We start from the raw sequence: 57,671 nt of genomic DNA, 5'->3' as shown, positions 1-57,671 counted from the left end.
CTCCTAAACTTTGTGCTTATAGCGATCCTGGACTTGTTAACCTTGTTTCAGATTCTGGTGTACATCTTGATCCGATGGACTGGAATCCTAATCGTCAACCTCTTCATCACACTAACAAACTTAGCCCTATTGCAAAAGTATTAAAATTTTTAGTTGAAACGATAAAAGGAGCAAGTTTACCAAGTTTATTAGGGCAGCTTCTTGGTATGATAGATCAAAATTCAGAATTTATAAAAGTACTGCAATCAATACTTAATGCAATAGGAGAGATTTTTAATTTTTTTCCTGCTTTAACAATAAAAATTATTGAAACACTTGGGTCATTAAACGGTGCTGTAGATAGCTATTCTTTTGGTTGTGTACAATTACCTTTAGGGCCTTTTCCACCACCATATTGTCCAAATTTAGATTATATTAGCACTAGTGCGAGTGCTCATAATGTATGTAGCATAAAAGATGCAAGCGGCCAGTTTGACCAATCTTCTACTAATCCGGCTTGTGTAGTGCCATCTAATATTAATGTTAAAAACAATATTGTTAATAATACCATACGTGTTAGCTTTAGCAATCTTGTTCCGCTTTGCACGAGTTCTCGCTCTGACCTCAAAACTTGTGTAGAACCACGTAATATAGATTTTTCTTCAGCAAAAATTACTCATACTAATACGGCTTTTAAAGATTTAATTAAATCGTGTAAGAATACTTCAGGCAACACTCCATGTATTAATACAGAAATTTCTACGCCATGTAGTGTTACGGCTAACGGTTGTAATGAGGGATTTAGAATAGTATATTCGCAGAAAATTGGAAATGTAGAAACACCCAGCGATTACTACATAAGCGATATACCGGACTGTCCAAGTTCTAATTCAACTACCTGTCAAAAAGTGTGGGGAGTTAATATCGGTGAATTTAAGGATGTAAGCGTAAAATTTCCTGAGGTACAAAAGCAAGATACAACTAGCTTAATGCCTATAAAGACAGATGTCATCTTAAAAGACAACAATGGTAAAGATAGAAAGCTTTATGTCTCTATTAGTAATACCGAAGACGATAAGCAAAATCCTAATAATATTTGCTTATTTGAGTCCGGTAATTTAATAGATTGTGTACCACGAGTAAATCATTCTTACAGCTTAGCTGCTTATGAATGTGCAAAGCAATATGCCGGAATTACCTGTACTAATAATAGCAATCCCAACGATGCTTATTATAAACCGCAATTCATTGCGTCAGTACAAGTAAGAGAAGGCGACAATATCATAGATGAAACAAGCACTCTTGTAACGCCGTTAGCATACGCCGGACCTCCACCTCCCAACCCCACTGACACAGAAAGCATAGTAATGCTTGCCGGTTATAAGTATAGTTCTTCCGTTGCGTTTATACCTAAAAATCCAAAGGAAGATAAATATATTGCTATGCCGTTTTCAGGAGAGAATACTCTAAATCAGTTGACTATTCACGGTAAATATAAAGACGATAAAGCACCTTATGATAGTAATGGAAATCCTGACTCAAGTGCGGTATATTTAAAATATTTAGAATATATAAATGGTAAATATATCCAAGGTGGAACGCATGCCTGCTTGATGCCGAAAAATTTCCAACATTGTAACCCTATGCTGCGTCCTACTTTACCTGATGGATCACCTATGCCTGGTTACAATCATGACTCAACAAATTGTGTACTTGCTAAACTCAACAACAATGATACTATAAATTGCAAAGATTTTAAAAATAAATATAACGTTAAATATCCAAATCTTGGCTTATGTAAAAAAGATATAGATCTAACGCGCTGTACTCTAGAAGAAACAGTGTCAGGTCCAGGAAGAGGTATTACAATTTATACTTGCAATATAAATAAGATTCCGAGTAAATGCTATACCAATAACGATAAGGCTAATACTCCAATATGTGTTTTAAGTAGGGATTATACAGATAGAATCGAGCCGAAACCTAACATAGGACCAATATTAGTACCGGTAGATCCTTCAAAATATTATACAGTGACATATACAAAAGGAGATAACAATACTCCTCCTGAGCCGACATATAACGCTGAGACTGAGGATGTAAGAGATAAAACTTGGCAAGAGCTAAATCTTTGTGCTCCTATATTAGTACCTACTTGTGCTAAAATTCCTAGCACAGAGAAAGCTCCTTCCGGTAACAATCACGGTAATGCAGAATGGCCTGAAAGCGATATAGGAGAACTTGCAAAAGGAAAATGCCCGACGAATTGGATACCTATTGATCCTAATAAACCTATAGAACGCCATTGTTTATCATATTTTGATAGAAAGGTTGTCGAGTTTGAACCTTTAGGCCACAATGTCGGCTGTAGAAAATTTAAAGGATTCCCCATAAAAGTTGGTTATAACGACTTTCCATCAGACCAATTACTTGAGACCCCTTATAATCCGGTAACTCAAATAGGTGACTATATCTTCAACAAAAAACCGGTACCACATGGGAGCATTATGGCATTTCCAAAGGATGGAGCACGTATAACTGCAACAAATAAACCGGACAATACAATATTGCATACTGTAGAATTCAAAGTAACTTTAGATGCAATAATGGACGATATTGAGTATTTTGAAGTAAAAGATTTATGGTATGATGATTGCACATTAATATATGTCAACGGCACGAAGTTACTTAGCTTTCCTACTAACATTGATTCTCTAGATGAGAAAAGGTACTGTAACAATGGCAATGACCAAGGTCAAGCATTACAAGCTAAAAATTTACCGATTGATATAAAGCGTTATTTAAAACAAGGAGAAAATACTATAAGATTCCAGCTAAGAGTTATGTTTGATGGAGGACTATATTTCCACATGCAATATAAAATGAAGAGATAAATAAATGAGTTGGATTATTTTTTATACGGTAATCGCTGCTTTACTGATTCTCGATTTGGGAATAATACACAAAAAAAATACCATAATGAGCTTTAAAGCAAGCATACTTTTTAGTCTTTTCTATCTTGTAATAGCTTGTTTATTCGGTATCTATGTTTACTATAATACGGGGGCAGATCATGCTCGTGAATATTATACTTGCTTTCTCATTGAGAAAGCTATGTCACTTGATAATATTTTTGTTATCTCTATTATTTTCCAATTTTTTAAAATTCCCTGGCAATATCAACATCGTGTTTTATTTTTCGGTATAATAGGCGTAATAATATTCAGAGCTGTAATGATTTACGGCGGTATTATTCTTATAAATAAATTTGCCTGGTTATTATATATTTTTGCCGTAATACTTATTGCTACAGGTATAAAAACTTTCTATGTATCACATAAAACTTTTGATATACAGAATTCTTATATTTACAAGTCAATAATAAAAAATCTAAATATTACCCCTAACCTTGAAGGGAATAAATTTGTTGTTAAACGTAATAACAAACTATATTGCACCCCCCTTTTTATATCTCTAGTACTGATAGAAGCAATAGATTTAGTCTTTGCTATAGATAGTATACCGGCAATATTCGCAATTACTAATGATGTTTATATAATTTATACTTCAAATATTTTTGCTATTTTAGGGCTTAGAGCGTTATTCTTTTGTTTAGCAGAAATTGTAGAACGTTTCAGTTATATAAAATATTCTTTGGCTTTAATTTTAATATTTATCAGCTTTAAAATATTTATTCATCATTATATAGCGATTCCAGAATATGTTGCGTTCACTGTAACTATTACTTTATTACTATTTGGTATAATTGCTTCCATAATTAGGAAAAATATGATTGACCATTAATGAAGGGGGTATATAATATTTTTTTATTTTTTAAGCAATTATAATGACTAAATTACTAAAATAAATTATTTTTTATTACTATTATCATTTTTAATAACATTGCTTTCGCAAAAGAAACAGGGTTCTATATAGGAGTAGAAGGCGAAATAATTGAACCGGTCGTTAGTAAATTCCGACATAAACACTCAAATACCGAAATAATTTTAAAAAAATCAAGTATGTATAGTGGAAAAATAGGCTATATAATATATCCACAGATAGCTATTGAATTCTCAGCAACTTATCAACCTAAATATAGTCTGCATTACGTATTACCTCAGCAAAATTTAAGTAATGGTCTCACTATTCCTAAAACCCCAGGTAATACTACCGTATTATCAAATCTATATATGCTAAATCTTATTTATGATTTAGAAAAAATAAAAACTTTCACACCTTTTGTAATACTTGGAGGTGGAATAGCACAAGTAAAAGTTAAGCCTACCTCTTCTAGGTGGAGTGTTATAAATAGCGATTATTTTAAAGTAAGAAAAACTCATAAAAATTGTGTTGCTTGGCAAGCAGGTCTTGGAATTTCACAAGATGTAACTTCAAATTTAAGTATTGATGCAACTGCAAAATTACAAACGGCATATAGAGTAAGAATTAATTATGATACGCTTGATATGAAAACGGGGCAATTCGTGCCAACAAATCCTATCAAAAAAACTATAACCGTTGGAGAATTTGGCATAGGATTTACTTATAGATTGCCATTTTAATAATTCTGTGAAATATTTATATGAAAGCTACAATGTCATCATCCCGCGGGATGACACGAATAATTCAACTATATAAGGGAAAAATATGTCTCCAAAAGCTACTAACTCTTCTTCTACCCCTAACGGTCATGATAAGATGGCAAAACAAACACATTCCGCACAATCCGTTGTTAACGGTGTGGTTTCAGATCATAACACTTATGATGAAATACCGTATGAAAGCTACCCATATGCTCTTACAAATCCTTATCACTTAAGTACACTTGCAACTCTTTTCGGTGTAAATGCTCCTGAAGTCGAGAATGCAAAAATATTAGAGCTTGGTTGTGCAGCAGGCGGTAATTTAATACCACATGCAGTTCTTTATCCAAAAGCTTATTTTGTTGGGGTTGATTTGTCTAAGGTACAAATTGACGAAGCAAGTAAAAATGTTAAAGCACTAGGATTAAAAAATATAGAGTTCCATCATTGTTCGATAACTGATATTAACGATTCTTTCGGTAAGTTTGATTATATAATTTGCCATGGCGTAATTTCTTGGGTACCAAAAACCGTTAGAGATAAAATTTTTGAAGTTTGTAATAAAAATCTTAGTCCAAACGGAATAACATATATTAGCTATAATACCCTCCCTGGCTGGAATATGGTCCGTACTATTAGAGATATGATGATGTATCATTCTAACTCATTTGCAAATGTACGGGATAGAATAGCTCAATCTAGATTGTTACTAGAATTTGTTAAGGATAGCTTAGAAAATTCTAAAACTCCTTATGCAGAAGCATTAAAAACCGAAGCAGGGCTACTTGCTACACAAACCGATCATTATTTACGTCATGATCATCTAGAAGAAGAAAATGCTCAATTCTACTTCCATGAATTTATGAATGAAGCAAGAAAGCACAATTTACAATATTTAGCCGATTGTAATCTTTCGACTATGTATCTCGGTAATATGCCGCCGAAAGTAGTAGAGCAGTTAAAAGCGGTAAACGATATAGTTAGAACCGAACAATATATGGATTTCATTACGAATCGTCGTTTTAGAACCACTTTACTATGTCATAGTGATGTGAAAATTAATAGAAATATTAACAATGATGATATAACGAAATTTAATATAATCTTTAATATAGTGCCTGAAAAACCACTCAAAGAAGTAGATCTTAATAATGCTTCCGAAAATTTAAAATTCTTCTTAAACGGCAATCAAGACTCTAACTTAACAACTAGTTCGCCTTATATGAAAGCTATTTTATACACTTTCAGCGAAAATCTAAATAATCCGTTAAGCTTTGAGAAAATAACCACTGAAGCTAATAAAAAGCTACATAATACTAAATTAAACGAAATCAAAGCTGAGCTTTTAAATAATGCAATGAAGCTAGTACTACAAGGTTATATTAGTATTACAAATCAGAAGCATCGAAATAACCCTGAGCTTGATAAGCCTAAAACAACAAAAATGGTGATACATCAAGCAACCCATACACCTTCTATGTGGGTTACAAATTTAAAACATGAACCGATCGGCGTTAATTTCTTTGAGAAGTTTGCACTTAGATATATGGATGGTAAACATGATAAAAAAGCAATCATTGAGGCTGTACTTGGTCATGTAGAAAAAGGCGAGTTAACTTTAAGTAAAGAAGGTCAAAAAGTAGAAAACAAGGCAGAAATACGCAAAGAACTAGAAAGCTTATTTATTCCGATGATCAAGAAATTTTCTTCTAATGCTTTGTTGGTGTAGCCAATTTGCACTCTGTCATACCGTGGTCTTGCCACGGTATCCATGATACTAAACAAAAATTATTTATTGATTCTCCTACGCCAATGGCGTATAATTATTATGAGTAAAAAAAGAATAATTTAAATGAAAAAGAATGCTTTGAAATAATACCTTACATTGCTGCTAATCCTGACCAAGGTGATATAATAAAAGGCACTGGAGGTATAAGAAGAAAGTTACGATTTACTTTAAGTAGTAATAATAAAGGTAAAAGTGGCAGTATAAGAATAATTTATTTTTACTACAATGAAAATATGCCGGTATTTTTAATAACCGGTTTTATAAAAAGTAAGATGGAAAATATTAATCATAATAGTTGTAATGAATTAAAAAAACTAACTGAAGAATTGGAACATTATATGTCGGACGAGGCAAAAATAAATAATAAAAATACTAATCAAACCGACAAAAGTATATTAATTGGAATGCAAGAGGCTGTTTTATACACTAAAGGAAAATTAAAAGCAAATAAACATGATATAAAATTATCTAATATAGACGTGCATGAAGCAAGAGATAAGTTAAAATTAACACAACAACAATTTGCTACAACATTTGGAGTGAGTGTTGCAACTTTAAGAAACTGGGAACAAGGCAGAAGATTACCTACCGGAGCTGCAAAATTACTTCTTAATATTATTGAGAAAGAACCTAATGTTGTGAAACGAGTTTTACGAGGATAAAATAGAGATAAGACACAACCTATATAAACACCATGCCTATATTTTTTTATTTATTTGCAACGTTAATAACTATCAGTAGCGTATGCGTTGTCTTAAGCAAAAATTCCGTATATTCGGTATTATGGTTAATTTTTGCATTTATCAACGGTGCAGGGCTTATGATTTTGCTTGGAGCAGAATTTTTAGCTATGATGCTGATAGTGATTTATGTTGGAGCTGTAGCAGTATTATTCTTATTTGTGATAATGATGCTAGATATGCATTTTAATAAGAACATAACACAGCTAAAAGCAAATCTAGCTTTAAGTATTTTTATAGCTTTGATTATGTTTGCCGATTTAGTAATAATTATTTTACTTGGTACTAAAAATATTAATTTCAACTCCAATGTATCGTTTACCTTAACAAATAATATCTCAAATACTAAAGCAATAGGAGGCGTACTCTACACAGACTTTATGCTACCGTTTCAAATGGCGGGCCTTATATTATTTGTCGCTATGATTGCATGTATTACGTTAACACTAAAGAAGCGTGAGGGAGTAAAACGTCAAGATATATCAAAACAACTACATCACAATAAAGAAAATACCGTATTAATGACAAAGCCTATTCTAAATAAAGGTGTTGAGAATATTAAATATGAATGAATATATTTCGCTTAATCATTATTTAATCTTAAGCAGCTTAGTTTTTACTATCGGAATGTTTGGATTATTTATGCATCGCAAAAATATTATCAATATATTAATGTCTATTGAGTTAATGCTGCTTGCAGTTAACATAAATTTTGTTGCATTTTCCGTATATATGCAAGAATTATCGGGACAAATTTTTAGTATTATACTCTTAACCGTAGCAGCTGCCGAAACCTCAATCGGACTTGCAATATTACTAATATATTTCCGTAATAAAGGCTCCATTGAAATTACTGACATTAATCAGATGTGGGGATAATGATGTATCAAAATATTTGCATAATGATCATCATGTTACCGCTTGCATCTAGCATAATAAATGGGTTATTCGTAAGGGTAATAGACAAAAAATTAGCGCAAGTAATTGCAACCGGCTTTTTATCTTTATCTGCCTTATTCTCATTAATAATATTTTGCGATGCAGGCTTAGACGGGAATATAATCCATATTAAATTATTACCATGGATTGAGGTTGGAAATTTTAAAGTAAATTGGTCGATTTATATCGATCAGCTAACTAGCATAATGTTTATAGCCGTAACATGGGTGTCAAGCATCGTGCATATCTACTCGCTTGGCTATATGGCCGAAGATAAGGGGATTATACGCTTCTTGTCTTTTCTTTCTTTATTCACTTTTTTTATGTTAATACTAGTATCTAGCGATAATTTCTTACAGTTATTTTTCGGTTGGGAGGGCGTCGGCATTTGCTCATATTTACTAATAGGTTTTTGGTATTCAAAAGAATCAGCCAATAAAGCAGCGATTAAAGCTTTTATAATAAATAGAGCCAGCGATTTTGCTTTTATCTTAGGCGTAATGACGATTATTGTTTATTGTGGCTCAGCAAATTACAAAGATGTATTGTCATCTGCAGAATTATTATCTAATATAAAAATATTTTTACATTTTTCTATTCTAGACATTATTTGTTTATTATTATTCATCGGTTGTATGGGTAAATCTGCACAGATCGGTTTACATGTATGGCTTCCTGATGCGATGGAAGGACCGACTCCGGTATCTGCACTTATTCATGCAGCAACCATGGTAACGGCAGGAGTATTCTTAGTAGCACGCTGTTCGTATTTATTTGAATATAGCCCTTTAATTTTACAATTTATTACGATTATCGGCGGTGTTACTTGTCTTTTTGCTGCAAGCATTGCTATTATGCAGAGCGATATCAAGAAGATTATTGCTTACTCAACTTGCAGTCAGCTTGGTTATATGTTCATGGCGTGCGGAGTATCTGCCTATAATAGCGGAATATTTCACTTAGTAACTCATGCCTTTTTTAAGGCCTTATTATTCTTATCAGCCGGCAGCGTAATACATGCCGTTCACGAGCAGGATATTTTTAAAATGGGTGATTTAAGAAATAAAATGCCGGTAACTTATGGCAACTTCTTAATCGGCTCACTTGCACTAATAGGGATTTATCCTTTGGCAGGATTTTACTCTAAAGACTCGATTTTAGAAGCGGCTTATAGTAGCGGCTCGTTTATGTTTATTTTTGGAATAGCAGCAGCAATACTTACCGCTATTTATTCAATGAAGATTATTATGTTGGTATTTCATGGCAAAACTAAGCTAGAAAAAGATGTTTTTGAGTATGCTCACGAACCGGCTAAAGTAATGAATAATCCACTTATATTACTTGTCGCCGGGAGCTTTTTTAGCGGTATGATCGGCTATTATTTACTTGCTATGGACAAACCAAACGGTTATTTCCATACAAGCCTATTTAATTTACATATTTATAAATTACTAATTAGCCACCCGCCTTTATATATTAAGCTACTACCTATGGCAGTCGGTATAGTGGGAATTGTTACTGGGATTTACTTATATAAGTCAAGTACTGTTATGTCATTCCCGCAAAAGCGGAAATCCAGTAAAAATATTAAAAACGCCTGGATCCTGCGGTCAAGCCGCGGGATGACACCCCTTGTATTAATTTCCAACATATTACGCAATAAATATTACTTCGATGAAATATATAATTGCTTAATTGTGAAACCTATTAACTGTTTAGCTTCTTTATTTTATCTTGGCGATCAGCAAATAATCGATCGTTTTGGACCAAACGGTTTTTCACGAGTCGTTAATTGCTTTAGCGTTCTTACCGGCAAAATACAAACAGGATATGTTTTTAATTATGCTTTGTATATAGTATCATTTATTGTTGTAACAATTAGTTATTTTGTTTGGAAAAACATAATGTACTGATTTATTTGCGTTAAAAACTAAAACCGTCATTGCGAGCGAACGTAAAGAGCATGGCAATCTCATAAAATAATAACAAATTCCTGAGATTGCTTTGTCAATTACTTCGTAATTTGCTTCGCCATGACGGAAAAAAACTCATAAAATCTTAAAGAATGTTAGAATTACCTATTATATCTATCAGTATTTTTCTGCCGCTAATAAGCGTGCTATATATTTTGCTGTTTATTAGTCAAAGTAAAAAAGCAGATAAACCGATATATATAATGTATGTTGCAGTGCTTAGTTCTGTTTTAACATTCATCTCAACTATCTATATTTTAATAGAGTTTGACTCCTCAAACCCCGCTTATCAATTCGTTGAACGCTACGCTTGGCTTGATAAGATCGGGCTTGAATTCCATGTAGGCGTTGACGGTATATCAATATTTTTTGTGGTTCTAACTTCTTTTCTTACTCTTATTTGTATAATTGGAAGCTTATTTACCGTTAAAAAATATATTAAAGAATATTTGGTATGTTTCTTATTAATGGAATCTTTTTGTATAGGGGCATTTACCTCGGTAAATTTACTATTATTTTATCTGTTTTTTGAAGCAATATTAGTGCCGATGTATATTATTATCGGCGTATGGGGTGGCAAGAATAGAATATATGCGGCTCTTAAATTCTTCTTATACACGTTCTTTGGTTCTGTATTTTTCCTACTTTCATTAATTTATATTTATAGCAAAATGCATAGCTTTGATTTAACCTATATCTTTCAGCTTACCGATAATATTCCATTATTTGCTCAGCAAATTTTATGGTGGACTATCTTTATTGCTTTTGCCGTTAAAATCCCTATTATTCCTTTTCATACTTGGCTACCCGATGCACACGTACAAGCTCCAACCAGCGGCTCGGTTATTCTTGCCGGTATTTTGCTAAAACTCGGCGGTTACGGTTTTTTAAGAGTATTACTACCTCTATGTCCGAGTGTATCACAAGAATTTGCAATTTACGTAATTTACCTTAGCGTTATTGCTATAATATATGCATCACTCGTTGCGCTTGCTCAAAAAGATATGAAGAAGATGATAGCATATTCATCTATTGCACATATGGGATATGTTACGATAGGTATTTTTAGCTTTACTAAAGCCGGAGTTAGCGGAGCAATATTTCAGATGCTTAGCCACGGTGTGATTTCTTCATGTCTATTCTTAATAGTCGGTACTTTGTACGAAAGATTACATACAAAAGAAATAGCTAAATATGGTGGTGTAGCAAGTAAAATGCCGGTGCTTGCCGCATTTTTTATGATTGCAATGCTCGGCTCTGTCGGGTTACCCGGAACTAGTGGATTTATTGGAGAATTTTTAAGCCTGCTTGGGATTTATAAGGTGAATGTAGTAGCAACCTTTATAGCAGCTCTCGGCATAATCTTCGGGGCGGTTTATATGCTGAAATTATACAAAGAAGTAATGCTCGGTGAAATTACCAATAAAGAAATTATGCATTTCAGAGATTTATATACATACGAAATAATCTCAATAGCTCCTTTAATATTATTAATTATTTACTTTGGTCTAATGCCGAGTTCTATTTTAAATGTATTTAGCTTATCGGTGGAAAATTTGCTGGTAAAATTTTAATTGCTTACAAAAAATATAAATACTACTCTAATTATAGAACTTAAAAGTGAGATTTATATGAAAAATAGCAAAAGAACCTAAAAAATAAACCATGAATTAAACAACGCAACTAAAAAACTAGGTCAAAAAGCTAATAAGGTAACAGGCATAGATATAAGTCATGTGGTAAATCCTGATGCATCAGATCATAAAGAAGCTTGAAGAGATGCTCGTGAGAAACTTGGAATTGGTCATAATAATCAACAAGATAATACAGCATTAACGGACCACACCAGAAGAGCATCATGAAAATTAAATTTATTAAAAAGCAACAGATGTAATACCGTGGCTTGACCACGATATCTAGTAAAATTATTAGTATTTTGAATTGCTTTTATATGGATACCGTGGTCAAGCTACGGTATAACAAGGATATGCTATCACTTCATCAATTACAATTTAAAAACTTATTTGATCTAAATATTACTTTTCTTCCTTCTTCTATAACATATATAAAAGGAGCTAACGGTTGTGGGAAAAGCTCGTTGCTACGAATGATAGCAGGAATTATGCAACCGAGTAGCGGTCATATCTACTATAGAAACTGTAATATTAACAATATCGCTAAACTTTACTGCACTTATATCGGTCATAATTTAGGTCTAAAATCAGAAATGACTGTTTTTGAGAATCTAAAATTTTGGTCAGAAATTTATAATTCCGTTGCAACCCTATATGCTGCTATTCATTACTTCAAATTACACGACTTATTAGATAAAAAATGCTATAGTTTGTCTAGCGGAATGCAGAAAATCGTAGCCATAGCAAGGCTTATTGCTTGCCAATCTGACCTATGGCTACTTGATGAAGTTGAAACTAACTTAAGCAAAGAAAATAGGGCTTTACTCAATAATCTAATTGTCATGAAAGCAAATAGCGGCGGTATTGTTCTTCTATCCTCTCATCTAGAAAGCTCTATAAAATCTGCACAGATATTACGGCTTGATTAATTATTATTGTTTTGCGTATTTTTATAAATCTCCCAATGTACAATAAAAAATATAAGGCTAACTATAATCCAAATTGAACAATTAATTATTGTACTTACAGCATGTGTTTTAGTAACTTTATATATTATTCTTATAACTATTGTCTTCTAGCTCTTTTGGAGGCTTTTAATTGTTCATATAAATCCTTATCATATGATTTTAGCTTTAAATATTGCTCATTAGTACTATATATTTTATGAGTTCCTCTTATTCTAGTAGGAATATAGTTTTTTAGTTTTTATAATTAAGAGAATAAAAGTCAAAAAAAAGAAAAGCAAGCATTAAATTACAAAGGTTTATGAAATCTCGAATGCAAGGTTCGAATTTTCATGATATATTTTTTTAATTTAACTTTTTTGCAATGAACCTATTAACAGAATCACAATAGCATAATATACGTATATATTCCGAATAAATGAAGAGTAATTAAACGAGTATATTACCTATACTCGTAATCTTTGTGTAGTTTACTAGCGAGTACCTGTTCCCATCTATTGCCATTTTGCAGTAATCTTTCCTTATCGTAAATAAGTGCGGTATGAGTTAGACTTGCAAACTCAAAATTAGGACCTTCAACTATTGCATCTACAGGGCAAGCTTCCTGACATAATCCGCAATAAATGCATTTTGTCATATCTATATCATAACGAGTAGTACGCCTGCTGCCGTCTTCTCGTTCGTCCGCTTCAATTACTATCGCTTGTGCCGGACAAATCGCCTCACAGAGTTTGCACGCAATGCAGCGTTCTTCACCGTTTTCATAGCGACGCAGGGCATGTTCACCCTTAAATCTTGGACTAATAGGGCTTTTTTCATAAGGATACTTTATGGTAACTTTGGGCTTAAAGAAATACTTTAAAGTCAAAGCCATCCCCCTTACTATCTCATATAGAAAAAACGATTTTAAATAGTGTATCATAAAAATTATATATTAAAGATCGATGTATTTCTGCGGGGCATCACCCGCATGAATACCGAGTTGTCATTGCGAGCAGCCGTAGGCTGCGTGGCAATCTCATCAAATATCCTGAGATTGCTTCGTCAATTACTTCGTAATTTCCTCGCAATGACGGGTAAACCGATCAAGCAACAACGATAATAACACCTAAATACTCGGTAAATTATCTGTATAAACAAGCACACTTGATACTAACACTACCCAAAATAAAGTTAGAGGTAAAAATACTTTCCAGCCAAGTCGCATTAATTGGTCATAGCGATATCTTGGTAAGGTCGCTCTAATCCATAAAAAACAAAACAATAAGAATCCGACCTTAAATACAAACCAAAAGAACCCCGGAATACAATCTAACCACGATATATTAAAGGGCGGCAAGTAACCTCCTAAAAAGAAAGTCGTAGTCATTGCACTAACTAATATCATATTAGCATATTCACCTAGAAAAAATAAAGCAAATCCCATAGAGGAATATTCAACATTATAGCCAGCAACTAACTCCGATTCTGCTTCAGGTAAATCAAAAGGTAATCTATTTGTTTCGGCAAGCACCGAGATAAAAAACACGACACCCATAGGTAGTAGCATTAAATCAATCCACCACGGCATTGTTCTTTGTACTTCAATGATCTCACTTAAATTGAGAGTACCAGTAGTAAGTAGCACGGTAATAATAACCAGCCCCATCGAAACTTCATAAGAAATCATTTGGGCAGAGGAACGTATAGCTCCTAAAAAAGCATATTTTGAGTTACTAGCCCAGCCAGCAATAATAATTCCATAAACACTTAAAGAAGAAATAGCAAGAATATATAAAACACCTACATTAATATCTGCCAGAACTACGCCCTTTGCAAAGGGTATAACTGCCCAGCCAATTAAACTTAATATAAAAGTTATCATCGGTGCTAAAATAAATAATATTTTATCAGAATTGGTTGGAATGATCGGCTCTTTGAATAAGAGCTTAACCGCATCGGCAATAGGCTGAAGTAATCCAAACGGACCGACAACGTTAGGTCCTCGTCGAAGCTGCATTAATCCAATAACACGACGCTCTGCATATGTTAAATACGCAACGCACAATATTAAAGGGATAGTAATTGCAACTACCTTTAGAGCGATGATAATTAACGGAAAAATATCTTCAAAAAAGAGTTCTAGCATAGTTGTACTCTTATTATGTCATTCCCGCAAAAGTGAGAATCCAGAAAATAATTTACAAAAAAAGAGCTGGATTCCCGCTTTTGCAGGAATGACATACGGGGTGAGAATAGCATATTTTTCATCATGCCACCTCCTCGTCTCTTGCTTCCTTAGCCTCAACGCACTTAGCCATAGTGACCGAATTTTTACTAATCACGTCAGTCATATAATAATTAATAGGTTCTGCAGTTATAGGCTCTTTTGATAACTTATCTTTAGAGCTAAACTTACTAAATTTATTTTCTATAATTCTATCAATACTAGCAAATACCTTATATTCTTTAGCAAGTCTTACTCTTACTTCTTGCAAATTATCCATTCCGATATCTATTTTTAGATAACCGGCAAGCTCTTTAATAATTTCTATATCTTCTTTAGCTACTCCTACAGGCGATACTGCTTTTTCTGCTATTTGCGGTCTACCTTCTAAATTTACGTAAATTCCGCTCTGCTCGGTATAAGCAGCCGCAGGTAAAATTACATCAGCACTGCTAGCACCTGCGTCCCCGTGATGTCCTTGATATATTATAAAAGTCGATTTCAGCTTATCAACTGGGATGGCGTCCGTTCCAAGTAAATAAGCGAGTTCCAACTCTTCGAGCTTAATAGGAGTATTAAAACCAATATCAAGACCGCCAACTATAGAAGCGTGATTATGCAATATATTAAAACCTTTCCAATCATCACGCATAATATTATATTCAGTCACTATCTTATGAATAAGCGACAATATAGCATATCCGTCATCTCTTGCATATACACCGTTACCTACTATAATCATCAGATATTTTGCTGCTTTTAATGCTTTCGTAAACTCATGAGTACCAATGGCTAGCTCCTCAATAATCTTAATATCACTTCCTAAATTCTGAATTTTATAGGTTTGGTTATGCCCCCCACCTATTCTTGCTACTTTTAGTGAGTCGGCACGTACTCGCATACCTATTCTACTATTTAATACTGGAGCTATTTGCCTTGGATTGGCTCCGATTAGCAGACATAAATCAGCCTTTTCTATCCCTGCAATAGTAGTATTAAATAAATAATTACCTCGCTGCATGGTATCTAGTTTATAGTCAAACTGATTAACACTGTAATTATTAGAGCCAAGCTTTTGCAATAATGTTTTTAACATAAACATTGCTTCAACAGAAGAGAGAGAACCAGCAATAGCAGCAATCTTTTCTGGTTTTACGGATTTTATTTTATCCGTTACTGTCTTTAAAGCTTCACTCCAGCTAGCTTCTACTAACTTACCGTTTTTTCTGATATAAGGACGATCCAAGCGCTGATATTTTAAACCATCATAACTAAAACGATTCTTATCCGAAAGCCACTCTTCATTTATTTCTTCATTAATACGAGGTAATATTCTCATTATCTCATCGCCTCTACTATCAATACGAATATTAGAGCCTTCGGCATCATGCACTCCAATGCTAGCGGTATGTTTTAGCTCCCATTTACGAGCTTTAAAAGCATAAGGCTTAGAGTTCAAAGCACCGACGGGACAAATATCGATCATATTACCGGAAATTTCGGAATCTAAAGTTTGCTCTAAATATGAAGTTACTTCAATGTGTTCTCCACGGTAAATAGCTCCTATTTCCTCTATTCCCGCTATATCGCTCGCAAACCTAATACATCTTGTGCATTGTATACACCTAGTCATCGCTGTTTTAATCAACGGTCCCATATATTTATCTTTAATAGATCTCTTATTTTCGTGGAATCTATTAGTACCTTTGCCGTATCTGAAAGCCTGATCCTGTAAATTACACTCTCCGCCCTGATCACAAATAGGACAATCTAAAGGATGGTTAATCAGTAAAAACTCCATCACCCCTTCACGTGCTTTTTTTACCATCGGCGTATCGGTATGAATAACCATACCGTTACTTACCGGCATAGCACAAGAAGCTATAGGCTTTGGTGATTTTTCCATTTCAACCAAGCACATACGGCAATTACCAGCAATTTTTAGACGCTCATGATAACAAAAATGAGGGATTTCTTTTCCTGCTTGTGTACAGGCTTGATAAACGGTGCTACCTTCTGATACTTCTATTTCAGAACCGTCTACGTTCAGCTTTATCATTTTTATTTTATCCAATAAGTCATAGGGCTTGGGTATGCTTTGTCTTCTATCATATATTTAAAACCGATGGCAACACGAAGTATATACCAAACAGCGAGTATAACGTATAGTACTACTCCAATCATGATAAACGTAAATATAAAACATACAATCCACCCAAGAACCCCAAGGCAAAAAGTACGAAATAAAAACACGTAATGACTAATTGCAAAGTTATCGCCTTTATCTTTGTTAAGATATGCAAAAAATACCCCGATTAACGGCAATATCGGAGCTACGATCCCGCATAAATATAATATATATACCACTATTAAATTTTTCTTACCACTCTCGGTATATTCTTTAAGATGCTTGTCCATATTTTTACCTCTTTATGTCGTTCCCATGTGGCGTTGTTGCATGGCTATCTGAGCTGTCATTACGAGCAGCCGTAGGCTGCGTGGCAATCTCATAAAATAATAACAAACTCCCAAGATTACGTACGTACAATTGCTACGCAATTGCCTCGCAATGACGATACCAGCAAACTACCCCTTCAAACTCTCTACCACAAAATGCATAATACTGCCGTGCTTTATATAATTTATCTCATTATCCGTAAATATTTGCAATATTAAATCGATTGTTCTTATTGCACCGGTTTGTTTTTTTATCACGCATTTAACAGGATGATAAGAGCTTATATTCTCGCTTAAGCCTGTAATGTCAATAGTTTCTGAACCGTCTAACTTTAAATCTAATCTTGTATTATTGCCGGTAAAAGTTAGCGGTAAAATACCCATACCTACTAAATTTGAGCGATGTATTCGCTCAAAGCTCTCGGCAATCACTGCCTTTACACCAAGCAACCCAGGTCCTTTTGCTGCCCAGTCTCTAGATGAGCCGCTGCCATATTCTTTACCTGCAAAAATCACTACCGATACATCATGAGCTTTGTAGTCCATAGCTGCATCGTAGATAGTTTGCTGCGTGCCATTTAACTGGTTTATGGTAAACCCGCCTTCTACACCTTTACACATCTCATTTTTTATACGAATATTAGCAAATGTGCCACGCATCATTACTTCATGATTTCCTCTACGTGATCCGTAAGAGTTGAAATCTAGAGGCTCTATATGATGGTCCGTTAAATATTTAGCAGCAGGGCTGGTTTTACTAATACTACCTGCCGGCGAAATATGATCGGTAGTAATAGAATCACCGAGAATTGCTAGAATTTTTGCAGATTTTATATCTTGTATATTATTCTTGCTGCCTATATCCTTAAAATAAGGCGGATTATTAATATAGGTACTATTCTTATTCCAGTTATAAGTAGAACTATTAGTAACCTGTAAATCTTTCCACTCTTTCGTTCCGCTAAATATATCAGAATATTTTTCTATAAACATATAGGAATTAATTGAATTTGCAATAACTTCATCTATCTCTTCTTTGCTTGGCCAAAGATCTTTTAAATAAATATTTTCTCCTATGGGCATATTTGTTAGATCTATATTAAGAGTGCCGCTAAGTGCATATGCTACGACTAAAATAGGCGAGCCGAGATAGCTTGCTTTAGTAAGCGGATTAATGCGCCCTTCAAAATTCCTATTACCAGATAAAACAGAAACAACAACTAGCCCGTTTTTGTTAATAGTTTCCTCTATTTCTGGATTTAGAGGTCCGGAATTACCGATGCAAGTAGTGCAGCCATAACCTACTAGATTAAACCCTAATTCATCTAAATATTTATCAAGACCACTAAGCTTCAAATATTCCGTTACGACTTTTGAACCAGGAGCAAGAGAAGTTTTAACCCAAGGTTTTACCTTTAACCCGTGTTCTAGTGCTTTTTTAGCAAGAAGTGCTGCACCAATCATAACCGAAGGATTAGAAGTATTAGTACAGCTAGTAATTGCTGCAATTACCACATCGCCGTTACCAATTTCGTAATTCTGATTTGCTACGGCATATTTTTTATCAATGTCTTTATTGTCTAAAGCAAAATTCGGTAATTCATATTTAAAATTACTTGCTACATCATTTAAGTTTACTCGATCTTGCGGACGTTTTGGACCGGCAAGTGCACTATGTACCATAAATAAATCTAGCTCTAAAACCTCAGTATATTCTACCGCATGTTCAAAATCATACCAAAGATTCTGCTCGGTTGCGTATTGCTCTACTAATCTGATTTGCGTTTTTTCTCTACCTGTTAGCTCTAGATATTTTATAGTTTCTTGATCAATCGGAAAAAAACCGCAAGTAGCACCGTATTCAGGCGACATATTAGAAATAGTAGCACGATCGGCAATCTTTAGGTTTTTAAGACCCTCACCGAAAAACTCGACAAATTTACCTACTACTTTCTTTTTCCGCAACATCTCGGTAACGGTTAAAACTAAATCGGTTGCGGTAGCTATACCTGTTAATTTTCCTGTTAGTTTTACCCCAACTACCTCCGGCAGAATCATAGTAAGAGGTTGACCTAGCATGGCAGCTTCTGCCTCTATTCCACCGACCCCCCAACCAAGCACCGATAAACCGTTTACCATAGTTGTATGGCTATCCGTTCCAACTAAACTATCAGGATAAAGGGTGCCGTCTTTATGCCACACGACTTTTGCTAAATATTCTAAATTTACCTGATGACAAATACCCGTACCCGGCGGCACTACTTTAAAATTATTAAATGCTTGCTGCCCCCATTTAAGAAATGCATAACGCTCTATATTACGTTTCATTTCCATTTGAACATTTTTATTGAATGAATCCTTAGCTGCATAAGAATCAACGCTTACGGAATGGTCTATTACCAAATCAACAGGAATAAGCGGGTTAATTTTTAACGGATCACCTCCTATTTTCTTCATCGCATCACGCATAGCCGCCAAATCTACAATAGCAGGCACACCGGTAAAGTCCTGCATCAAAACTCTTGCCGGCATAAAATCTATTTCCGCATCAGATTTTTTAGTTTGTAGCCATTCTTTAAATACAAGTAAGCTTTGCTTTGAACCATTAGAACGTAATACATTCTCAAATAATACTCTTAAACTATATGGAAGCTTTTTTAAGGGAAGATCTATATCGCTTGCCGCTTTATTTATATCGTAAATTTTGTATGAAGTATTATCGACTGATAACTCTTGTATATATTCTGAATTATGTACTTTTGACATTTGTTTCTCACTTGATTATGTGGAATAAACATCGTCATTGCGAGCAGCCGTAGAACTGCGTGGCAATCTCAGGAAGTTTGACAAGATTGCCGCGTCGCTTCTCGCTCCTCGCAATGACGGAAAAAAGCCTTGCAATGACATTAAAATAACCTTATCCCAAAACGTAGATTTTTCAAACAAATTAATGTTGATCTGATAAAGTTTTTTGAAGATCGAGAAGCTTAGTTGCTATTTCTGCTTCACTTAAATTCGTAACGTTAATAGCCGTTTCCGTAGCTATATTAATATAATTTGCCGTTACTTCGGTTACACCGCCGGAAATAAGATAAGTGTTTTCGGATTTATGCATATCATCTATATAAACCTGCACTAAACCGGCTTTTAAACTCACAATCATCGGAACGTGACTTGGCAGCACTCCAAACATACCCTCCTCACCCGACATTGTTACCATTTTAGCTTGCTTTTCCAATGCAATACTTAAAGGAGTAATTATTTTGACTAGAATTGTTGCGTTCATAGAATAATATAGTAAAATTACTACGTCATTCCCGCCTACTCGGGAATGACATCAACGTCACTTCAACGTCTGCGCTTTCTCTATAGCCTCGTCTATAGTTCCGACCATATAAAAAGCAGCTTCCGGTAAATCATCGTATTTACCCTCTACAAGTCCTTTAAAGCCTGCGATAGTATCGGCTAGATTAACAAATTTGCCTGCAGCTCCGGTAAATACTTCAGCAACATGGAAAGGCTGCGATAAAAAACGCTGTATTTTTCTAGCACGTGCCACGGTTAGTTTATCTTCTTCGGATAGCTCATCCATACCTAAAATAGTGATAATATCCTGCAACGATTTATAAGTTTGTAAAACCTGCTGCACTTGTCTTGCTACACTATAATGTTCTTCACCGACAATCATCGGATCAAGTACCTGCGAATTACTATCTAACGGATCAACCGCCGGATAAATCCCAAACTCAGCTATCTGACGGCTAAGTACCGTTGTAGCATCTAAATGTGCAAAAGAAGTAGCAGGAGCAGGATCAGTCAAATCATCCGCCGGTACATATATAGCCTGCACGGAAGTTATTGAGCCGTACTTAGTAGAGGTGATACGCTCTTGTAGCTCACCCATATCGGTTGCAAGAGTAGGCTGATACCCTACCGCTGACGGAATCCTACCGAGTAACGCCGATACTTCAGAACCTGCTTGAGTAAAACGGAAAATATTATCTACAAAAAACAAAACATCCTGCCCTTCATTCATATCTCTAAAACTCTCTGCAATGGTCAGACCGCTTAACGCAACTCTTGCCCTTGCTCCCGGCGGCTCGTTCATTTGTCCATAAACTAAAGCTACTTTTGACTTTTCAGGCTCTGCAAGGTTAATAACACCCGAGTCAATCATTTCATGGTAAAGATCATTACCTTCTCTAGTTCTCTCACCAACTCCTGCAAATACCGTATAACCGCCGTGTGCTTTAGCTACGTTATTAATAAGCTCCATTATAAGCACGGTTTTACCGACTCCTGCACCACCGAATAGTCCTATTTTACCGCCTTTAGTATAAGGAGCAAGTAAATCAATAACTTTAATACCAGTTACTAATATATTACGCTCGGTTGACTGATTGGTAAAATCAGGAGCAGGCTTATATATAGAAGAAATATTTGAGCTTTTAATGTCTCCTTTACCATCAATCGGCTCACCTACAACATTCATAATACGCCCAAGCGTCTCAGTACCTACAGGAATACGAATAGGACTGCCTGTATCTATTACTTCTATGCCCCGCACTAACCCTTCCATAGAATCCATAGCAATACAACGCACTGTATCATCACCTATATGTTGTGCTACTTCCAGGACTATCCTTTGTTTATCGTTATAGCACTCTAGAGCATTTAAAATTTCCGGTACCTCACCGTTATTCGTAAATTTTACATCCACCACCGCTGAAATAATCTGAGTAATTTTTCCAATATTTTTTGTCATGATTTTTTCTTTTGTTAAAAAATATAATACAAATTAAACGAGTATATCTAAACCGCTTCTGAACCGGCTATAATCTCTATTAATTCCGTAGTAATAATAGCCTGTCTTGATCTATTTAGCTTTAAAACTAACTTGCTTATTAAATCATTAGCATTATTTGTTGCATTTTCCATAGCGGTCATTCTAGCTCCCTCCTCACTTGCTCTACTTTGTAGTAAAGCATAATTTATTTGGGAATTCACATATAAATTAATTAGATTAGAAATGAGACTTGCTCCCTCATATTCATAATTATAGTCAATTGATTTAGACTCGCCTACTATGTCACTCGTCGCTCTCCTATTATTTATAGGCTTCACTCCTCGTTCCTTGTATCCGAATCCGACTAAATTAACTATAGGATTATCTATCATAGAATCATCCTGATATTTTGCTACTGGTAAAATCTGTTGTCTAGTCATAATTTGAGTCATTGCGTTCTTAAATTTATTAAAATATATAACACAATTACTAACTTCTAGATTTTCTACTACCGACATAATTTTTTGTTTTACTTGTAGCATCAGATTTTCATCATGAATTTTGGGTAACTCAAAATAACTATCAATATAATTTACATATTGCCTTTTTAGTGCTTCGTAACCTTTTTTTCCAATAATGATAAGTTTTATTTGTTCGCCTTTATTTTCTAACTCTTTAATATCATTCTTAACTTGCTTAATTATACTGTAATTAAACGTTCCGCATAAACCACGCTGTGATGTCATAACTATCAATAAATTTGCTTTATTCGGCACGGTATTAAAAAATTTCTGCTCTTCTATAGATAACTCATATATATCAATTGATAATATAGCAGACATCATTTTACTAACAGCCTCAATATAAAAATTTGAATTGGTTATTTGACTCTTTATTTTTGCCATTTTAGAAGCTGATACTAGTTGCATTGCTTTAGTAATCTTTTGTGTAGATTTAACGCTTTTAATTCTAGTTCTTAACTGCTTTAAATTTGACATATTTATTTAGTATTTTTATGTCATTGCGAGGAACGAAGCTTTGTTGCAATCTCGTCAAATCTCCTGAGATTGCCACGCTCCTTTCAGTCACTCGCAATGACGATTTAGTATCCACACAAAAACAACATCATCTTATTTAACAAATTCCTTAACGAAATTTTCTAAAAATGCTTTCAGTTTCTGCTCGGTTTCTTCGGTTATACGTTGCTCGTTTTTTATTGATTCCAAAATATCTTTTTTATTTAACCTTATCTCCGTAAGCATTTTATCTTCAAATTCTTTTACTTTCTGAAGCGGGACATCATTTAAATATTTCTTAGTTCCGACATAAATACTTACTATTTGTTCTTCTACCGGAAAAGGATGATATTGAGCTTGTTTTAATATCTCAACTAATCTTTTACCGTGATCGATTTGTGCTTTAGTGGCAGGGTCTAAATCTGATCCAAATTGCGAGAAAGACTCAAGCTCTCTAAATTGAGCAAGCTCTAGCTTTACCGAACCTGCTACCTGCTTCATAGCCTTTATTTGTGCTGCAGAACCAACACGACTTACCGAAATACCGACATTAACGGCAGGTCTTACGCCTTTATAAAATAGCTCACTTTCTAAGAAAATTTGACCGTCGGTAATCGAAATAACATTTGTTGGGATATATGCGGATACGTCACCTGCCTGCGTTTCGATTATAGGAAGAGCAGTAAGTGAACCGCTGCCTTTTTCCTCTGACATTTTAGCAGCACGCTCAAGCAACCTTGAATGCAGGTAGAACACGTCGCCGGGATAGGCTTCTCGCCCGGGAGGTCTTCTAAGTAATAATGAGATTTGTCTATATGCAACGGCATGCTTACTTAAATCATCATAAATAATAAGTACGTGCATACCGTTATCACGAAAATATTCGCCCATACTACAGGCAGAATAAGGGGCAATGAATTGAAGAGCTGCAGCTTCCGAAGCAGTAGCCGAAACAATAAGTGTATAGTCTATGGCTCCGGCATCTTCTAGTTTTTTTACTATTTGTGCAACACTTGATCTTTTCTGCCCAATAGCTACATAAATACAATAAATTTTATCACTTTCATTAGTAAGTGAATGAGCTTGTTTTTGATTAATAATAGTATCAACGGCTATAGCCGTTTTTCCAGTTTGCCTATCACCGATTATTAACTCTCTTTGTCCTCTACCTATTGGGATTAACGAATCTATAGCCTTTATTCCGGTTTGTACGGGTTCACTCACGCTCGTTCTTTCTATTATCCCCGGAGCCTTCATCTCGATATGTCTGTACTCTTTACTTGCAATATCGCCTTTGCCGTCAATAGGATTACCTAGAGCATCAACAACACGACCAAGCAAAGCTTTTCCTACCGGTACTTCTAAAACTGCTTTAGTTCTTTTGACATTATCACCTTGCTGTACTTGGTTATCATCTCCCATAATTACAGCACCGATACTATCGTTTTCCAAGTTTAAAACAAGACCCTTAACACCGGATTTAAATTCTACTACTTCACCGGATTTTACATTAGCAAGACCGTAAATTTGGGCTATACCGTCACCGACGGTTATTACCTGCCCTACTTCCTCAAGTTCACTTAAGCAATTAATATTAGCTATTTCCTTTTGTAATATTTCAGCTACTTCAATAGGCTTTAGTTTCATGTGGTTTATGTCTCCTAATTTTCTTGTCATTGCGAACGAGCATTGCCTGTGTGGATACCGAGTCGTCATTGCGAGCAGCCGTAGGCCTCGTGGCAATCTTATAAAATATCCTGAGATTGCTTTGTCAATTACTTCATAATTTCCTCGCAATGACTATATAAATATCTATACAGCAATATTAACTGTCTTTAAAGCTTTCTTTATTTTCTCTAAACTACCTTTTATTGAGTAATCTTGCAACATACTATCATATTTAATCACAATACCGCCAATAATAGTATTATCTATATCAAATAATATTTCTGTTTTTTGATTTAATTCTTTTTCTATACGAGATTTAATCCACTCCTGCTCTTTAGGTTGTAATTTATTTGCAGAAATAACCTGAACTATCTTTATGTTTTTACTTTCATATAGTAAAGTATTATAAGCATCTACTATATTAGATAAAATAGCAATACGAGAATTTTTTACCAATAACAATAAAAAATTTTGTACTATTGTGCTAATTTTGATATTTTTTGCTAATGAATTGACTGCATTCATTTTGTCGTTCTTATTTACTATAGGAGAAAATAGGAACTCTCTAATATCAAAATTATCGGTAATTATACGGTTTATAGAAGTAATTTCTTCAAAGATCTTATCTTGTATATTATCAACCATAGCGTTATTTAATAATGCTACTGCATAATTCTTGATTAAATTACCTTTGTTCATTTTCTTAATCTATATCTCCGAAGTAAAATGAAACGTATATACGAAGATCAACTTCAACAAGAGCAAGGAGTCTATAAGGCAAGGAGCGGAGCATATACTTAATACGTGAGCACCACAGCTCTTATAAGACGACATAGCCAATTTTTGAAGTTCATCGAGTATTATATATGTATTGCCCTATCATAAGCAGAGAATACTGATTCATGCATCATTTCCGATAAAGTCGGATGCGGGAAGATAGTATTAATTAAATCCAACTCCGTTCCTTCTAAATTTTTTGAAATCACATATCCTTGTATTAATTCCGTAACTTCCGGACCTATCATATGAGCTCCAAGCAACTCACCCGTCTTAGCATCAAATATAGTTTTAATTAAGCCATCGCTATCACCGCTTACTAAAGCCTTACCGTTAGCTATAAAAGGAAATCTGCCTATTTTAAGTGCATAACCTAAGGTTGTTGCTGCTTCTTCAGTCAAACCAACGCTTGCTATTTGCGGCAAAGAATAAGTGCAACCAGGAATATTATGTTTATTAATAGTATGCGGTTTTAAGCCCGCTATGCTTTCCGCTGCAATAATACCTTCATGGCTTGCTTTATGAGCTAAACACGGCACTCCTGCTACATCGCCTATAGCATAAATTCCTGATGCCGCAGTTTGCATTAACCCGTTAGTAGTTATATAGCCGTTTTCTACTTTAATTTTTGTTTTCTCAAGACCTAAATTTTCCGTATTAGCGGTAATACCTACTGCCATAAGTAAAATTTCAGCTTGTAATTTGTGTGTTTTATCTGCTAACTCTAACTCAACTTCTATCTTATCTTTTGATTTTGTTTGCTTAATTAACTTAGCATTTGTAATAATTTTTATACCTTTCTTCTCAAAGTTCTTATGAGCGATTCCGCTAATTTCCATATCTTCAGCAGGCAATATTCTATTATGTGCCTCAATTACGGTAACATCCACACCAATACTATTATAAAACGAAGCGAATTCTATACCGATTGCACCTGAGCCGACAATAATCATAGATTTCGGCACATGCTGCGGTATCATAGCTTCTTTAGAAGTCCAAATTTGTTTACCGTCAGGCTTAAAGCCTTTTAAAACCCTAGATCTTGCGCCGGTAGCTATAATAATATTTCCTGCTTTTACTGTAGGTTTATCATTTATATTTATTACCTTATTTCCTGCAAGACTTGCTACTCCGTCTATCACAGTCACTTTGTTTTTTTTCAGTAGTAACTTAACACCGCCTGCAAGCTTATTTGAAATCTCTCTTGAGCGTTCGACTATTTTCTTAATGTTGATTTCAGCACCTTTAGCATCAATTCCATAATCTTTAGCATGTTTTATATATTCAAAAACCTCAGCAGATTTAAGCAGGGATTTAGTCGGTATACACCCCCAATTAAGACATACCCCACCCAAATGCTCTTTTTCTATTAATACAACTTTTTTCTTTAATTGTGCTGCTCTAATTGCTGCAACATATCCACCTGGACCACCGCCTATAACGGCTACATCATATTGTTCCATTTTATTTTTATTTTGTTAGTTTGTTATGCACATTAACGTCATTGCGAGGAAATGCACAGCATCGATGCAGCAATCTCAGGAATCATACACTATCTCCTGAGATTGCTATACTCCTTTCAGTCGCTTGCAATGACGACAATGGAAATGACACTAGAGTATACTACTCTTCAGCATCCATCTATTCTTTTCATGCACCTTAATTCGTCCAATAATCATATCGGCTGTACCCTCATCACCCTCTGCTTGTGCTACTTTGAGTCCCTTATATAATGTATCTCTAATAATATCTTGATCTTTTGTTAGACTTTTCAGCATTTCATTTGCCGTTGCGTTTAGATTTGCCTCATCTATAGATGCAAGTTTTATGAAATCTGATAATGCGGGAACTTTAGCATTTAAACTTCTTATTCTTTCAGCAAGCTCATCTAAACTTTCAGCTAAATCTTCATACTGCCCCTCAAATAATAAATGTAGACTTCTAAACTCTGCTCCTTCTACATTCTAATGATAATTTTGTGTTTTAAAATATAAAAGCATAGCTATCTGCTAAAATTTGTTCTAAAGCTTTTACTACTTGCATAATACCCTTAAATTTCTATGAACTTTTTGACTTTATAACATTTCTTTAGATACTTCAAGTGATATTGAAATTTATATAATTTCACCTAATTGCAATGATTATATATTAATTATTAATTATTGTTAATAATTTCTTGACTATCAAATAAGTACTGCTGATTATGCCCTTCAATTTTAAAAATCCAAAGGAATAGCAAAATGATACATCAATTAACTTCATTTTTAACCACTATGGCAAGAATTACTACAACAGCAAGAGCAACAATTGGAGATCAAGAATATAATATGCTTCAAACAGGATATAACGGAGAAAATTATTATATAGATCCTACTACAAAAAATTTAATTGTATCAAATTGTCCTAAAAACAATATGGCAGCGATGGAGTATAGCAAAAGAATTGAATTATTAAATAACGATATCATGAACCTAAGATTTAGAGGGTTTTTCAAAATAAAGAAAGCGTTAACTAACTATAGACGAGGCTATTATTACTGCAGTTAATGATAATGGAGACGATATACGCGATTATATATTAAAAAAAACAAGGTGATAATACTTTTATGTATGAGGAAGCATTGATGAAAATATGTCAAGAAAATTTTCGTTATTATTTTGATCCACAAAATTATACTAAAATTTAAAACCCTACTATTGAGTATATACTTAATACACTGCAACAACTAATAACCCTATTACTATAGGTTATAGTAAAGGATGCAAAATATTTGAGGTACTTAAAGGAAATAATTTGAATGGAATTTCTTCAGAAATAAAGGATTTAATATCTAACCCGATATCTAGCACTACTCAAGGTACTAACACAATAGAAAACTTATTAGAACTCATAACAAAAGACTTATCTGAAATAGCAGCTAATCCGATTAATAACACAATAACAAGCTCTACTGCCGAAATTTCTGAATCAATCTTTTCCGATAACACCGAAAGTTAGACTGAAACGGGAATAAATTTAATTAATAACACCGTAGCAAACCTTACTAATACTGCTTTCAATACAACTTACAACTCTCAAGAAAATATGTTTGATGAGAGTGATAACGATAATTCCTTGGTTGCTCAACATATAAGCATTGGCACAGCTGTAGTTGCCTCCATAGCTGTTATAATAGGTGTAGGGGTAACTTGGTATGTTAGAAATAAAAACGCAACAAACGCTAAATTAAAACAATATATTGATGAAATTGAAGCTGAAAAACTTGCTGCTGAAATTAATGAAGATGTTACTACTGAAAATAACACTCTACTTGATAATGATCATGCTGTGGTAGATATGACCGGAATCTCCTATGAAGAAGAAGGTACTTTAGTATAGATAACCTAGAGTATTGCTTTTTAATCAACAACCAATAGCAAATTCACTGTTGGTTGTTCCTCGAAAATAAAAATTGAGATTTATTTCAATTCTTGATTTATCAATTCTTTTATCTTTTCTTTCGCTGCTTCTTTAGAACGTTGCCCTGCATAAGAATCATAATTTTTATTATTTTCAATGAAATGTACAAAGAAAACTGTTCTGTCATTTTTTTGTAGCCAACCTATAAACCATCCGATTTTACGATCCTTTAACTTTACAGTTCTATCTTGGCTAAGTTTATTACCACTGCCTGTTTTACCGTAACGCTTCCAACAATCTACAAAATCTTCAATAAACAAAATATTTTTAGTCATTTCTTGGGCTTGAACACTTACAGGCAATTTATTCTCTGCCAGTTTCTGAAGAAAAGCTAATTGTTCTTACGGTGAAATTTCTAAAGAACTAGAAAGCCATGCATTAGTTAAACCGTTATTCCTTCCTTTATCTCCTCCTGAAATATCACGATTACCATAATCACATTATGTTACATAATCACGAAATTTTTCCATACCTACTTCTTTAGTAATAATCTGAGAATACCAAACACAGCTATTCTTCATCCAATCTTTAGGTGTTTGGGATTGTTTCCAAACTTCAAGATAGTCAGCATATCCTTCTTTAACAGGTAATTTGGGATGAGTTTCATCAATTAAAAACCCATCATCATAACCCATTAAACTTATAGCAATTTTAAATGTTGAGCATGGAGCATAACGAGACTCACAATTACCTTCTTGTTTTATAATTTTCATTAGCTAAAAAACAATCCGCTTGAATTATAAAAGTTATAGTAAGTGATATTAGGGCAGTGAGATATAAAATAATTTTTTTCATAGGTTCAAATAAAAATAGGTGGTTTTGTTGCATGACATAGAGAACAGGGAATGACATCGGCTTAAACTAATTATACAGTTTAGTAAATTTCCTGCGATTGATCTTCCTTACTCGGTACATAATCAAAAATATCATTATTATCTTGATTATCAATCATATCTTCATTCTCAAGCATCTGAACATTATTTACTTTAAATGCTTCTATAACAGTACCGCTTGGTGTAATTTTACCAGTTGCGCTATCTACGGCGATTAGCTTAATTGAATCTGGAACTTTGAAAGGCAGCGATGGCTTATCCTTATAAGCATTACTCATAAAATCAATAAAAATTGGTAATACTACGTTTGAGCCTGTTGCTCTTTTTCCAAGCTCTTTCGGTGTATCATAACCCACATAACTGCCGACTACTATTTTGGGTGTAAAACCTACAAACCATGTATCTTTACTATCGTTACTAGTACCGGTTTTTCCGCCGATAATTTTCCCTAACTTCTTCGCAGCATAACCGGTACCTCTATCTATTGCTCCGGTTAAAAACGAAGTAATTTGATAATCACTAGCTTCATCCGTAACTCTATAGATATATTCTTTCGGTATTTCTAATATTGCGGTATCTAAATTACTATCCGAAACATTACAAGTAAGACATTCTCTATCATCTCGCCTATAAATAATTTTACCGTTACGATCTTTAATTAATTCTACAAAATGAGGCTCAACTTTTTTACCGCCGTTAGCAATAATTGCATAAGCATTAGTCATTCTGCTAAGTGTGGTTTCAATGGAACCAAGTACCATAGAGTAAACTTTTTTTGGTTCATTATTAATACCGAAACGCTTAATTATATCAACGATTTTTGTAAGTCCTACGGCAGTTGCAACTCTTACGGTTATAAGATTACGAGATTTTTCAAGACCAGTACGCATAGTGATTTCACCTAAAAACTTACCCTCATAATTTTTAGGACGCCAACTAGGCATCCCTGGACCTTGCGAAATCTCAATAGGTCCATCATTAAAAATCTGATTCGGCTTAACACCGTTTTCAAGAGCTGCTAAATAAACAAAGGTTTTACTCAAAGAACCGGGTTGACGCAGTGCTTGAGTTACTCTATCAAATTTACTTGTGGAAAAATCATAACCACCGACGCTTGCAAGTACCTGTCCGGTATTTGGGTTCATAACCATAATAGCACCGTTTACTTCAGGAATCTGACAAAGAGCATACCCCTCTTTTATAGCCTCAACCACTATCACATCACCTTTTTTAAGCAAGGCCTTAACTGATTTAAAATTACTTCTTGCCCATTTCATTTCAGCAATAGGCATCTTAGATTTGCTGCCGTCTATAAGTCCAATCTCTACATGATTATCGGCTACATCTAGAACTACAGCTAATTTATACTCTAAAAGTGATGGAGGAGTCGGTAGTTTTTTTAGCTCTCCTTGCCAATTATCAAGAGAAATATTAGCTATAGGCTTTCTAAAACCACGCCTTCTATCAAACTCCCTTAGACCTTTTCTTAGAGAGTTTTCAGCTAATTGCTGCATCTGTGCATCTAAAGAAGTAATGATAGTAAGACCTCCGGTATAAAATTCTTCCTTACTATTTAACATCCTAATTACTTCTTCTCTGACCTGTGCAGCATAATAACCTGCCGTAACAGTTTCTTCCTTAGCTCGTTTACGTAAAACTATCGGGCTATCCATAGCTTCTTTCGCAGCGTCTCTTGTTATATAACCATCTTCAAACATACGTGCTATTACGTAATCACGACGAGCTTTTACTCTAGCATAATTTCTCTCAGGATTAAGTTCGGAAGGGGCTTTAGGCAGTGCCGCAATAAAAGCTGATTCTGCAATAGTAAGTTCCTCTACGGATTTATTAAAATAATTTTGTGCAGCTACCGCAACACCGTATGCACCACGACCAAAAAATGTTTGATTAAGATATAATTCTAAAATTTGATCCTTAGTAAATACTCTTGAAATCATATAAGAAAGAATCGCTTCTTTAATCTTACGTTCAAGAGAAACTTCGTTAGTTAGCAGAAAATTTTTAACCACTTGCTGAGTAATGGTAGACGCTCCTTCCATACGCCTATGATGTAAATAATTAGATATGTTTAAAAATGCCGCTCTAACTATTCCAAATAAATCAACGCCGGGATGGTTATAAAAATTCTTATCCTCAGCTGCAATAAAACTTTCTATTAGCGAACTCGGTACGCTATTAATCGGTACAAATACACGACGTTCAAAAGCGTACTCCTCCATTAATTTGCCGTCACGGGAATAAATACGCGTTACCGACGGCGGATAATAACGTGCAAGCTGTGAGTAATCAGGCAAATCACATGAATAGTGGTATATTATATAAGCAGTAATCCCGCAACCTACTAAAATAAGGAAGACAAAAATTTTTAAACAAAAAAGAAGAGATTTATACATGACTTATAATATTTCGCCTGTTAAACTATTAAGTGAAGCCTTAGTAATTTTTACATCAATGATTTTACCAAGTAAAGATTTATTAGGGTTTTGGATATATACGGACTGCATGTATGGAGTTTTACCTATTATCTGGTCGTCGAATTTACCATTGCGATCAAATAGAACTTTCATAGTACTACCAACACAACTTGTATTAAAAGCTAGTTGCTGAGCCATGAGTTCTTGTTGTAATATAGTTAATCTCTCTGATTTTATATGTTCAGGTATTTGGTCGGTTCTAGTTGCACCAGGTGTGCCGGGACGTGGGCTATATTTAAACGAATAACACTGACCGTATTTTACTCTACGGACCAAATCTAATGTATCCTCAAAATCTTCATCTGTTTCACCGGGAAACCCGACAATAAAATCAGAGGATAAAACTATATCAGGCCTTGCTTCTCTTAAGCGATTAATTATATCAAAATAATATTCCCGATCATGTTTGCGGTTCATGGCTTTTAATATTTTATTTGAACCTGACTGCACCGGTAGATGTAGAAACGGCATTAATTTAGGTTCGGTGCCGTACAGCTTTATTAGATCATTATTCATATCTATCGGGTGTGAGGTGGTATAACGTAATCTCTCTAAATTGGGAATTTGTGCTAGATGTTTGAGTAAATCGGCTAGACTAAATATTTTATCTGCAGGACCTTTACCGTGATATGCATTGACATTTTGTCCAAGTAACATAATTTCTTTAGCACCGCTACTAACTACTTTTAGTGCTTCTCTGTAAACCTGCTCTACATTTCTTGAAAATTCAGCACCTCTAGTATAAGGTACTACGCAGAAAGTACAAAATTTATCGCACCCTTCCTGTACCGATATAAAGGCACTTGTTCCTTGCGGATATAATTGCTCAGGTAGCTGATCAAATTTTGCTTCTTCAACAAAATCAAGATCGATTAAGTGCTTTTCGTGTCTAACGACTTTTGAGATTAATTCCGGTAGGTTATAATAAGATTGCGGACCGACAACAATATCAACATAAGGAGTTCTTGTAAAAATCTCCTCCCCTTCCGCCTGTGCAACACAACCGGCTACAACTATTATTACAGAACTTAAACCTTGTTTTGTTCTGGTATCTTGTAGTTTCTTAATACGACCGAGTTCAGAGTAAGTTTTCTCAGCTGCTTTCTCTCTGATATGACAAGTATTTAGAATAATAACATCTGCTTCTTTAATATTTTCAGTAGGTTCATAGCCAAAGGGATAAAGCAAATCCTGCATCTTAACGGAATCATAAACATTCATCTGACATCCGTAGGTCTTAATATAAAGCTTCTTACTCATAATTATATATATATATCTTTAAACTAAAAGCCTAGTATACGAAGATCAAATTCAAAAAGAGCGAGGAGTTCACAAGGCAAGATGAGCTGCGTATAACGTAATACGCGAGAACCGAATCTCTTGTAGAACGACTCAGCCAATTTTTGCAGTTCATCGAATATACTAAAGTTTTATATTATACTATATTTATATCAATCTTTAAACTAAAACCTTGATGGGCATTGCTCAATAACTATAGATATCTTTAAAAGCTCTGTCATTGCGAGGAAAAACTGCAAGTTTTGACGAAGCAATCCAGTTAAAAATGCTAATATTTAGATTTTTATTATTTTTGCTAGATTGCTACGCTCCTTGCAGTCGCTCGCAATGACGACTCGGTATCCACGCAGGTAATGCTGAGTTAGGAATGACACTCAATCCTTACGGATTAATTCTTGCTGTGAGATTCTTGCGGTGATTTCTTTTAATTTTTCTATTCTTTCAATAAGACAAAGCAGCTGTTCTTTAGTAATTTTATAGTTTTTATCATATCTTGCATCAACATAAGCTTTTTCAAGAAACTCAAAACACTTTTTTTGTTCTTCAGTTAATTGAAGAAATACACTCCATAATTCATTGTCATAATTTCCTGCCATGCTACCTAGTTCTTGTAAATTATGTAATTTAGGTTTGTAGTTTGAAGAAACTAATAAAATAGTACTATAAAGACTTTCCGTAGCTTGATGAAGGGCAAAGGCTGATAAAAAGCATACTACAAATCGCTTAAATAAGTAGCCTCTACCAATCGCTCCAAGATAAATCTTTAGCCTCGCTAAGTATAAATTCCCTTCTTTTTTTATATCGGTATAAAAATAACGTCCTTTTTCTAACTGCCTACTTATTTCCTCTATTGACTCTAGAATTATCGATATTCTTGAATCATACGGAATAATTTGCTTAGGGTTTATTATTCCTGTGTTTTCTAATCTTATATATTTATATTATCTTTTAATCTTAAAGCAGTGTATCCTTTATATTTACCTTTTTTCAGAATTATCAAAATATCATCGCTATGATAGCCGTAAGGTAGATCATGTACCCAATCGCCTCTAGCAAAAGAGCCGTACAAGATAATCATAGCGATTTTTCCTGTGCAATATCTAAAATCTGCTGCACTATAAAATTAAGCCTTGCTCTAATTTTAAGAGAACGTTCGGGTAAGGTGGTTTTCATTTAAATATCTATACTTTATATTTTTCTGCTTTTAGCTTTTTTATTTCTTCTATTGTAAGCTTAGTATATCATGCTATTTTCTCTATAGGTTCATTCTCTATTAACATTTCTTTTGCAGTTTCAATTTTCTCTTTTTCTATGCCCTTCTCCATCCCGACATTAAACTTTTCTTCAAACTTGTCTATTTCTTGTTATATAGCCATTTCAGCTCTAAAATAATCATCATGCTCTTGTTCTGTCCATTTATATTGCTCTAAACTTGCATATGCCGATAACACAATTTCATTTTTAATCTCCTTTGGCGGTTCTTGTTCTTGCGAAGCATATTTTAATAAATGTAACCATTCATCGGTATCATCTTTAAGATCATTTTTTTAAACTTCCCTAGTTCAATAAATACATAAGTTAATGAAAACAAATATTATTTATGTATATTGCTTTCTTTTATATGATGATAGCTAATATACGGCAATTCATCAGGCAAAGCTTTTGCTCCTATGATAGAAATTATTACTACCGGCAATAAATCCTTATGTTTCATACCCTTCTTAATTTGACTAATGTAGGTATAACAACCGTAAAGCTGCGTTCTATTAAGATAATCTTTCTCCATTTTACGCTGCATCTCGATTATATACCATCTACCGGTTTCATCTTTAACTTTTATATCGAACAAACTTCTTTGCCCTTCAAGAAATACAGGTAACTGTTCAGTAGTTATATAGCTTAAATCTATGATTCTATCTCCTTGCGATAACCTAAGAAGAGAGTTCAATAAATTTATTAATTTTACTTTATCGCTAAATAGTTTTTTAAACGCGACATCATTTGTACCGTCTAAATATCTTTGGATAAATAATTATATCTTTGGTAAGTTTTTATACATAGCAAATTAACTTCAGGCAGTAAATTACTTTTACAATTTATTATCGGTAATAGGCTTCTTGCATCACCCATCTTATAAAGAGGAACTTGAAGGAAACACGGAACACAGCACTGCAGCGTACATAAAAGTACGTGAGGATGCGAGTACCGGATTGACGTACAAATTTACCTTTAGAAGGAGGTTATGCAAGAAGCCTATTAATACCTATCATTATCATCATACACTCCCCAAATTACTTTCTTGGAAATCCAACCTGTGTAATCCTTACATGTAATTTGGCAGAATTGTTCTTTACATTTTTTTAAACTACAACGAACTTTTGGCATTAATTTTGCTATAACTCGGCTTTTATGGTCTGCGGATTTGGTAAGTTCTATTTCCTTATCAGAAGTAATAACTACTGATCTTTTACCTGATAAAACGCTTGAATGTATCCAACCGCCTTCGCCGTTAATGTCACGTACTTGTCGCCATTGCTTGTACTCTGCAGTTATTTCTACCGGTTCGCCTTTTTTAACAAAAACCCATTCTACAGCAGATTTAGTAGTTGGTCCGCTCCTTGCATTTACTTCATTAGATTTTATTGAAACAAATCTCGGAATAGGCAATTTTTTATTATCGGCATTAATTGTTGTTGATAATATTACAATAATTAAAGTAATAAGAATTTTAATCATTATCTTCCACTTCAGATAAAGCATCCTCTTTTTTTGCTATTATATAATTACCAAGCCTAAATTGTACTTTTATTCTATTAATTTCCTGCTCACTAATACCTATATTTTTTAGGACTGTTCCACCTATTTGTAATCCAATCTCATAACTTTCTGGAATAATAGTTGTGGCACCTAAATCATAAAACTCTCTAGCATTTTTTAAATTTTTTAACTTAACGACAACCGGTATATCCTGATAATTACCACTAATTGTTTTAAGCGATTTCTTGATAGTTACTTGATTATTCATAGTAAGTATTATAGCGAATGCTCTTTCCGTACCTAATGCCTTTAGAGTATCGGCTTGCGATACATCACCTTTAAAAACCGGCAAACCGTTTGATAGCTCTGCTTTTACTCTATCATCATCTAAATCAAGTATTACGTAACTTATACCTTCCGCTTCCAAAACTCTTGCTACCATTTTACCGGTATTACCGAGTCCGGCAATAATAATATGGTTTGTTAAATCTCTTGCCCCAAGCTCAATCATTTGAGTCGGAGTTTTACCAAGTCCTTTATCAACTTTCTCAGCAATCTTTTGCCCTAAAGCTGCGAGTAATGGAGTAAGTGCCATAGTAAAAGTAACTACGAATAATAATATATCGGCAGTACTTTCTTCTAATACTCCACTATCTTTACCTAAACTGAATAATATAAAACCAAACTCTCCACCTTGTGATAATAATAAGCCTGAATAAAAAGCAACTCCTTTATTAAAACCGAATAAAATACAACAAGCCGTTATGATTAAGGTTTTTATACTTATTAAAGCAATAGATAAAGTAAGAATATGAGATATTTTTTCATACATTTCTAGGGCATCGATATTCATACCCACGGTCATGAAAAACAATCCTAAAAATAAACTTTTGAACGGATAAATACTTTCCTCTGCCTGCAATCTAAATTCAGTTTCTGCAACTAATACTCCGGCAACAAATGCCCCTAGAGCTAAAGATAAACCAAATGTTTCGGTAGCCCAAGCAGCAGAAAGTACTATTAACAAAGTCATCGAAATAGGTAACTCGCTTGCATTATTACTTTCTGATGAAATGAATGAAAATACAGGACGAAGAAAAACACGACCGACAATAAATATTGTAAGTAAGGCCATTACGGCTTTTAAGAGTGCAATACCAAGAGCCGCTGCAAGCGAGGCTTTATTGTTACCGGCAAGTAACGGAACTATCACAAGCAATGGCACTACGGCCAAATCTTGTAGTAACAGAATAGCTAAAGAAACTCTTCCTATTTGCGTTGATTGACTACGATTTTCCTCAATAACCTGCATAACAAGTGCTGTAGATGAAAGGGCCAGACCACCGCCGGTAATAATAGCCGCACTACTATTGCCGTCTATAAGCACCATTGCACCGGCAATTACTATAGCGGTTGTTAAAACTTGCAAACTACCGAGACCAAATACATATCGTCTCATAGCTTTTAATCGCTCGAAGGATAACTCAAGTCCTATCGCAAATAATAGAAATACTACACCAAGTTCACCTAGTAACTTAGTTTGGTCATATGTTACGATTTTTAAACCGTGATCACCTATTGCAGCTCCGGCAATTAAGTAACCAAGTACCGGACTTAATCTAAGACGCTTAAGTATAGCCACGATAAAAACCGCAGTACCGAGTAAAATTATAACGTTAATAAGAATATGAGCGTTCATCTTTTCCAAATTTCTTCTAACTTAAAATGCTCCCGTACTTCAGGATAAAAAATATTAATTAAAATAGTACCTGCATCTATTAGTACCCATTCTGATTTACCAAGCCCCTCAATATTACTATTTATACCAGCATTATTTTTTAATTCTAAAGCTACATATTCAGCAATTGCTCCAACATTTTTAGTCGAACGACCGCTAGCAAATATAATATAATCGGCTAATTTATGTTTTCCTGTTAAATCAATTACCTCAATATCTTCTGCTTTTTTCTCACTTAAACATTCTAAGATAAATAATTTTAATTCTTCAGTTTCTTTTTTCATAATAATTAATAGAATGATATAATAATATTATTATATGCATAAGAGTCGATTTTATCAATGAATGTTTAAAATTCTATAATAAAAATTCATATAAAGCTTTACTTTAAGCAAAAAAACTTTAATTAATATTGATAAAATAATGGCAATATCTGTAGAAGAGTTAGAAAAAATACTTAAAGAATCATTTCCGAACAGTACAATGAAAATTACTGATTTAGTAGGAGATCAAGACCATTATGCCTTAGAAATATCAGATGTTCAATTTAATGGACTTTCTTTAATTAATCAACATAAATTAGTAAAAAACGTCCTGTCTGAAATATTAAATAAAAAACTACATGCAATTACCATAAAAACTATCGCAGTTTCCGAAAAATAATTACATATATTAATATGATAATCCTTGTATAAATTCAACTTATTATTTAATTTTATACAAACAGCTGATTATATAGTAATCCGCTATTCGGTGTGCAATTAAGAATAAGGATTTTAAAATCCTTATTCTTAATTGATGCGGGTTTTTAGAAGTTTACTTTAAATCTTAGCGTACCGAACTGGGCATGGTATTTTTTAGCTAAGTTCAGACTGTAATGCACTCCGTGCTCCATTCTACCCTTCTTAATTACTGCACCTGCCCCTAAATCATATAGCATTTTAGTAGGTTTAGGTGCCAGTACCGGTAGAGGCTCATTAAGACCGTTAAGATCTGCAACGATTGCCGGTGTTTTACCTTTGAAATCGTAATTAATAAAGGCATGAATTTGCGGTCTAATTATGAATTCATCCTTATAGTAGGTTGTCTTAATTTCACCGCCGAGTATACCTTCAACCTTGTTATATTGACGTTTCTGAATAGTTAGGTTTTGGAAAGAAGTACCGTATTCCTGATAACCGGAATCTTTAATCTTAGTAAGCCTGATTCCTGCCATCGGTGCAAATGAAGTTTCTTTCCATAGATAATTATAACCCCCAACTACTTGACCACTATAAGAAGTTGAATTATATTTACCGTGTGCTGTTTCATAACCGCCTATAATATTACGTAGTTCATTAGTTTCAATATTACTTCGTGCATAGGTGGTTACGCCTTCTATAAATAGGTTATTTATAAAGCTATATAAACCGTATATAGAGCCCATATTAGTTCCGACCTTAGTAGTATTGCCGGCTTTAGCATTTTACGTAACTTCGTATCGACTCTAATAAGCAGCACCCAGAACTATATTATCGTTTATAACGGTATCAATCCCGATTAAGCCACCGGTAGATTTAGCTTTATAAAGTCCGTTAAAGGCTTTTTGTACTGCCTTACCGTAATATAGGCTAGCCCATGCCCCGTAAATGGAATTATTAGCTTTACTTTCATCAAGTTCACAATCACCGCCTCCGACAGCTACACCTCTCTTACGTGATGTAGCATCTTCTGCTGTAGGATTCGTAGCATTGTTATTTTCATCTTCAAGAGCCTTAATTCTCTCCCTTACTTTCTGATTACCATTAAAGCCGTCATTCGCTTTAGCACGACTTATTCCGCTACCTAAGCTTCCACCGCTACTTGTACCTGCAGAATTATCTCGGCTACTACCTATAGCAGACATATCGCTACCGGAACTACTTCCCATGCCGTTACTATTATTAGCGGGAGAAATACCTGTTGCTTTAGGATTATAGCTATTACCGTATGGACTACTTCCGCTGTTGGTTACACCGCCTTTAGTTGTACCTCCCAAACTAGAACTGCTCCCTTGTGCTGAAGAGTTACCTCTATTAGCAGGAGCAATACCGGTTGCAGCAGGACTATTATAACTTGAGCCACCGGCACCACTCTAACCACTCGAAGCCATTGATGGACTGTATACATCCGAACCGAAAACTGGACTATTGTAGCTTGAGCCACCTGTTGACGGACTGTTATAACCCGTAGTACCTCCAAAGCTACCGCCTCCTCCAGTTGATAACTGGTTAGCGCCTACGTTTGAGGTTGGAATCGTTACGACCGAAGCATTCGGACCGTAAGGATTGCCTCCGACATTAGCAGGACCGTTAGGACTAAAACCACCGGTACCAACTGATGGGCTACCGCCGCCTGTACCAATATTACCTCCTGTACCAGGTCCGTTAGGACCAAATCCGCCTGTACCTGTAACCGGGAGTAGTCGGAGTATTATATCCTGCCGGATTGCTAGGTGTTACGTTGTAGCCGCCCGGAGTGGTAGGCGGAACATATATATTGTTAACTACACTACCGCTAGTTGGTGGCGGCTGTAGAGGGCTAAAACCTCCAACACTCGAACCGACGGAAGGACCCCCCATTGGGGTAATAAGCGGAGTAGTTATTCTATGTATTTCATTTGAAGGTCTTTGAATTATAGGTAATAGATGTTCAACGACTTCTCATCTTTGCCCTACAAGGGTATTTACTATAACATTACCAACAGGAGTATTTATTAAAATTTTGATGATATTATCTATTGTTACATCTCCTGTTGGTTCTATCATCAAAAGTACAAAGGAATTACCTGTAATTTGCGATCTGACAAAACCACCTTCATTAGCGGTTACATTAAACGGTAAGCTTACAGCATGACCAACTATGATATTACCTCCTGCCGTGGTGATGATAGGATAAGCACTACCTTGCCCAATAGCAAACGGATTATTTTGTGCAGTTAAAAATACTTTAATTGAAGAAACATTTGATAAATCAAAGGTACTACCGCTTGCGAGTACTATATTACCGCTATTAGCGTTGCCTGTTTGCCCTGTATTTATAGTATCATAGAAGACATTTATAATAAGCTCACCGGTAGGAGTAGCAGAGCCTGTATAAGTAACTTTATTATTACCAAGATCGAAAGTTATATTACTTCCTGAGATATTGCCCCCGACATTTACACTAGTATTATCACAGGTAAACATCATTGTTGCATGATCGGCAACTTATAGTATTTGCTCCTAAATCCGATGCAATAATAAAAGCGGTTTTCTTCGGTACAAAAGTAATAGTATTAGTGCCTGTTACCGCTTTTTGTAACCATACATCATCATCGAATTTATGACTACCTCCATTAATCGGTGCTTGTACAAGTGCAGCATTAATGTATTCCGCTGAAGAGTTGCTGCTACTCCCTTTGAAGTTCTCTGAAACGATTTTTGTTTTGTAATGAAATTTTGTTGTTGCTCTTGGCACTTTAACACCGCCGACCGTGGCTGACGAAATGTCTAAACTTCTACTGTTATAACCGGTAAATACCGCTGATTTACCGGCATCAATAGTTTTTAGCATAGGTATCCCCTTTTACCGTGTCTTTATTACTACTGAACTAGTTTAAGGTTTAAATTCTCACCGCCTAAATCATCGGTCAAACCATTATTAGCGTTAAATATTGCCGTACCTTGATTATTAGTCTTGGTTGTTATACTCGAGTAAAAATCTTCGCTATCGATTGTGATTTTACTGTCTACACCGTTGAACTGAACGGTTTTAAGGTGATTTGAGTCTGAACCTACCGAACCACTACCACTAGCTCCAGTTGTTAAATCATTTGATATTGCAAGAGTATGGATTTTATTACCTGTGGTCGTAATCGATTCATTTATTATACTTGTATTATTAAGGCTTAAAGTTTCAGACTGAGCAGTAGTAAATGAAATCGAGCCTGTTTTCACGGTACCTTGAATTGTAACATCACCCCTGTCTATTTGAACTATATCGACCATTCCTTTAGTACCTATACTACCGGAATAAGTAATAGCAGTAAATTCATCAAAAATCACCATGCTCTATCCTCAGGATTTAAAAGCAAAAGGAGAAAAGCTTGATCCTTTAGAAATATCTAAACTATTCGTTGTTCCCTTAAATTTTATGTCGCCACCATTTATTAATATTACTACATATCCTGCATTAATACCTCCGATACAATTTAATACATCACCGCTAATAGTTATATCACCCACTTTTGAAGTACTGCTACCTATAGCTCCACTAACGCTGCTTGGACCGGTAAACATTAAATCCACATCTTTACCGCCTGTGATGTTAATACCACTGGTTAAATTAGTTGCTTGAGTAAACACTTATTACCCGTGCCGGTTCCTTGGATTTCAGCAATTGACATATTACCGCCGGCGTTAATCGTAACGGTGCTGTTGTCAACACCCGCTTTTAACATTGCAAGGTTCGTAATTGTATTCGTTAAGTTTCCATTACCGTCAACTGTACCTATAGTACCGTTAGTACCTCCGGTACTTGTTATATTACCGGTAATAGCTGATGTTATATTATTTGCTATATCACTAGCAAATATTGCTACGGTACCGGCATTATTTTGGCAATTCATATTACCGTCAATCTTTACAGCCCCAAGCTCGCTATTAATAGAACCGGAAGTAGTGGAGAAAAAAATTTGATCCAAACTGTGATCCTATAGCAACTTTTGCAACGGATACGTCGATATTTGGGGTATTAAGAGCAGTTATTACCAGTATTCCGTACCCTGTAAGTTGTACTTTACTCACCGGATTTGCTTTTGTTCCGATAGCATACTTATTAGCCATACCATCTATTGTTAACTTGGTATTAGCATTTCTTGCATTTATCTCAACTACACCGGTATTTGGAATAACTGGCTCTATATTACCTGTTAACTCTATAGTACTGTTTTTGCCGCTAGCTACGGTAGTCATTAACTTTAAAACAGATGCGGAATTCACGAATGTAACACCTGGTGCATCTAATGGAAAATCACCGTTTAATGCATCAAGGGCATAAACGGCTGGTCCAGCATTAACCTCACCGATATTAATTTTGGCAATCTTAGCCGAGGTAAGTGATGCATCGGCAAAAACCCCACCAGCAGCAATATTAAGCACTGCAGTATTACTCATATCAAGTCCATTTGTACCTAACGTAGCATTAGTACCAACAACGCCGACATTACCACTAACATTTATAATAGCAAGGGGATTTGCCTTTGTGCCAAGAGTTTCATTACCCAAATTACCCTGCAAAGTTAACACATTATTATTAGGTATAGTACTAGAAGTACTACTTAAATTGACGCTACCGCCTCCACCGGCAAAACCATCGACACTATTCATAAAGGTAACTTGTTGATTTTTGCTAGTAGTTAAACCAAATACGGATTTAGTATTATTCAAATTAATATCACTTCCTAGCGTTAAAGCCTTGTTAGATACATCTATCGTAAATGCTGCGACTGCATTTCCCTGCCCGATATTAATTGTGTTTACCATACCTATACTTGAATCAGTAGCCGTTAAAGTAGTACCGGTAGTATAAACGTTTAATGTTCCTGTGTTCCCGTTTTTGATTCGTCTGTTAAGTAAATAACCTGCAGGATTTGCTCCCGAAAACTCTAAAACACCGCCATTGGTAAAATCCACGTTACCGCTTTTTGTAAGCGAGTCTTGTAAATTCGCTACAGCATTGTTACCAAGTGTTAAAGAAGTAGTGGATACACTTTTTTGCAAGATAACCGTTTTATTACCCGCTGCATTAACAGTAATTGCTCCAATATTATTTATGACTCCGGTAACGTTACCGCCTCCTAAAAATACTAAACTACTGTTAGTTGCTGCACTACTTGTCACTGCTGCTAAAGTACCGGTATCATTAATGTTAACCATACCTGCAGACCCTTTAAAATCAGTCTGTCCTGTAATAACTGTTGTGTTAATAGTTCCGGCCCCGCCAAAAGTTGCATTACCGGTAATATTGCCTGTATATGTTCCTGTTCCGACAGTAACATTACCGGTAGTATTTGTTGTAAGTTGGCCTGCTCCGACCGCAGCATTACTGGTACAACCACCCGCAGCTGTAGCTACCACACCTGCATTATTTATGGTAAGAGTAGTTGCACTAGATGCTCCGACTATCATAACATTCCCTGCTCCGTTAAGATTCAAAGCCGCAATACCTGTTACAGGTCCAAGCGTACCTACTCCTAAAACATTAACAATACCGTTAACACCTCCGCTACTTGTTACTGCCGCTAAATTACCGCCTGCAGCAAGGTTTATTGTACCGGCATTATTGCCTTGAACATTTAATATATTAACCGGATTTGTAGCTCCTACATTACCGATAACCGTACTATTACCGACAAAATTTAACACCTCCTCCTAATTTATTATCTATATTACCACCGGTAGCCCCACCAACATTCTTACCATCAGCGATTGTTACTTGTGCGGCCGTACCGTTAAAATCTATATCAGAAATTACATCTTGCTGAAATCGTACTAACGAGTTCTGCGTAAATTGTACTAATCCTCCCGCGCCGGTATCCAATCCACACCATACGGCGTGTCTACTCCTATATTAATAGGCTGATACTGGTTCCCTATTGCTTTCCTATCTGAATAGTTTGGGCAAAGATGGTTCCTGTAATTGTAGCTGGAGTGTGATTTAGAGGAGCTCCTATCCCATCGGTTAAAAATTTGTTAAGCCTTATTGTCCCTCCTGTTCCATTACCGCTACCTGTACCTGCATTAAGTGCAATTTCTCGGCTACCGGAAGCCACGTGTACTCTTAATTGACCATCTACATCATTTGCTGGAACTAGGTTGAAGCTAGCCACAAATTCTGCAGCATTTGGCGATTCATTACTTACGTCATAAGTAGCATTTTGGCCGCTGAACTTGATACTATGTCTATATAAGGTTGTATATCCATAACTTCATTAACGTAAAGACCTGCGCCTGGTGAAGTATCAGTAGCAAAATTAAGTAGCTTATTATTTGCAATATTAAAAGTTTTTGCCTTAATCCAACTTGGATGTTTAAATTGAAAGTCAGTGTCAATCTGTAATGTAAGATCTGCCTGGCCTTGAATAGAAGTTACTATACTACCTGAACCTGAGATAAAGGCAATTCTATTATCACCAGTAGAAGGAAAAAGTGATGTAGCCTGAAAAATCAAAGTACTAGCTAAATCGTTAAAATTAAAGCTGTTAAAATAGTAAGTATTCCCTGGTGCTTCCCTGGTCCTGGCGCAAAAGGAGGCACCACTGCAAGTGCTTGTGCATTTGTAACTGGCGTACCTGTTAAAGCGATGTTTATAGCGTTAGGGACATCTACAACACGCCCGACATTTTCTTTAGTAAGATCAACAGGTATAACCGGTCCAAAATATGTTATGTGGCACAGTATTGTTGCATTATTAAAGGTATCTAAATATATAGCAGGCATTGCTGGCACATCTGCAGTAAAATTATTTACTTCGCCAAGGGTTACAAATGAACCTGGTACATATGCTCCTCCGCCAAAAGCACTACCATCAGCTACTGAGCCACCCCCTACTGTTACGATTCGGTTAGCAATACCAAGGGCACTAACTAGTGCTAGCAAGCATCAATGCCGCAATTGATGTAAACATGCCTTTTTTTATTAAATTTTTTATCGTTGACTTGATATAATATCTCCTAAATTTGGGCTTAATTTTTCTAACTTATGATTTTGTTATACAAACAATATATTACTTTTAATTGAAAAACATTAATTAATACTAAAAATATCTATAAAAAAATGTTTATAAAGAAGTATTTTCTATATAGAAAAGTAACTTATGGTTACTTTTCTTGTTTAAAATAAATTAAACTTTATGTACTCTTTATAGAAATTCGGTAAATCGTATATAAAACTTAAGAAATACAAGGGTAAAACCTATCTATTTTAGCAAAACCGCAAAACTTTATTAATTTTTGTACCTCTTATGTCATTCCTGCGAAAGCAGGAATCCAGTAATCTTTAATGTCATCCCGCAACTTGATTGCGGGACCTCAGGACACAGTCTGTTATACAAGATCGGGGTCAAGTCACAGTATAACAGCAAAAAAGACTGGATTCCCGCTTCCACGGGTATGAACATAAGGACCATACAACAAAGCCACAGGACTAATACAATAACGCTCAGAACCTAACAAAACCATTTTTTCTAGGTAAAATCTATAAATTTTTATATAAACAATTTTATATAAACAAATTGATTTGCTACGAATAATAGAGTATATAGTATAGACATAATTAATTATCGGGGCGTAGCGCAGCCTGGTAGCGCATCTGGTTTGGGACCAGAGGGTCGGGAGTTCGAATCTCTCCGCCCCGACCATAAAAACATAAATTATAATGTCAAAAGACGACCTCATTCAGTTTACAGGTACAGTACTTGAACTTTTACCTAATGCTACTTTCAGAGTAAAGCTTGAGAATGATCATGTAATTATTGCTCATACTTCCGGTAGGATGCGTAAAAATCGTATCAGAATATTACTAGGAGATAAAGTTATGGTAGAAATGACTCCTTATGATTTAACTAAGGGGCGTGTGATTCATCGTCACTAGTCTTTATAAGTATGAAGCAGAACAGAAAAAACCTACCGATTATATTAGCATCAAGCTCTCCTGCAAGAATTGAGTTACTAAACAGAATCAAAATTATCCCTTCACAAATTATTCCGGCAGATATAGACGAAACACCTAATTTGCGTGAATTACCCGCTCCCTTAGCCATAAGACTTGCTTACGAAAAAGCTATAAAAATTGCATCTCAAATAGAGGAATCAGCTATAATTATAGCTGCCGATACCGTAGCGGCAGTAGGTAGAAGAATATTGCCGAAAGCTACTACTTATGAAGAAGTCAAGAATTGTATTAAGATGTTATCCGGGCGTCGTCATCGTGTCTATACCGGTTTATGTATTATCAAAAAAGAGAATGATCAGCTTACAGTTAGACAAAAAATAGTTCAGACTATTGTTAAGTTCAAAAAATTAAGTGATGAAGAGATTAATTTTTATTGTTCTTTGGATGAGGGAATAGATAAAGCCGGCGGATGTAAAATTTCCGGTTATGCAGAAGCTTTTATCTCATTTATTTCCGGCTCATATTCAAATGTTATGGGATTACCTTTATTTGAAACAGTAAATGCTCTAACTTCTTTAGGTTTTAGATGTTCAAGTATCATGCCTGCAAAAATGAATTATTGTCATTCCGCGACTTGATCACGGAATCTAGTTAAAAATACTAAAATTATTAATATAATAATTTGTTTTTCTAGACCCCGTGGTCAAGCCACGGGGTGGCATTAAATGTTTTTGGATTCTTGCGATCCACGCACATAAATTACCTAGCTACTTAATTCCCAAGCTCATCCAAATGACTTCTCTCATAATTTTCATGACGCTCTTGAGCTTCAATACATAATGCAGCAATAGGTCGTGCTTCTAATCTTTTTATACCTATTGGATTGCCTGTTGCTTCACAGTAACCATATTCTCCATTTTTAATACGTGATAATGCTTCTTCTATTTTACTCATTAATTTATAATATCTATTTCTACTACGAAGCTCAAAAGCTCTTTCTGTTTCATGAGTAGCACAATCGTTAAGATCGGATTCTTTTAAATTTGCTTCCTTTAAATGATTTAAAGTCTCTTGAGATTCCTTTAATAAATCCTCTTTCCATCTTAAAAGTTTTTGTCTAAAATATTCTAGGTGATTAGGACACATATATTCTTCATCTTGAGAAGGTTTATATCCCATAGGTAAATTAGGTGTTTCTAGCATATTAATATCTCAATATTAACTTTAATATATTATGTTTATAAGGTTTTTAAAATAATATATATATGAATATTAATATATTTTATTTTTTAATTGGATATACGGTAGTATATACAGCTTCTAAATGCTTTATACTTGTTTTAGTATAGTTTTGTGTAGTAGATAGACTTTTATGACCTAATAGTTCTTGAAGAGAGCGTAAATCTGCACCATACTCAAGCAAATGTGAAGCAAAACTATGTCTAAATGAATGAGCAGTTAAATGCTGCGGTAAACCATAAAAATGCTTTAATTTAATTAATTCACGATTAAATACCGGTGGTTGCAATTTCTTACCCTGCTTTCCTCTAAATATGGGTTCATTATCACCTAACTTATACGGCAATATTTCTAAATATTGGGTAATTAAATTTTTAGCAATCGGTAACCACGGAATTATTCTTTCTTTACTACCTTTACCTATTATTCTTATAAATTCTAGATTTTGTAGATGAAGTTTCGTAATTGATAATGCTTCCGATATACGTAGACCTGAAGCATATATAAGGACAAGTAGGGCTTTATTTCTAAGTTCTACCCACTTAACATTCCCGTATTCTTCAATATGTTCAAGTGATATTACTACATCATCTTCCGATAAAGCTTTTGGTAACAATTTAGTCTTTTTAGGAGATTTTATAGAAAAAATTATATGACTATTTAATTGTGTTGTTTTCTCTAAAAACCTATAAAAATTTTTTACTGCAGATAAACCACGTGAAATTGAAGAAGCGGTAAAATTATCACAGTTACGTTTTGCAAGCCAACTTCGGATTAATCTGATATCTGCGGTTTTAATATGATTTATCGTTACAAGCTCTGAATTATAATAATTCATAAACTCAAGAAAATGCTTAAGGTCATTATTATAAGAAATTACTGTATGATTAGAGTAATTTCTTTGCAAAACGAGGTATTTTTGCCACTTATTTATTAATGCTTGAATTGATGTATCTAACATTTATAAAAACTTAACTATTTTTAATATTATTCTTAATGCTAACAATTATTGACTCATAATTTTATAAATGTGAGCATGAATTGAGGGTTTATGTTTACATATACGTAACCTATAAAACACAAAAAATTTTTTAGGATAATGAATAATGTGAAATAATACACAATTTTTAATGAAATCCTATATGAATCCAGAATTTTATATGAGTTCTATGAAAAATATCCCTAGTGCAGATCTTGCATCTATCACAAATACAATGCAAAGAGCTATGAATATTCTTTTAATAACTAACCAAATTGCTACAGAAAGCATGCAATCTTTGCTTAAGAAAAATTCCGAAATTATACAAAATAATGTTAATACTATTTTGAATACTACTAAAGAAGCAGCAACTTCTAAAGATTTCAAACAAGCTAGTGAATATCATCAAAAATGTTTAAAATCTATTTATATCTTTTAGCTACTAGATTCCTGCTTTCGCAAGAATGACATAGTAGGAATCTCCTCTCAGTTGCTCGTCTTTCTGTTTAACCAATTTTGTAAATAAGATTCTGCTAGCTCCTGATCTTCTATAATAATTACATTTTCAGCATTACGTTTATCGGCAGCAGCCGTGAAATTAAACGAACCGGTTATTACTTTCTTTTTATCAATAATTATAACTTTATTATGAGCGATTCCCGGTACTTTATCTATATCTACATCAATTTTTGCTCGTTGTAATTCATGTAATTTAGAAAATTTTTGCTTTAAATTACTACGATCAAGCAATATTCTAACCTTTACTCCTCGCGCTTGTGCATTAATAAGTGCAGTAGTAATTAACACATCGCTCATACCGTATGCCTGCATATAAATAGATTCTTCAGCTTTATCTATCTGATTGGCTATAAACTTAGTACAACCGGCAGGCGGAGTAAAACATGTACTAACTTTACTTCTTGAAAGCTCTGAAATATTGTAATGCTTTATTTGCATAGCAGATAAAGCTACTGATTTTTGACTTATTAGATTAGTAAAATAATCCGAATTCTGTCCATAAAGACCTAAAGCAATGCCCAAAATAAAGGCAATAGATATTTCTATAAATTTATTATTTTTTCTCTTCATGACTTATTTATATTTTAGGCATTGCATAGATCGGCTTTTCCGTCATTGCGAGGAAAAGTACAAAATAATTGACGAAGCAAAATCTCATGAGATTGCCATGCAGCCTATGGCTGCTCGCAATGAGACGATTTAGTATCCCCACAAACAACACCTACTTCCTTACGTAACTTCCTGGAGCTTCTTCAATAACCTCTAGATTCTGATAATCTAAAGAATCTACTAGCTTATTATCATTATTTTTTATAAGCCAATTAAGCCAATAATTCCACCATGAGCCTTTATATTCCGTAGCTTTCATAAGCCACTCATGACTACTTAAACTTAAGTCGTCATTAAACCGATAATTATATTTAGCACTAGCGGGAGGATTAACTACAACTGCTACATGCCCTGAATCCGTGAGACAAAAAATCTTATGTCCGTTTAATAATTTTACTCCATCATATATTGAACGCCATGGAGCTATATGATCTTCTTTTGCGGCTACGAAAAAAGAGTCACAATTAACTTTTCCAAGATCCATTTTTGTTCAGAGTACCTCTAAATTATTAGACTCTTTTAGCAAGTTATTGCAATATGTATTTTGTAAATATTCCTCATACATTTTTGCCAGCAAATTAGTAGAATCCGCATTCCAATATAGCAAATCAAAAGGCATCGATTTTTTACCGAGTAAGTAATTATTGACAAAAAACGTCCAAATTAAATCATTAGCCCTACGTGAGGATCAAAAAATATGAAACAACGATGCCAATTTTTCAAATTAAACGAGTATACCTTATATCTTTAAACTATTCCACATACTATTAACCTTGTCGATAACTTCCTGACTCATTTCTATTTTTTTACCCCATTTTCTATTTGTCTCAGGGTATATTTTATCAGTTGCATCTATTCCCATTTTACTACCAAGGCCTGACTCAGGAGATGCAAAATCCAAATAATCTATCGGGGAATTATCTATAAAGCTCGTATCACGCCTTGGGTCGCTTCTTGTTGCTATTGCCCAAATTACTTCTTGCCAATTACGAACATCAATATCGTCATCTACAACTATAATAAACTTACTATACATAAAGTGCCGTAAGTAAGACCAAATCCCAAGCATTATTCTTTTAGCATGACCGGGATAGGATTTTTTAATCGATACTACCGCAACTCTATATGAACAACCTTCAGGTGGAAGCCAAAAATCGACTATTTCCGGAAATTGTTGCTGTAATATAGGAATAAAAATTTCATTTAATGCTTCACCTAAGATTGATGGCTCATCAGGCGGTTCTCCTGTATAGGTGCTTAAATATACTGGATTTTTCTTCATCGTTATTGCGGTAACCGTAAATACAGGAAATTCCTCAACATCATTATAATATCCGGTGTGATCCCCAAAAGGACCTTCAGGCAAATACTCCTCTAAACTTACATAGCCTTCCAGAACTATTTCACTATGTGCAGGTACTTTGAGGTCAATAGTTTTGCATTGTACCAACTCTACTTTTTTATTACCGAGTAAACCAGCAAAATTATACTCCGAGATATTCTCAGGTATCGGCATAACTGCTGCCAAAGTTACCGCTGGATTTACCCCGATAACGATAGCAGTAGGAAAAGGTTCTTTTTTTGCTTCTTTCCAACGTTTATGATGCTCTACTCCCCCCCGTAACTTTAACCAACGCATCAATAGCTTATTTTCTGAAATAACCTGCATTCTATATATGCCAAGGTTGTAATTATCGATTTTATCTTTTGTTGGACCTTTAGTAAATACTATACCCCAAGTAATTAAAGGCGAAATATCATCCGGCCAACATCTTTGGATCGGCAATATATTAATATTCGGTTTGTCAATGACGATTTCATGACAAGCTGCTTTTGATACGGTTTTAGGAGACATAGCAAATATACGCTTAGCAAGCGGTAACATTGACAATGTTTCTTTAAAAGATGCAGGTGGTTGCGGCTGTTTAAGGAATGCTAGTAAAACTCCAAGTTCTCTTAATTCTTTGGGTGACTTAAGTTTAAGCCCCATACAAATACGATTTATACTAGCATAAAGATTAGTTAGAACAGGTATGTCGGACTTAATGCCGTCGACTTTTATAACATTTTCAAAAAGTAATGCAGGTCCGCCTTGTGCTAATATTCTTCTACTAATTTCAGTAATTTCTAAGTCAGTTTTAACCTCAAGAGCAATACGCTTTAACTCACCGTTTTTTTCTAAAAATTTTAAAAACTCCTGTAAATCTTTAAAGCTCATAGTTTTTTTTGTTTATAATGTGCGGCTTATTTTATCGTCATTGCGAGCAGCCATAGGCTGCGTGGCAATCTCATTAAATATCCTGAGATTGCTTCGTCAATTACTTCGTAATTTCCTCGCAATGACGATACGGTATGACCTGATGGATTTCGCTACTTACTAAAATTAGCTTTTACCTGCATATCATTCTGAATAATTGTGTAGTTAATTAGCTCGTCAATTACAGAATTTTTAATATTATATATTATATTTTTTTCTGAATTGACATGAATATTTTTAGCTGTTAATTCATCGATACTGCTAGATTTAATATGTGCAAAATATACTTCATCACCTACTTGAAATACAGGCGTATTACTTCCTATTGTAGTATTAAAAATTGATAATAATATTTCAGGAGTTAGTGTTAGATCATTTTCCATTTCGGATCTAATATAGCTTTTTTTGCTTATTTTTATTCCGGTAGCTTTAAACTCTTTTATGTTCTCTTGATCTGAATTATATTCCTTTGCTAAATCCTTGATAATTTTTAAGTTTACATCTGCAATATTCCGCTTTATCCAAGCTTTATTTACCTGCTCTTTAATAGCATCAAATTCAGGTATTTTTGCCGGCTGAATAGATTTTAATTCTACCAATATAAGATAGCTTTTATCCTCTGTTTCTATAGGATAAGATAATTCACCTTCCGAAAGCTCAAAAATACTATCGGCACTTTCAGCAATTATTTTATCTTCAATAAGCTCTGCATAACTGATATAGTTAACGTTTTGTATCGGTAACTTATATTTTTCGGCAATTTCAACTAAGCTAGAACCGGCTGCCGTCTCATCTTCCAGCTTTTTAGCAAACTCCATATTAAGTATGTCGATTTTTTGAGCCTTTAATAAATCATGTAATTGTTTTTGTACCGCTTCAAAACTTTGATCACCGAATTCATCTTTATTTTCATTATAAAATTCTAACAACTCATCTTGAGTAACTGAGACTTTTAAATCCTTAATATTAGCTTTAATATAAGAAAAGCTGCGTTTCTCAGGTACCTCAAAAGTGGTTTTATTATCTTGGTAAAAATCCTTTAATTGCTGATCGGTAGGAGTAGGGATTTGTAAATCTTTCGGTTTATTTTGTAAATCTATTTGTATTAATTCTACTTCTCTTTTTTCAGCCATATAATCTACTATATTGTCAGTCATAGCTTTAGGAACATAGAAACTTTCTATAAAAGTACCAACAAAAATATTTTTTAGAGCTTTTTCTTTGAAGTTTAATAAATATTTTTCTTCATCCATATAAGAATTTCTAAAATAAGTTTTAAAAATTTTTATATTGAAAACACCTTGCTCATTTTTAAAAACCGGTGATTCTTTAACTAAAATTTTAACTGTATCATCACTTAAATCTAAGTCATAATAACTCACTAAATAATCTAAGACATTATTGTAAACAAGCCTTTTTAGGATTCGGTTATCAATATTTAACTGTGCTATTTCTTCATCCGTTAAACTTGTTCCCGTTTGCTTACTTATAACATTAATTTCTAAAGATTTTGCTCTCAAAAAATCTTCCTGGGAGATATTTTTCACATGAGAAAAAGTAACAATATCGCCGCTTCTTCTTCCATTTAATACATCTTTAATACCAAAGCCGACAAAAGCAAAAGCTATCATTGCGAATAAAACCCGCATTATAAAACTATCGGCAGTTTTTCTAATATTATCTAACATAATTTTTTATTTAAGTTTTTATCTTCATTGCAAGGAAATTACGAAGTAAGTGACGAAGCAATCTCAGGATATTTGACGAGATTGCCAAGTTGCTTCGCTCCTCGCAATGACGCTTCTCAAAACTACATTATAAAGCAAAAAAGCCTATATAGTCAAACTATATAGGCTTTTTTTATGATTATAGAACGGTTAATTAAAAATTAACACGAACTTTTACACTACCTTGCTGAACGAAATACTTACTTCCGATATTGGTACCGTAGTTAATCCCGTATTCCATCATTTTATGCTTAGCAGTAACACCGACACCAACATCAAAACTTGTTTTGCTGTGCTTAAAGCTGTTGGTTGGAAGAGGAGCAGTCATACCTTGTAATCTTGCATCAATCGCCGAAACTTTATTCTTGAATGCATAATCGACCATTGCGTAAAGCTCAGGTGTTAGCACTATTTCATTGACATTGATATTACTTGATACTTTAGCACCGAGTAAACCGTCGAAAGTATTATAGTTCTTGCCTTTAACGATAAGATTTTGGTAAGTAGTACCGGTTTCCTTATAGCCCTTATCTTTGATAGTCGAATATCTAAGCCCAGCTAACGGTGTTAAGTTAATGTTCTCAGGCATCATATAGGTATAACCAGCCATTAACTGACCTGTATAGCTTTCGGATTTATACTTACCGTTTGCAGTTTGATAACCGATAGTCTCTAGTGTCGTTGCAATAACACGTCTTGATTTGCTTCTTATCTTATTATCTGAGTAAGATGCTATAGCTTCAACGAAGAGATTTTCATAAGGTACACTATATAAACCGTATAAAGAATAGATGTTGCTCTCTACCTTATTCTTATCGCCCGTTTTATTATTTTTTAGCTTAATGTCAGTATCGGCTCTTGTATATGCAAGTCCGAGTACTAGATCATCGCTAACGAAGCCGTCAAAACCTATAGTGCCACCAGTTGTATCAGACTTATAACCACTTATACTGTTACACATCTTCTGCGTTGCATTACCGACAAACGGGCTTATCCACGCACCAAACTCAGCATCCATATCTTCATCACCAGAAGAAACAGGACCTTTATTCCCTGCTTGTACTTTATCCATTCTAGCATTTAGAGCAGTTATATTACTTGATATATTACCCGCTACAACTTGATTATTAACGGCAGCTATAGTGTCGCTAGGTTTTACAACATCTTGCATGAGATGAGTTGTAGCATCTGCTTCCTGTAGCGGTGTCATTAGACCAAAGTTATTGAAAGCTTGACGTGCATCTGAACCATTGGGAGCATTCTCCATTAACTTAAGCGATTTCTTTATATTTGCAGCATTTGGGATATTTGCAAGCGGTCCATCCGGTGCAAAATCTTTATATATAACATCTGCACCTATATCCTCTGCAAATAACGTTAAAGTCGATGCATCAAAAGTAAAGTCAACAAAACGGTTGTCATTATTAATAGTTATTTTAACATTCTCTTTAGGAGTAGGCTTTAAACCACCTGCTGTTTCTGTAGATATTACCGTATATTTTGTATCTGGGCTTATATTATTCATGTCGAAATTAGTAGCAGTAACAACAAGTGCTAAAGTTGAAACCCCTGATAAATCAAGAGTACTACCTGATTTAATTAAGATATTACCACCTGACTTAGCTGCTCCGTCAAAAGTAGCATTTAAGGTTAGCGTATCGGTAAAGCTACCGGTACCAGTATATGTTACTTGATTTGCACCTAAAGTAAGTGTAGTACCGCTACCTGTTATATTACTATTAAAGGCTAGGCTATTGCCGAAATTAATAGTAGCACTGTTAGCTACAAAGCTGGTAGCCGTTACATTTTTAGCAAAACTAGTGATAGAACCTTTGGCTAAAGTAACCGCACCTGTATTAGTGAATGTATGGGCAAAACTTGTAGTACCGCCAAGTGTCGCGGTACCTTTTGCGTTAACACTGCTTGCAAAACTTGTAGCACCTGCCGTTGTGATATCACCAACCGAATTAGCCGCAGTCCCTACAACACCGCTAACACTACCGCCATTCATGAAGTTTAGCTTCAGAGCCTGACCACCGGTTTTATTTATGCTGCCTGTTAAGTTAAAGTGTGCAGGTAATGTTAAAGTATTTGTACCTGTACCTTGGATTTCGCCGATTTTAACGTTACCGCCTTTGGCAATAGTTACATTTCCTGCACCTACTTTTAACATAGCAATCCCGTTTACTCTATTAAGATTACTTGCACCTAAAACTATTAACGTACCGTTATTAGTACCACCGGTATTTTTGACTGTTCCCGCAACATTTACATTGTTATTTAATGTTACCGTACCGTTTTTTGCATTAAAATCTAAGACACCTCCAATATTACCGGTTTGAGTTAATTGAACAGCATCCTTAAATAAAACTACATTTGCCTTAGTAGCTCCAAGTTCTAATTGACCTGTAATATCAAGCATTATATTTGTTGTATTAAAAGTGGTACCTGCCGTGCCACAATCTCCCGCTCCTTTGAAAACTATAGTTTGTAACTTATGAGCTCCACCAAACGTCTTGCCTCCGGCTATCGTTAATTTTTTTCCTGCAGTTACAGAATTTAATATTACTATACCCTCATCGTCATTATCAGGGTCTATATTCGCACCTAGTGTGATCGTACGGTCGTTTCCTGAACTATTTTGTAATATTAATTGAGCATCCGCATGTGCAAATTGAATATTTCCTGCCGGTATATTTAAATTACCATTATTTGCATCAATCGTATAAGTAGCATCGTTTATTTGTATAGCACCAGCATTAAATGCTGTACTACTAGTAAAATCTGCTTTATCTTTAATAAGCACGTTCTGTATACCTTCTAAATTTACATCGTCAGTTATTGTAACGGCATTACAAATAAATAAAGTGTTAAATTTATTACCGCCTCCATCACCGATATTTCTAGCGGTACCTGCTACATTACTCCCAATATTCAAACCACTAACCCCACCATCAAAGACTACCATACCTTCATTAGCACCGGGAGCTACTAAATCAGCTGCTAATAATATATTATTTACTCCGACTCCGGTTAAGTTAGAAAGTACTAAAGAAGAATCTAGAGCTCTAAAATGAATATCTTGAGCATTTAATATAGTAACATCACCAGCACTTGAATCAATTGCAAAAAGATTACCGGCTCCAATATTGATTTCTGCAACTGTTCCTATAGTTGAATGATATGCCGTAAGTAACTTTGTATTAACATTTAATATAGCATTATTGCCGTTTGCTATAGCTCCTTTAAAATAATACTGGATTGCGTTACCACCACCATCAAGAGGTCCGTTAAACTCTAAAGTACTCCTGGCTCCAAAATCTATATTATTCGCATCTAGACTTCCTCCAGCGTGTAATGTTATACCTGCTCCTACATTCACTGTTGTTAATGCATTTGTATTACCTATATTGCCAGTTACTGTACTATTACCGGTAAACGTTACTATACCATTATTTGCATTACCGGTATTATCTATCGCTCCGGTCACCACTACAGGATTCGTAAATGTCACTGCTGACGCAGCATCTGTTAACTTAGTCGTAGTAGCTTTAATAACCTCTCCCCCTAACG

General features: G+C 34.6%; 54 protein-coding genes, 1 tRNA gene and 5 pseudogenes (1 of these 60 running past the window's edge). 20 read left to right on the top strand and 40 right to left on the bottom strand.

Annotation, left to right across the window (positions count from 1 at the left end; genetic code table 11):
• From ABVF33_RS00300 to ccmA, 10 genes are all read left to right on the top strand, one after another.
• On the top strand, positions 1–2,873 hold the 3' portion of the coding sequence (locus ABVF33_RS00300; RefSeq protein WP_499705817.1) for a hypothetical protein. The gene continues 616 nt to the left of window position 1, outside the view; only the last 2,873 of its 3,489 coding nucleotides appear in the window; its start codon lies beyond the left edge, outside the window; its stop codon occupies positions 2,871–2,873.
• A gap of 4 nt (positions 2,874–2,877) precedes the next feature.
• On the top strand, positions 2,878–3,783 hold the full coding sequence (locus ABVF33_RS00295; RefSeq protein ID WP_499705816.1) for a TerC/Alx family metal homeostasis membrane protein: 906 nt from the start codon (positions 2,878–2,880) through the stop codon (positions 3,781–3,783).
• 74 nt (positions 3,784–3,857) lie between these two features.
• Complete coding sequence (locus tag ABVF33_RS00290; protein WP_499706116.1) at positions 3,858–4,544, top strand: outer membrane protein; 687 nt, start codon at positions 3,858–3,860, stop codon at positions 4,542–4,544.
• 85 nt (positions 4,545–4,629) lie between these two features.
• Positions 4,630–6,294, top strand: coding sequence for a methyltransferase regulatory domain-containing protein (locus tag ABVF33_RS00285; RefSeq protein WP_499705815.1), 1,665 nt, complete (start codon positions 4,630–4,632; stop codon positions 6,292–6,294).
• A 143-nt stretch (positions 6,295–6,437) separates the two neighbouring features.
• Positions 6,438–7,016 carry a helix-turn-helix domain-containing protein gene (locus tag ABVF33_RS00280; RefSeq protein ID WP_499706115.1) on the top strand — a complete coding sequence of 193 codons (579 nt, stop codon included), beginning with the start codon at positions 6,438–6,440 and terminating at the stop codon, positions 7,014–7,016.
• 32 nt (positions 7,017–7,048) lie between these two features.
• Positions 7,049–7,666: an NADH-quinone oxidoreductase subunit J gene (locus ABVF33_RS00275; RefSeq protein ID WP_499705814.1), complete on the top strand. Its 618-nt coding sequence runs from the start codon at positions 7,049–7,051 to the stop codon at positions 7,664–7,666.
• Positions 7,659–7,973 carry an NADH-quinone oxidoreductase subunit NuoK gene (nuoK, locus tag ABVF33_RS00270; protein WP_041471958.1) on the top strand — a complete coding sequence of 105 codons (315 nt, stop codon included), beginning with the start codon at positions 7,659–7,661 and terminating at the stop codon, positions 7,971–7,973. Before ABVF33_RS00275 ends, nuoK begins: the two co-directional genes overlap by 8 nt.
• Positions 7,973–9,946 (top strand): NADH-quinone oxidoreductase subunit L, encoded by a 1,974-nt coding sequence (gene nuoL / locus ABVF33_RS00265; protein WP_499705813.1) that lies wholly within the window; start codon positions 7,973–7,975, stop codon positions 9,944–9,946. Before nuoK ends, nuoL begins: the two co-directional genes overlap by 1 nt.
• A gap of 152 nt (positions 9,947–10,098) precedes the next feature.
• Positions 10,099–11,580 carry an NADH-quinone oxidoreductase subunit M gene (locus ABVF33_RS00260; protein WP_499705812.1) on the top strand — a complete coding sequence of 494 codons (1,482 nt, stop codon included), beginning with the start codon at positions 10,099–10,101 and terminating at the stop codon, positions 11,578–11,580.
• 413 nt (positions 11,581–11,993) lie between these two features.
• Positions 11,994–12,569, top strand: coding sequence for a heme ABC exporter ATP-binding protein CcmA (ccmA, locus tag ABVF33_RS00255; RefSeq protein ID WP_499705811.1), 576 nt, complete (start codon positions 11,994–11,996; stop codon positions 12,567–12,569).
• A 478-nt stretch (positions 12,570–13,047) separates the two neighbouring features.
• Here ccmA and nuoI read toward each other — a convergent pair whose 3' ends face one another.
• The 12 genes and pseudogenes from nuoI to ABVF33_RS00195 form a co-directional block, all read right to left on the bottom strand.
• Complete coding sequence (nuoI, locus tag ABVF33_RS00250) at positions 13,048–13,527, bottom strand: NADH-quinone oxidoreductase subunit NuoI (RefSeq protein ID WP_499705810.1); 480 nt, start codon at positions 13,525–13,527, stop codon at positions 13,048–13,050.
• Positions 13,528–13,713: 186 nt separating this feature from the next.
• A complete protein-coding gene (gene nuoH / locus ABVF33_RS00245; RefSeq protein WP_499705809.1) occupies positions 13,714–14,733 on the bottom strand; it encodes an NADH-quinone oxidoreductase subunit NuoH in 1,020 nt (339 codons plus the stop codon).
• Positions 14,734–14,854: 121 nt separating this feature from the next.
• Positions 14,855–16,870, bottom strand: a complete 2,016-nt coding sequence (nuoG, locus tag ABVF33_RS00240; protein WP_499705808.1) for an NADH-quinone oxidoreductase subunit NuoG — start codon at positions 16,868–16,870, stop codon at positions 14,855–14,857.
• A gap of 2 nt (positions 16,871–16,872) precedes the next feature.
• A complete protein-coding gene (locus tag ABVF33_RS00235; RefSeq protein WP_499705807.1) occupies positions 16,873–17,229 on the bottom strand; it encodes a DUF4870 family protein in 357 nt (118 codons plus the stop codon).
• 168 nt (positions 17,230–17,397) lie between these two features.
• Positions 17,398–20,034, bottom strand: coding sequence for an aconitate hydratase AcnA (gene acnA / locus ABVF33_RS00230; protein ID WP_499705806.1), 2,637 nt, complete (start codon positions 20,032–20,034; stop codon positions 17,398–17,400).
• Between the two features lie 181 nt (positions 20,035–20,215).
• Positions 20,216–20,554, bottom strand: a complete 339-nt coding sequence (locus ABVF33_RS00225; protein ID WP_004997326.1) for a F0F1 ATP synthase subunit epsilon — start codon at positions 20,552–20,554, stop codon at positions 20,216–20,218.
• A gap of 57 nt (positions 20,555–20,611) precedes the next feature.
• The gene (gene atpD / locus ABVF33_RS00220) at positions 20,612–22,033 is read right to left on the bottom strand and encodes a F0F1 ATP synthase subunit beta (RefSeq protein WP_499705805.1); all 1,422 of its coding nucleotides are present in this window, start codon (positions 22,031–22,033) and stop codon (positions 20,612–20,614) included.
• Positions 22,034–22,080: 47 nt separating this feature from the next.
• The gene (gene atpG, locus ABVF33_RS00215) at positions 22,081–23,052 is read right to left on the bottom strand and encodes an ATP synthase F1 subunit gamma (RefSeq protein ID WP_499705804.1); all 972 of its coding nucleotides are present in this window, start codon (positions 23,050–23,052) and stop codon (positions 22,081–22,083) included.
• A 132-nt stretch (positions 23,053–23,184) separates the two neighbouring features.
• Positions 23,185–24,717, bottom strand: a complete 1,533-nt coding sequence (atpA, locus tag ABVF33_RS00210) for a F0F1 ATP synthase subunit alpha (protein ID WP_499705803.1) — start codon at positions 24,715–24,717, stop codon at positions 23,185–23,187.
• A 165-nt stretch (positions 24,718–24,882) separates the two neighbouring features.
• Positions 24,883–25,437 (bottom strand): ATP synthase F1 subunit delta, encoded by a 555-nt coding sequence (gene atpH / locus ABVF33_RS00205; RefSeq protein ID WP_499705802.1) that lies wholly within the window; start codon positions 25,435–25,437, stop codon positions 24,883–24,885.
• Positions 25,438–25,598: 161 nt separating this feature from the next.
• Complete coding sequence (gene lpdA, locus ABVF33_RS00200; protein ID WP_499705801.1) at positions 25,599–26,978, bottom strand: dihydrolipoyl dehydrogenase; 1,380 nt, start codon at positions 26,976–26,978, stop codon at positions 25,599–25,601.
• A gap of 150 nt (positions 26,979–27,128) precedes the next feature.
• Positions 27,129–27,558, bottom strand: a pseudogene (locus tag ABVF33_RS00195) (Dps family protein).
• 197 nt (positions 27,559–27,755) lie between these two features.
• On the opposite strand from ABVF33_RS00195, the gene ABVF33_RS00190 reads away from it, so the two are divergent.
• The 3 genes from ABVF33_RS00190 (at position 27,756) to ABVF33_RS00180 (ending at position 28,893) form a co-directional block, all read left to right on the top strand.
• Entirely contained in the window at positions 27,756–28,061 is a 306-nt protein-coding gene (locus ABVF33_RS00190; protein WP_499705800.1) for a hypothetical protein, read from the top strand.
• Positions 28,062–28,308: 247 nt separating this feature from the next.
• A complete protein-coding gene (locus ABVF33_RS00185) occupies positions 28,309–28,512 on the top strand; it encodes a hypothetical protein (protein ID WP_016728372.1) in 204 nt (67 codons plus the stop codon).
• An 87-nt stretch (positions 28,513–28,599) separates the two neighbouring features.
• Positions 28,600–28,893 carry a hypothetical protein gene (locus tag ABVF33_RS00180; protein ID WP_499705799.1) on the top strand — a complete coding sequence of 98 codons (294 nt, stop codon included), beginning with the start codon at positions 28,600–28,602 and terminating at the stop codon, positions 28,891–28,893.
• 80 nt (positions 28,894–28,973) lie between these two features.
• Here ABVF33_RS00180 and ABVF33_RS00175 read toward each other — a convergent pair whose 3' ends face one another.
• The 9 genes and pseudogenes from ABVF33_RS00175 to rsfS all read right to left on the bottom strand — a co-directional run bounded on the left by ABVF33_RS00175 (position 28,974) and on the right by rsfS (position 38,380).
• On the bottom strand, positions 28,974–29,249 hold the full coding sequence (locus ABVF33_RS00175) for a penicillin-binding transpeptidase domain-containing protein (RefSeq protein WP_499705798.1): 276 nt from the start codon (positions 29,247–29,249) through the stop codon (positions 28,974–28,976).
• 165 nt (positions 29,250–29,414) lie between these two features.
• A complete protein-coding gene (locus ABVF33_RS00170) occupies positions 29,415–29,687 on the bottom strand; it encodes a penicillin-binding transpeptidase domain-containing protein (protein WP_499705797.1) in 273 nt (90 codons plus the stop codon).
• A gap of 161 nt (positions 29,688–29,848) precedes the next feature.
• The gene (locus tag ABVF33_RS00165) at positions 29,849–32,221 is read right to left on the bottom strand and encodes a penicillin-binding protein 1A (protein WP_499705796.1); all 2,373 of its coding nucleotides are present in this window, start codon (positions 32,219–32,221) and stop codon (positions 29,849–29,851) included.
• A gap of 3 nt (positions 32,222–32,224) precedes the next feature.
• Entirely contained in the window at positions 32,225–33,562 is a 1,338-nt protein-coding gene (miaB, locus tag ABVF33_RS00160; RefSeq protein WP_499705795.1) for a tRNA (N6-isopentenyl adenosine(37)-C2)-methylthiotransferase MiaB, read from the bottom strand.
• Between the two features lie 413 nt (positions 33,563–33,975).
• A pseudogene (locus ABVF33_RS00155) lies at positions 33,976–34,774 on the bottom strand (HEPN domain-containing protein).
• 421 nt (positions 34,775–35,195) lie between these two features.
• Positions 35,196–35,549 (bottom strand): PD-(D/E)XK nuclease family transposase, encoded by a 354-nt coding sequence (locus ABVF33_RS00150; RefSeq protein WP_499705794.1) that lies wholly within the window; start codon positions 35,547–35,549, stop codon positions 35,196–35,198.
• Between the two features lie 308 nt (positions 35,550–35,857).
• Positions 35,858–36,337, bottom strand: a complete 480-nt coding sequence (locus tag ABVF33_RS00145) for an SH3 domain-containing protein (RefSeq protein ID WP_004997294.1) — start codon at positions 36,335–36,337, stop codon at positions 35,858–35,860.
• A complete protein-coding gene (locus ABVF33_RS00140) occupies positions 36,330–38,057 on the bottom strand; it encodes a monovalent cation:proton antiporter-2 (CPA2) family protein (RefSeq protein WP_499705793.1) in 1,728 nt (575 codons plus the stop codon). The genes ABVF33_RS00145 and ABVF33_RS00140 overlap by 8 nt, the downstream gene beginning before the upstream one ends.
• Complete coding sequence (gene rsfS / locus ABVF33_RS00135) at positions 38,054–38,380, bottom strand: ribosome silencing factor (RefSeq protein ID WP_004997291.1); 327 nt, start codon at positions 38,378–38,380, stop codon at positions 38,054–38,056. Before rsfS ends, ABVF33_RS00140 begins: the two co-directional genes overlap by 4 nt.
• A 139-nt stretch (positions 38,381–38,519) precedes the next feature.
• On the opposite strand from rsfS, the gene ABVF33_RS00130 reads away from it, so the two are divergent.
• The gene (locus ABVF33_RS00130; RefSeq protein ID WP_012720060.1) at positions 38,520–38,759 is read left to right on the top strand and encodes a BolA/IbaG family iron-sulfur metabolism protein; all 240 of its coding nucleotides are present in this window, start codon (positions 38,520–38,522) and stop codon (positions 38,757–38,759) included.
• Between the two features lie 145 nt (positions 38,760–38,904).
• Here ABVF33_RS00130 and ABVF33_RS00125 read toward each other — a convergent pair.
• Positions 38,905–39,543: pseudogene (locus ABVF33_RS00125) on the bottom strand (autotransporter outer membrane beta-barrel domain-containing protein); the annotation flags it as partial.
• A gap of 39 nt (positions 39,544–39,582) precedes the next feature.
• The gene (locus tag ABVF33_RS00120) at positions 39,583–40,113 is read right to left on the bottom strand and encodes a hypothetical protein (RefSeq protein ID WP_499705792.1); all 531 of its coding nucleotides are present in this window, start codon (positions 40,111–40,113) and stop codon (positions 39,583–39,585) included.
• Positions 40,114–40,402: 289 nt separating this feature from the next.
• On the opposite strand from ABVF33_RS00120, the pseudogene ABVF33_RS00115 reads away from it, so the two are divergent.
• Together ABVF33_RS00115 and ABVF33_RS00110 are read left to right on the top strand one after the other, a co-directional pair.
• Positions 40,403–40,583 (top strand): annotated as a pseudogene (locus tag ABVF33_RS00115) (hypothetical protein).
• Positions 40,584–40,592: 9 nt separating this feature from the next.
• The gene (locus tag ABVF33_RS00110; protein ID WP_499705791.1) at positions 40,593–40,748 is read left to right on the top strand and encodes a hypothetical protein; all 156 of its coding nucleotides are present in this window, start codon (positions 40,593–40,595) and stop codon (positions 40,746–40,748) included.
• Positions 40,749–40,777: 29 nt separating this feature from the next.
• On the opposite strand, the gene ABVF33_RS00105 is transcribed toward ABVF33_RS00110, so the two are convergent.
• From ABVF33_RS00105 to ABVF33_RS00060, 10 genes and pseudogenes are all read right to left on the bottom strand, one after another.
• Complete coding sequence (locus tag ABVF33_RS00105) at positions 40,778–41,302, bottom strand: hypothetical protein (protein ID WP_499706114.1); 525 nt, start codon at positions 41,300–41,302, stop codon at positions 40,778–40,780.
• The gene (locus ABVF33_RS00100; RefSeq protein ID WP_499705790.1) at positions 41,289–41,669 is read right to left on the bottom strand and encodes a hypothetical protein; all 381 of its coding nucleotides are present in this window, start codon (positions 41,667–41,669) and stop codon (positions 41,289–41,291) included. The genes ABVF33_RS00105 and ABVF33_RS00100 overlap by 14 nt, the downstream gene beginning before the upstream one ends.
• Positions 41,670–41,698: 29 nt before the next feature.
• A complete protein-coding gene (locus ABVF33_RS00095; protein ID WP_499705789.1) occupies positions 41,699–42,163 on the bottom strand; it encodes a hypothetical protein in 465 nt (154 codons plus the stop codon).
• Positions 42,164–42,172: 9 nt separating this feature from the next.
• Positions 42,173–42,460: a hypothetical protein gene (locus tag ABVF33_RS00090; RefSeq protein WP_499705788.1), complete on the bottom strand. Its 288-nt coding sequence runs from the start codon at positions 42,458–42,460 to the stop codon at positions 42,173–42,175.
• Entirely contained in the window at positions 42,436–42,798 is a 363-nt protein-coding gene (locus tag ABVF33_RS00085) for a hypothetical protein (RefSeq protein ID WP_499705787.1), read from the bottom strand. Before ABVF33_RS00085 ends, ABVF33_RS00090 begins: the two co-directional genes overlap by 25 nt.
• Positions 42,758–44,521 (bottom strand): beta strand repeat-containing protein, encoded by a 1,764-nt coding sequence (locus ABVF33_RS00080; protein WP_499705786.1) that lies wholly within the window; start codon positions 44,519–44,521, stop codon positions 42,758–42,760. Before ABVF33_RS00080 ends, ABVF33_RS00085 begins: the two co-directional genes overlap by 41 nt.
• Positions 44,502–44,696: a hypothetical protein gene (locus tag ABVF33_RS00075; protein WP_004997262.1), complete on the bottom strand. Its 195-nt coding sequence runs from the start codon at positions 44,694–44,696 to the stop codon at positions 44,502–44,504. Before ABVF33_RS00075 ends, ABVF33_RS00080 begins: the two co-directional genes overlap by 20 nt.
• Before the next feature lie 52 nt (positions 44,697–44,748).
• Complete coding sequence (locus ABVF33_RS00070) at positions 44,749–44,985, bottom strand: hypothetical protein (protein ID WP_499705785.1); 237 nt, start codon at positions 44,983–44,985, stop codon at positions 44,749–44,751.
• A 29-nt stretch (positions 44,986–45,014) separates the two neighbouring features.
• Entirely contained in the window at positions 45,015–45,326 is a 312-nt protein-coding gene (locus ABVF33_RS00065; RefSeq protein WP_499705784.1) for a hypothetical protein, read from the bottom strand.
• Positions 45,327–45,512: 186 nt separating this feature from the next.
• A pseudogene (locus ABVF33_RS00060) lies at positions 45,513–45,754 on the bottom strand (cell surface protein).
• 683 nt (positions 45,755–46,437) lie between these two features.
• Between ABVF33_RS00060 and ABVF33_RS00055 the strand changes: the two are divergent.
• The 3 genes from ABVF33_RS00055 (at position 46,438) to ABVF33_RS00045 (ending at position 47,406) form a co-directional block, all read left to right on the top strand.
• Positions 46,438–46,514 (top strand) — tRNA-Pro (locus ABVF33_RS00055).
• A 17-nt stretch (positions 46,515–46,531) separates the two neighbouring features.
• Positions 46,532–46,747 (top strand): translation initiation factor IF-1, encoded by a 216-nt coding sequence (gene infA / locus ABVF33_RS00050; protein WP_010977828.1) that lies wholly within the window; start codon positions 46,532–46,534, stop codon positions 46,745–46,747.
• A gap of 11 nt (positions 46,748–46,758) precedes the next feature.
• The gene (locus tag ABVF33_RS00045) at positions 46,759–47,406 is read left to right on the top strand and encodes a Maf family protein (RefSeq protein WP_012151371.1); all 648 of its coding nucleotides are present in this window, start codon (positions 46,759–46,761) and stop codon (positions 47,404–47,406) included.
• A 133-nt stretch (positions 47,407–47,539) separates the two neighbouring features.
• On the opposite strand, the gene dksA is transcribed toward ABVF33_RS00045, so the two are convergent.
• Both dksA and ABVF33_RS00035 read right to left on the bottom strand, forming a co-directional pair.
• The gene (gene dksA / locus ABVF33_RS00040; protein ID WP_499705783.1) at positions 47,540–47,971 is read right to left on the bottom strand and encodes an RNA polymerase-binding protein DksA; all 432 of its coding nucleotides are present in this window, start codon (positions 47,969–47,971) and stop codon (positions 47,540–47,542) included.
• Between the two features lie 79 nt (positions 47,972–48,050).
• Complete coding sequence (locus ABVF33_RS00035) at positions 48,051–48,968, bottom strand: tyrosine recombinase XerC (RefSeq protein ID WP_499705782.1); 918 nt, start codon at positions 48,966–48,968, stop codon at positions 48,051–48,053.
• A 181-nt stretch (positions 48,969–49,149) separates the two neighbouring features.
• Here ABVF33_RS00035 and ABVF33_RS00030 point away from each other — a divergent pair, with 181 nt between their 5' ends.
• On the top strand, positions 49,150–49,425 hold the full coding sequence (locus ABVF33_RS00030) for a phasin family protein (RefSeq protein WP_499705781.1): 276 nt from the start codon (positions 49,150–49,152) through the stop codon (positions 49,423–49,425).
• Positions 49,426–49,472: 47 nt separating this feature from the next.
• Here the strand turns inward: ABVF33_RS00030 and pld are convergent, their stop codons facing one another.
• The 5 genes from pld to ABVF33_RS00005 form a co-directional block, all read right to left on the bottom strand.
• Positions 49,473–50,075 (bottom strand): phospholipase D, encoded by a 603-nt coding sequence (pld, locus tag ABVF33_RS00025; RefSeq protein WP_499705780.1) that lies wholly within the window; start codon positions 50,073–50,075, stop codon positions 49,473–49,475.
• A gap of 151 nt (positions 50,076–50,226) precedes the next feature.
• The gene (locus tag ABVF33_RS00020) at positions 50,227–50,598 is read right to left on the bottom strand and encodes a hypothetical protein (RefSeq protein ID WP_499706136.1); all 372 of its coding nucleotides are present in this window, start codon (positions 50,596–50,598) and stop codon (positions 50,227–50,229) included.
• Between the two features lie 255 nt (positions 50,599–50,853).
• Complete coding sequence (locus ABVF33_RS00015; protein ID WP_499705779.1) at positions 50,854–52,332, bottom strand: UbiD family decarboxylase; 1,479 nt, start codon at positions 52,330–52,332, stop codon at positions 50,854–50,856.
• Between the two features lie 152 nt (positions 52,333–52,484).
• Positions 52,485–54,059 (bottom strand): SurA N-terminal domain-containing protein, encoded by a 1,575-nt coding sequence (locus ABVF33_RS00010; RefSeq protein WP_499705778.1) that lies wholly within the window; start codon positions 54,057–54,059, stop codon positions 52,485–52,487.
• A 193-nt stretch (positions 54,060–54,252) separates the two neighbouring features.
• The coding region (locus tag ABVF33_RS00005) for an autotransporter outer membrane beta-barrel domain-containing protein (protein ID WP_499705777.1) at positions 54,253–57,671 on the bottom strand (3,419 nt) is incomplete at its 5' end.

The organism is Candidatus Rickettsia barbarica (assembly GCF_041477405.1).
Classification (GTDB): domain Bacteria; phylum Pseudomonadota; class Alphaproteobacteria; order Rickettsiales; family Rickettsiaceae; genus Rickettsia; species Rickettsia rickettsii.
Note: the sequence above shows the minus strand (reverse complement) of the source record. Positions and strands in the feature narration are given on the sequence as shown.

Bases quoted from the DNA above. Each gene is read 5' to 3' on its own strand.
- ABVF33_RS00295 (WP_499705816.1), top strand. From the start codon at position 2,878: ATGAGTTGGATTATTTTTTATACGGTAATCGCTGCTTTACTGATTCTC.
- ABVF33_RS00285 (WP_499705815.1), top strand. From the start codon at position 4,630: ATGTCTCCAAAAGCTACTAACTCTTCTTCTACCCCTAACGGTCATGAT.
- ABVF33_RS00275 (WP_499705814.1), top strand. From the start codon at position 7,049: ATGCCTATATTTTTTTATTTATTTGCAACGTTAATAACTATCAGTAGC.
- nuoK (WP_041471958.1), top strand. From the start codon at position 7,659: ATGAATGAATATATTTCGCTTAATCATTATTTAATCTTAAGCAGCTTA.
- nuoL (WP_499705813.1), top strand. From the start codon at position 7,973: ATGATGTATCAAAATATTTGCATAATGATCATCATGTTACCGCTTGCA.
- ABVF33_RS00260 (WP_499705812.1), top strand. From the start codon at position 10,099: ATGTTAGAATTACCTATTATATCTATCAGTATTTTTCTGCCGCTAATA.
- ccmA (WP_499705811.1), top strand. From the start codon at position 11,994: ATGCTATCACTTCATCAATTACAATTTAAAAACTTATTTGATCTAAAT.
- nuoI (WP_499705810.1), bottom strand. From the start codon at position 13,527: ATGATACACTATTTAAAATCGTTTTTTCTATATGAGATAGTAAGGGGG.
- nuoH (WP_499705809.1), bottom strand. From the start codon at position 14,733: ATGCTAGAACTCTTTTTTGAAGATATTTTTCCGTTAATTATCATCGCT.
- nuoG (WP_499705808.1), bottom strand. From the start codon at position 16,870: ATGATAAAGCTGAACGTAGACGGTTCTGAAATAGAAGTATCAGAAGGT.
- ABVF33_RS00235 (WP_499705807.1), bottom strand. From the start codon at position 17,229: ATGGACAAGCATCTTAAAGAATATACCGAGAGTGGTAAGAAAAATTTA.
- acnA (WP_499705806.1), bottom strand. From the start codon at position 20,034: ATGTCAAAAGTACATAATTCAGAATATATACAAGAGTTATCAGTCGAT.
- ABVF33_RS00225 (WP_004997326.1), bottom strand. From the start codon at position 20,554: ATGAACGCAACAATTCTAGTCAAAATAATTACTCCTTTAAGTATTGCA.
- atpD (WP_499705805.1), bottom strand. From the start codon at position 22,033: ATGACAAAAAATATTGGAAAAATTACTCAGATTATTTCAGCGGTGGTG.
- atpG (WP_499705804.1), bottom strand. From the start codon at position 23,052: ATGTCAAATTTAAAGCAGTTAAGAACTAGAATTAAAAGCGTTAAATCT.
- atpA (WP_499705803.1), bottom strand. From the start codon at position 24,717: ATGAAACTAAAGCCTATTGAAGTAGCTGAAATATTACAAAAGGAAATA.
- atpH (WP_499705802.1), bottom strand. From the start codon at position 25,437: ATGAACAAAGGTAATTTAATCAAGAATTATGCAGTAGCATTATTAAAT.
- lpdA (WP_499705801.1), bottom strand. From the start codon at position 26,978: ATGGAACAATATGATGTAGCCGTTATAGGCGGTGGTCCAGGTGGATAT.
- ABVF33_RS00190 (WP_499705800.1), top strand. From the start codon at position 27,756: ATGATACATCAATTAACTTCATTTTTAACCACTATGGCAAGAATTACT.
- ABVF33_RS00180 (WP_499705799.1), top strand. From the start codon at position 28,600: ATGTTTGATGAGAGTGATAACGATAATTCCTTGGTTGCTCAACATATA.
- ABVF33_RS00175 (WP_499705798.1), bottom strand. From the start codon at position 29,249: ATGACTAAAAATATTTTGTTTATTGAAGATTTTGTAGATTGTTGGAAG.
- ABVF33_RS00170 (WP_499705797.1), bottom strand. From the start codon at position 29,687: ATGAAAATTATAAAACAAGAAGGTAATTGTGAGTCTCGTTATGCTCCA.
- ABVF33_RS00165 (WP_499705796.1), bottom strand. From the start codon at position 32,221: ATGTATAAATCTCTTCTTTTTTGTTTAAAAATTTTTGTCTTCCTTATT.
- miaB (WP_499705795.1), bottom strand. From the start codon at position 33,562: ATGAGTAAGAAGCTTTATATTAAGACCTACGGATGTCAGATGAATGTT.
- ABVF33_RS00145 (WP_004997294.1), bottom strand. From the start codon at position 36,337: ATGATTAAAATTCTTATTACTTTAATTATTGTAATATTATCAACAACA.
- ABVF33_RS00140 (WP_499705793.1), bottom strand. From the start codon at position 38,057: ATGAACGCTCATATTCTTATTAACGTTATAATTTTACTCGGTACTGCG.
- rsfS (WP_004997291.1), bottom strand. From the start codon at position 38,380: ATGAAAAAAGAAACTGAAGAATTAAAATTATTTATCTTAGAATGTTTA.
- ABVF33_RS00130 (WP_012720060.1), top strand. From the start codon at position 38,520: ATGGCAATATCTGTAGAAGAGTTAGAAAAAATACTTAAAGAATCATTT.
- ABVF33_RS00105 (WP_499706114.1), bottom strand. From the start codon at position 41,302: ATGTTTACCTGTGATAATACTAGTGTAAATGTCGGGGGCAATATCTCA.
- ABVF33_RS00100 (WP_499705790.1), bottom strand. From the start codon at position 41,669: ATGCTAAAAACTATTGATGCCGGTAAATCAGCGGTATTTACCGGTTAT.
- ABVF33_RS00095 (WP_499705789.1), bottom strand. From the start codon at position 42,163: ATGGTGATTTTTGATGAATTTACTGCTATTACTTATTCCGGTAGTATA.
- infA (WP_010977828.1), top strand. From the start codon at position 46,532: ATGTCAAAAGACGACCTCATTCAGTTTACAGGTACAGTACTTGAACTT.
- ABVF33_RS00045 (WP_012151371.1), top strand. From the start codon at position 46,759: ATGAAGCAGAACAGAAAAAACCTACCGATTATATTAGCATCAAGCTCT.
- dksA (WP_499705783.1), bottom strand. From the start codon at position 47,971: ATGCTAGAAACACCTAATTTACCTATGGGATATAAACCTTCTCAAGAT.
- ABVF33_RS00035 (WP_499705782.1), bottom strand. From the start codon at position 48,968: ATGTTAGATACATCAATTCAAGCATTAATAAATAAGTGGCAAAAATAC.
- ABVF33_RS00030 (WP_499705781.1), top strand. From the start codon at position 49,150: ATGAATCCAGAATTTTATATGAGTTCTATGAAAAATATCCCTAGTGCA.
- pld (WP_499705780.1), bottom strand. From the start codon at position 50,075: ATGAAGAGAAAAAATAATAAATTTATAGAAATATCTATTGCCTTTATT.
- ABVF33_RS00020 (WP_499706136.1), bottom strand. From the start codon at position 50,598: ATGGATCTTGGAAAAGTTAATTGTGACTCTTTTTTCGTAGCCGCAAAA.
- ABVF33_RS00015 (WP_499705779.1), bottom strand. From the start codon at position 52,332: ATGAGCTTTAAAGATTTACAGGAGTTTTTAAAATTTTTAGAAAAAAAC.
- ABVF33_RS00010 (WP_499705778.1), bottom strand. From the start codon at position 54,059: ATGTTAGATAATATTAGAAAAACTGCCGATAGTTTTATAATGCGGGTT.